This is a genomic window from Shimia sp., from assembly GCF_965227725.1.
GTDB lineage: Bacteria > Pseudomonadota > Alphaproteobacteria > Rhodobacterales > Rhodobacteraceae > Shimia.
This window is the reverse complement of record NZ_CBDDGH010000004.1, coordinates 393,424-450,243: the sequence shown is the minus strand read 5'-3', so window position 1 is coordinate 450,243 and position 56,820 is coordinate 393,424. Positions and strand designations below refer to the sequence as shown.

Sequence of the window (56,820 nt, the reverse complement as noted above, 5' to 3'; positions counted from 1 at the left end):
GCCGGGCGGTTTTCATTTCCCGACAATGTGGACCATATCCGCCTGCCCGGCGTGACCAAAACACTGGATGGGAACTACGAAAGCGAGCGCCTAGGTCTTCATATCGACGAAACCACTGCGCTTCGCGCCGGGTTGATCAAGGCAACTGTCGAACACTTCGATCCAGATGTGCTGATTGTGGACAAAGAGCCCACCGGTTTTCGCGGCGAGCTGTTGCCCGCACTGGAATGGCTGAAACTGAAGCGCAAGGCGCATCTGATCCTTGGTCTTCGGGATGTGCTGGACGAGCCCAATGTTCTTGCGGCCGAATGGGCGCGCAAAGGTGCCGTTGAGGCAGCGGAGCGCTATTATGATGAGACTTGGATTTACGGTCTGCGCTCGATTTATGATCCCACAGCGGGCTTGGAGCTTACCCAAGAGTTTCGCGATAAAATGACCTTCACGGGCTATCTGCAGCGTGAAGCCTTTAGCGATGATGAACCCCCGTCTGAGCCCTATATCCTCGTCACCCCCGGTGGCGGCGGTGATGGCGCTGGCATGGTGGATCTGGTGCTGTGCGCCTATGAGGCGGATCCGGATCTCTCCCCACGCGCGCTGTTGGTTTACGGGCCGTTTCTGTCTGGCGAAGTGCGTGCAGACTTTGAGGCGCGCGTGGCCAAACTGAACGGGCGCGTGCATGCGGTCGGCTTTGACAGCCGCATGGAAACCTTGATGCAAGGCGCGCAGGGTATCGTATCGATGGGAGGCTATAACACTTTTTGCGAAGTGCTCTCCTTTGACAAACCTGTCGTGATTGTTCCGCGCACCCGCCCGCGTATGGAACAACATATCCGCGCGAGCCGCGCCGAAAGCCTCGGCTTGGTGCGCATGCTGGACGAACGTCGTGATGGTTTCACGCCCGAAGCGATGATCGCTGCTATTCGCGGCATTCCGCACCAACCGAAACCAAGCGGTGCCTTTGTGCCGGGGCTTTTGGACGGGCTGGATGTGGTGTCTGAACGCACGCTCGCCATGCTGGGCATCTCTCAGCCAAATACCCAGCCGCAGACACAAGGCGTCGCATGACTTCTCAAAGACCGAAGGTGGCGGTGGTGGTCAAAGGCTGGCCCCGCCTGTCAGAGACGTTTATCGCGCAGGAGTTGGTGGCGCTGGAAGAGACCGGCTACGATATGGCGCTTTGGTCGCTGCGGTTTCCCACCGATAAGAAACGCCATCCGCTGCATGATCGTTTGAAAGCGCCGGTGCATTATCTGCCGGAATACCTGCACCAAGAACCCCTGCGCGTGTTGCGCAGCGTTTTTGCAGGTATGTCTAAGCCAGAGTTTTGGAAAGCTGCGGCTGTATGGCTTAAAGATTTGCGGCGGGATATCACCCGCAACCGTGTGCGTCGCTTTGGGCAGGCCTGTGTCTTGGCCCGGGAATTGCCGCGCGACATTGATGTCCTCTATGCCCATTTCATGCACACGCCAGCCTCTGTCACGCGCTATGCTGCGATCATGCGGGATTTGCCTTGGTCGGTCTCAGCACACGCCAAAGATATTTGGACCTCACCCGAATGGGAGAAACGGGAGAAGTTGCAGGCAGACACACATGGCGCGGCCTTTTTGGCGACCTGCACAGGCGTGGGCGCGCGTCACCTCGTAGAGCTGGCAGATCGGGATGACCGCGTGGAATTGGTCTATCACGGGTTGGATCTGACACGATTTCCAGAACCGCCGGTGCCTCGCGAACCTGATGGGATGGCACGCTTTCTTTCCGTAGGGCGGCTTGTGGAAAAGAAGGGTTTTGATCGTTTGATCGCAGCCCTCGCGTTGCTGCCTAAAGATTTGAACTGGCGATGGGAGCATATCGGTGGAGGCGGATCCGGCGCGGTTTTGAAGGCGGAAGCAGAACGACTGGGTATCGCGGACCGCATTGTCTGGCGCGGCGCGTGTGATCAGCCCGAGGTGATTGAAGCCTTGCGTGTCTCAGATGTTTTTGTACTGCCAAGTCGTGTTGCTGTGGATGGGGATCGGGACGGCTTGCCCAATGTGCTGATGGAGGCCGCAAGCCAGAAGCTGTGCCTGCTTTCCACGCCGGTATCTGCCATTCCGGAGTTCATCACCGATGGGGAGCATGGCGTGTTGAGCAGTGATGCTCCGGAGGCTCTGGCCGAGGCGATGGAGCGATTAGCCCGTGAACCGGCACTGCGCGCGCAGCTGGCCGAAGCGGCCTATGTACGGCTGACAACGTCTTTCTTGATGCAGCCGGGTATTGCGCAACTGGATGCGCGGTTGCAAGCTGCCGTGACGGCGGATCAGAGGGGGTAAAGCGATGGGGCGGATTGCATTTTATGCGCCCTTGAAATCGCCCAACCATACGGTTCCGTCTGGTGAGCGCGAAATCGCACGCAACCTCATGCGGGTGTTGAGCACAGATGACGCTCAGTCTGTGCTTGTGTCTGAGCTTCGCAGTTTGGACAAACAAGGGAGCGCCGCGCACCAATCGCAGTTGATCCAGCAGGCGCGGCGAGAAGCCGAAACCTTGATCGCGCGCGGGCGTCGTGAAGAGTGGCAGGCTTGGGTGACCTATCACAATTACTACAAAGCGCCTGATCTGCTCGGCCCAACAGTCTCAAAGGCGCTTGGCATCCCTTACTTGCTGGTGGAAGCAACTCTTGCCAGCAAACGATTGGGCGGGCCGTGGGATGCTTTTGAGCGGCGGGCGATGGCCGCTTGCGAGGCCGCCGACGCCATTTTCTGTTTCACAGAGCGCGATGCCATCGCGTTGCGCGCCACATTAGGCGCTGAGAAGCTCGTCGGCTTATCGCCGTTTCTGGCAATGGAGGCATTGCCGGAGCCAGCAAGTGCGCAAACTCAGAACGTGTTCATGGCGGGCATGATGCGCGCGGGAGACAAGCTGTCTTCTTATCAGATTGCGGCAGAGGCGCTCCGACACATGGGGAATGCCCCTTGGCAGTTAGAGATCGCCGGTGATGGGCCAATGCGCAGCGAAGTTGCCAAGATGATGGTTCCTTTTGGCGATCGCGTCCGCTTCTTGGGGGCGCTCGATGCTGCGGGTATGGAGGATGCCTATGGGCGGGCAAAGGTGTTCTTTTGGCCCGGCGTGAATGAAGCCTTTGGCATGGTTTATCTGGAAGCACAGGCGCATGGCGTGCCGGTGGTGGCGGAGGACCGAGCTGGCGTCAACGAAGTCGTCGAGGCAGGCGGATTGATTGCACAGGGCGCACCAGAACAACTCGCCGAAGCGCTTGGTCGCGTGCTCAGCGATGTTGCGCACCACAGGTTGCGATCTGAAGCGGCAAGGACTTTGGTGCAGTCGCGGCATTTGCTACCCGCAGCCAGAAAGACAATCTGGGGTGCGTTGCATCCTCTGATGAAAGAGAGATCATGATCAGACTTGCGATGATGCGACATGGCCATACGCCTTGGAACCGCGCCCATCAAATTCAGGGGCGCACGGACATTCCGTTGGATGATCAAGCGCGTGTGGATTTGTCGGAGTTTGCCCTGCCAGCTCCTTGGGGAGAGGCCGATCTTGTGTCCAGCCCTCTGGCCCGTGCAAGGGAAACGGCAGAGATTGTCGCTGGACGGTCCCCTGAAACGATGGATGCGTTGACGGAGATGGATTGGGGCCAATGGGAGGGCAAGAAAGGTGTCGACCTGCAGGCCGATCCCAATAGCGGCTTTCGTGATATTGAGGCGTGGGGATGGGATTATCGCCCGCCAGAAGGGGAAAGCCCACGTGAGGTTTGGGCACGCATCGCGCCTTGGCTCTTTGCCCGCGAACGGGACACGCTTGCGGTTTGTCATATTGGCATCATGCGCATGATCTTGGCCAAAGCGCATGGCTGGAACTTCGATGGTCCTGCCCCTTTCGCCGTGAAACGAAACCGACTTTTTGTGGTGGAACTTCAGGACGATATGATTAGGGTCGCAGACCCGGAGATAATTCGTTTGGAGAGGCGCAGCGTATGAAGGTTTTGATCGTTGTTACCCACCTTTTAGGCACAGGGCATCTGTCTCGTGCGCTCAATTTGGCGCGCGCCTTTGTGGCAGATGGGCATGATGCGGTTGTGCTGTCAGGAGGGCGTCCCGCGCCGCACCTCAACACCGATGATGTACCGTTGATCCAATTGCCTCCGGTGGCTTCTGACGGGGTGGAGTTCAAAAAATTACTCACCGATCAAAACCGGGTTGCTGACGGCGATTATCTGGAAGCGCGTCGCGCAATGGCGGTGAAAACCGTCAATGATATGCAACCCGATGTTGTGATAACCGAGCTGTACCCTTTTGGACGGCGCAGCTTGGCCAAGGAGTTTGTTGCTCTTCTCGAGGCAGTTCATGCGCTTGAAACGCGACCCGTTGTGCTGTCGTCGGTGCGCGATATTCTGGAGCCACCCTCCAAGGTCAGCAAGGCCGGAGATACACGGGATCTACTCAAGCAGTTTTATGACGGCGTGCTAGTGCATTCGGATGAAGAACTCACCACATTTGACGTGAGCTGGCCCGTTACCAATGATGTGCGAGCCATGTTGCACTATACGGGCTACGTTGCCCCAGCGGCACCGGTCGCAGTCGAGAATGGTCCTGGCGTCGGAGAGGTCATTGTCAGCACGGGTGGTGGCTCGATTGGGGAAGAGCTTTATAAATGTGCGATTGCCGCTGCGAAACGCAGTCCGCTACGCTGGCGGCTGCTGGTGGGAGGTGCCGACAAAGACGCACGGGTATCAGAATTGCAGGCCATCGCCAATGATCCCACCATCATCATCGAGCCGGTGAGCCCGGACTTTCGCCAGATGCTGTTGAACGCCGAAGCCACGGTTAGCATGTGCGGGTACAATACAGCGCTCGATGTGTTGCAGACTGGCGTACCCACGGTTTTTGTACCGTTTTCTGATGCGGGCGAAGTGGAGCAGACGCTGCGGGCCCGCGCGCTGGCCAGACAGCCGGGCATTGAAGTCTTAAGTTCCGTGGATCTGACCCCTGATAACCTGCTTTCTGAACTGAAGCGGGTGTTGGCGCATGGGAGACAGCCGCCGACCGATATGCGCATGGACGGGGCAGCAGGCAGCGTGCGTATCGCCCAGAAGCTGCTCGCGGAGAAGCGCGGGTGAAGTTTGACTGGGGGCCGCTCAGAGCAGAATTTCGGGAGTGGCGTGCTGCCGGGCTGACACTGCCGTTCTGGTGGCGTGATGATGATGCGGTGGCACCAAGCGAAGCGTTGGACCACCTCGGGGCACTGAGCGCCGCAGTCGAGTTGCCGGTGCATCTGGCAATCATTCCCAAGCAAGTGACCGCGGACTTGGCGCAGACACTCCACGACACGTTTGTGCCGGTTGTGCATGGATGGGCGCATCTGAGCCATACTCCTGAGGGGATCAAGAACGCGGAGTTCGGAGCCGGTCGCCCGCCTGAGGTGGCGCAAGCGGATTTGGCTGCGGCACTAGAGCGGATGACAATGCTGTTCGGAAATCGTCTGGCGATGATGTTTGTCCCACCATGGAACAGAATGGATGTGGCATTGATGCCTGCTTTGGCCGCGCTCGGGTATGATGCGGTGTCCACCTATCAGCCGCGCAATCAGCCTTTCGCAGCGCCCGGTGTAGCGCAGATCAACACCCATCTGGATCCGATCTATTGGCGGGGCACCAGAGGGTTGGTGGCGCCGGAAGCCTTGGTTGCACAGCTCGTTGCCCTGCTGAAGGATCGGCGCGCTGGCCTCACAGACAATCACGAGCCCTTGGGTTATTTGACCCACCATCTTGTGCATGACGACGATATCTGGAATTTTTCCGAACAGTTTTTGAAAGAGATTTGCGAAGGGCCTGTGCGGCTCTATCGCCACGACCGAAAGGGCGAATTATGAGCCGATTGAACAGCATGATGCGCCGCTTGGCCGCTCAGGCGGATGGGCTGGAATGGGCCAACACCATGGTGGACAGCCTCAAGGGCGACTTTCTGGACATGGGCCTTGGCAACGGGCGCACCTATGATCACATCCGGGAAATCGCAGCAGATCGCCGCATCTGGGTGATCGATCGCGCGTTGAACTGTCACCCCTCCTGTGTGCCACCTGAGGAAGACTTCTTGCAGGGCGAAGCCGAAGAGATGCTCAACAAGATGGCAGCGGACGGCACCAAGATCGCTATGGCGCACTATGATTTTGGTTTTGGTGACAAGGCAAAAGACGTTGCCGAAGCCGCACGCCTCTCAGAGCTGATCAAAAAAATCATGTTGCCTGGCGGAGTGCTTGTCTCTGGTCAACCTTTGGTGGGCTTTGAGCAAGTGCGTGGTCCGACAACGGTCGCGCCTGAACGCTATTATTTCTATAGAACATAAAGAAAAGCCCGGTCACTGACCGGGCTTTTTGGTTCAGAAGCTGACTATTAAGTCTGATTTTGGATCTGATCAATCTACGCCGATGATGTGCTGTTCGCCGCGCTGACGTGCCAGCTCCATCTGCTTCTGACGCTCCCGGAAACGGGTCTTGTCGTTTTCCGAATATTCGTCGACACAGTGATGGCAGCTGACGCCTGCCTCATATTCAGGACGGTTTTGGTCTTCCGGCATGATCGGGCGGCGGCAAGCGTGACACAACAGATGCGGGCCTTCTTTCAGTCCGTGTCCGACTGACACGCGCCCATCAAATACAAAGCATTCGCCATCCCAGGTGCTCTCTTCTTGAGGCACCTCTTCGAGGTATTTCAGAATGCCGCCTTTGAGGTGATACACGTCTTCGACACCTTGGCTCATCAGGAAGTTGGTCGATTTTTCACAACGGATCCCGCCCGTGCAGAACATGGCCACGCGCTTGTTGTGAAAGCGCTCTTTGTTCTCGTCCCACCAAGCGGGAAAATCGCGGAAAGAGGCGGTTTCCGGATCAATGGCACCTTGGAACGTGCCAATCGCCACTTCGTAGTCGTTGCGCGTGTCAATGGTCACTACGTCGGGGGACTGAATCAGCTCGTTCCAGTCTTCGGGGTTCACATAGTTGCCCACATGCGCGGTTGGATCGACATTGGGCTGGCCAAGCGTCACAATCTCTTTCTTGAGTTTCACCTTCATCCGCGGAAAGGGTTTTTCGGCGGCGGTGCTGAGTTTCCACTCGAAATTCGCACAGCCAGGCAGGGACTGAATATGAGCAATCACCGCATCGATGCCTTTGCGTGGGCCAGCGATGGTGCCGTTGATCCCTTCATGGGCCAGCAGCAAAGTGCCGGTGATGCCTTCTTTCAGGCAAAGCTCCATCAATGGCGGACGCAGGGCCGCATGATTGTCAAAACGGGTAAAGTGGTAGAGGGCGCATACTGTAAACATGTCGGTCCATTACGCCCATTTTTGCCGTGCTTCAAGGCTGCTCAGCATGTGGCATAAGGTCCAATCAACTCAGTAAGTGGCGTCAGAAAAACGCACCCACCCCGCCCCAGATGAGGCGCAATGCGAGCAACACGAGGATCACGTTGAGGATGCGATGAAAGCCGTGGTCGCTCATCTTGCCGAGTACCTGTTTGCCGACCCAAGTACCCAAGGCACCCGACGCGATCAGGCCGGCAATCAGAAGCGCCCATTCCGCAAAGGCGAACCCTAAGAGGCCAAACATCACGACCTTGAGCCCGTGTTGCACAGTCATCATTGCGGCTTGTAGGGCCACATGCTTGTGGCGATCGAGTTGTAAGGTTTTGACATAGCCCGCCACAAAGGGACCGGTTGCGCCAAAGAACATCGTCAGGAAGCTGGACAGAAGCCCTGTGATGAGGGGCCAGCGGGAGAGCCATTTGGGTGGTTTGGCAAACACCACCCAGAGGATGAAGAGGCCGACGACGGATTGAACAAGCCAGCCCGGCAAGCTGACCACAACGCTACCGCCAATCGCGACGCCCGCGACGGAGCCGATGACAAAGGCGGGTAGGGCTGCCCAGAGTACATGGCGCAGGAACATCAACGCGCGGATCGCATTGGAGCCGAGTTGCACAACTCCGTGCACAGGGATGATTGCAGCGGGTGGCAATAAGATTGCGCAAGCCCCCAGAAAGGCGACGCCCCCGCCAATGCCAAACGCAGCCGTGATGAAAGACCCCGCGAAACTCGTCAGCAGCAGTGCGATGGCGGCAGCTTGGGCAAGGTCTGGCGGCAGAAAGTCGATCATCCGGTCACTATGGCGGGAAAGAGAACAGGATCAAGCACCTAGGATATCCCCAAGATCGTGCGTGCCTCCTCCGGTGACGCAATCGCCCGGCCTGCATTGCGCGCGCAGGTCGCAAGGGCTTCGACCAGTTGGCCATTGGAGCGCGTTTTCTCACCACCGGGCAGGTAAAACGTGTCCTCAACGCCCGTGCGCAGCATCCCACCCAGATCTGCTGCCTTCTGGTGGGTTTCCCAGATCTCAGCGCGGCCGATCAGTGTTGCCTGCCAATAGCTGCCTTCCATGAGGTAGGCCAGCAGAAACTCCAAAAGCACTGGGCTGACCGGCATGCCGGAGGCGACGCCCATCACGAGGTTGTACTGCGCACGTCTGGTCATACCGTTGGCAACATACATGGCAACGGAGCGCACGATGCCAGTGTCAAAACACTCAAATTCCGGCAGGGTGCCCGTCTGAGCCATCACGTCAAGATGCTCCTGAATTTTGTCAGGAGTGTTTTCAAACAGCATCGGCGGCCAGGCCCAATCCCCGTTTGCCCGCAGTTTCAGGTAGTTGAGCGAGCCAGCGTTGCAGGCGGCGATCTCCGGTTTCAGGGCACGCAGAACATTGAGGGGGCCGGAGTAGTCCGGCCCGATTGCGCCGGTGGTCGCGTTGATCAGGATATTCGGACAGGCGTCGCGGATTGCCCCAACAATTTCCACTGCCACCTGAGGATCCCAGCTTGGCAAATGGCCTTTGTTAGGCTCTTGCTGTCGGAAATGGATGTGGATCACACTTGCGCCCGCGTCCATGGCTTCTCTCGCGGAGGCGGCACATTGTGCCGGGGTGACGGGCACGGGGTGCTTTGCTGGGTCGGTTAGCACGCCATTCAGCGCGCAGGTGAGGATCGCCTTGTCCATGGATCACCCGTGGTCTGTGGCGCTCAGGCGGTGACGGCTGCCCGGCGCAGGTGGCGTTTCAGGCGGGCCAGCAAAGCATTGCGCGTTGGCCATCCATGTCTGCGCCACGTTGCCGGTGGCGATTAATGAGGTATCGGCAAAAGCCCGAGTTTGTGTGACAACTGCAGCGAAGTCGACCGCCGACCCGCTGATGGTGTTTTCGGTATCTTCACCAAAGGACCAGACGTCCCCGGACGGAGCAGCGAGAGAGAGCTTTGGCATGACTTCAGGCACCGGCAGGCTGTGAACCTGATGGGACCAGCCGAATGTGTTTACCCCAAGCACGACGATGTTTTTGATCCGGTCCTCCTCGATGCGGGCCTTGCCGAGCAGGTCAAAAATCTCAAAGCCATGCGCCCAGGTTTCCATCTGGCGCGCGGTGATCGAAGAACGTGCTGACATGGAGGGCCCCACCCAGCTGAGCCGCGCTTTGGGATCCATGTCGCGCCAGCGGGGCGCCATATCACGCACTTTGTTGATCCAAAGGCTCCGCAAAGCGGTGCCGCGTTCGGTGATCGCCGCATTTTCCGCGCCGCGCATCGAGCCGGTGTCTTCGAGTGAGGCCATGACGGCACCAACTTGTTTTTGCAGCGTGCTCTCATCGGTGGCAGAAAGATCAGCGGCGATGTTCCAGAAATGCAGATGCAAAAGAACATCTTCGATGCTCCAGTCTTTGAACTGGGTTGTCATACGCAACTCCGCGTCGCTCAGGTCTGCGATGGCGGCGTGTAACGTTTCGGATTCGGTGAGGAAGTCGTCAGCTTGGGTGAGGGTCATAATTGGTCTTTCACGGTGGGGCTTCGTGCGGAGTTGATGCGCGGCTGAGTATTTTGATGTGGCGTTCAGACTTGGCCGAGGTCGGGGCAGGGATCGTCACATCCGCGCCACGCCAAAGCTGTTGGGGTTGATTTTGCGGCGTCGCGCCTCCGCCACGGTGTCCAGGCAGAAGGCGATCACCTTTCGGCTTTCGCGGGGGTCGATCACGCCATGGTCAAGGACCTTTCCGGAGGTGAAGAAGGGGGAGCTTTGTGCATCAAAGAGATGTTCGATGGCCGCTTCCTGTTTCGCGATACGCGCTTCATCAAGTTCCACACCCTTGCGGGCAGCGCCAGCACGCGCCACGAGCGACATGGTTTTGGAGGCCTGCGCCCCGCCCATGACACCGGAGCGCGAGGTGGGCCAAGAGAACAGGAAATCAGGTTGATAGGCGATACCGCACATGCCGTAGTTGCCCGCTCCGAAAGAGGCGCCGCAGTAGAGCGTGATTTTGGGCACGCGGGCATTGCTGACCGCTTGGATCATTTTAGAGCCATGTTTGATCATTCCCGCCTGCTCATAGGCGGTGCCGACCATGTAGCCTGTGGTGTTGTTTAAGAATACAAGCGGCGTACCGGCCTGATCGCAGGCTTGTATGAAGTGCGTCGCCTTGTTGGCGCCCGCCGGATCAATTGGGCCGTTGTTGGCAATGATACCGACTGTATGGCCATGAATCTGAGCTTGGACGCAGAGTGTCGCAGCGCCAAAGCCGGATTTGAATTCATCAAAATCTGAGCCATCCACCAGCCGTGCAACAAGTTCACGCGCATCATAGGGGGTGGTCCAGTCAGCCGGGACAACGCCCGCAATCTCGTCAGTATCATAGCCGGGGGCGTCAAAGTTGCGGACTTCGGGCATCTGTAAGTCTCGGTTCCAATCGAGCCGGGATATCACGCGGCGCGCCAGAGCGATTGCGTGAAGGTCATCTTCGGCCAGATATTCGACGAGGCCGGAGGTGGTCGCGTGCATTTCTGCTCCGCCGAGGTCTGCGTCCTTGGCGACTTCGCCCGTTGCTGCATTTACCAAAGCCGCACCCGCCAGCGCTGCCATCCCGTTTTTCTTCACGCCAATCACATAGTCAGACAATCCCGGCATATAGGCGCCACCAGCGGTGGACGGACCATGCAGCACGGCAATGGTGGGCAGGCCTGCGGCAGAAAGGCGGGCAAGATTGCGAAAGACGCCGCCACCCAGAGCCCAATCTTCTACCCGGTAGTTCATCAGGTTTGCCCCTGCGCTTTCGACCAGATGCACAAATGGCAGCTTTTGGCGTAAGGCGATGTCTTGCGCAGACAGTATGGCTTGCAAAGACATTGGCGAAAGTGCGCCGGCGTTTATGCCGCTGTCATCCACCACAACCATGCAGCGCACACCTGAGACAAAGCCGATCCCCATCAAAAAGGTTGCGCCGGGCAGGGAGGTGGCTGGATCGTCGGTGTCTTGGAGATAGCCCGCAAGGCTGTGTAGGCGCAGAAACGCCATGCCAGGGTCCAGCAGGCGTCCCAGTCGTTCGCGCGGGGTGATCTGCCCGCGTGCGGCGAAATGCTCTCGGCGTTGTTCGGATTTATCTGCGGTCCGCTTCTCCAGGGCGCGCAGGTCCTCAACCGCCGCCAACATAGCGGTGCGGTTCGCGGCAAACTCCGGTGAGTCTGGCGAGATGGATGTGCTCCTCCACATGGGGGCTCCTCCTCCTGAAGCGGTCCCTATTCCACCTCAGCATGGGCCGGGTCGCTACGCGCATCAAGGGAGAGTGCATGTGACGCAACGTGCCCCGCTTGTTGTTGCGCTGCAGCAAGCGTAAACTAGGGGTTATGCAACAGGTTGATCTGCAAGAAGATATTAAGGCGGTGCGCGACTGTGGTCCGATCAAGGTTTGGTCGGTTGTCGTGACCATTTTGGGTGATCTTCTGCAGGATGAAGAGAGCTGGGTTTCCGGGCCGGTTCTGGATGCATTGGTACGGCCGCTTGGGATCAACAATCAGGCGCTGCGTGTGGCGCTGCACCGGCTCCGGCGGGACGGGTGGGTGGTTACCGAAAAGCGCGGACGTATGTCTGCGCATCGTCTGTCCGCAGAAGGATGGGCCGCGACGGAGCGCGCACGTCCACAGGTTTACGGTGCCAAGGGAAAGGCCGCTGCGACCGTGAGTTTGCTGATTGGAGAGCCATCCTTAACCGTCGCGGAGTTTGAGGCCCTTTTGCCTGCAGGTGCCGTGCCGCTGTCGACCCGGAGCGCCTTGGTGAGCAATCTGTCAGAGACCCCGCAGGGCTGCCTGCTGAGCGCCTTTGCGCCCAGTGATATGCCAGAGTGGGTTACGGAGACCGTGGCGCCTCAGGTGATGCGCGCGGAATATGATGAACTCGCCTCTGTCGTGGAAAAGGTGCTTGCGCATCCGGTGCCTGAAGATCTGTTTGACCGAACGAGCCTGAGGCTTGTGGTGCTGCATCACTGGCGTCGTCTGTGTTTGAGGCACGGGGCGGTGCAGGATCTGGTGTTGCCAAGGGATTGGGAAGGCGCGCGCGCGCGGCAGATGGTCCTGCGGGCATTTCAGCATTTGCCACGCCCAAAGATTGACGCTTTGGAGCAACGGGTGCCGCTGCGATAGCCCTTGGGGTTTAAAGCGCTGAGGCGGTTTGATAAAGGTGGCGGGACGCAAGACGACTCCACGCATTTGGGACCAAAATGACCGGGACGAAAGTGGCGTATGCCTCAAGCCAGATGGTGTTGGTTTCATGACCAACAAGCGCCCCAACCTGCACGTCGAAGCGACGGGTAACGAGACGGTTGTGCGTTTGTCCGGTGCGCTTCTGACTGAACATCTTGCAGAGATGGAGAGACCTTTTTCACAGGTTTCGGCAAATACAGGCACGGTGCGGGTCGATCTTTCTGATCTCACGGCGATGGACACAGGCGGCGCCTGGATGGTCAAGCATTTGCGCGACAGACTAAGCCGTGCGGGAGCGGAGGTTGCCATTGATGGTGGTGCGCAGGATCAGCTGGCTCTTATTCGCACGGTTTCCGCTGCGGCTCCGGATGAAGAGGTGCAAGACGCCGCCGCGCATTCAGCCTGGGCCTGGCTGGAGGAGTGGGGCAAGTCTTTGGTCGGGGGCTATCACAATGCGCTCTCATTGATCAGTTTCTTGGGGCAAACACTCGCGGCATTGACGCGCGAATTGTCTCGTCCGCACAAGTTGCGCTGGGCGTCGCTCGTGACCCATATGCAGGACACCGGATTCAACGCTGTGCCTATCATTGGGCTCATGGGTTTTCTGATCGGCGTGGTTCTGGCCTTTCAGGGGGCCACACAATTGCAGCGCTTTGGCGCGGAAGTCTTCGTTGTTGAATTGATCTCGATTTCCGTGCTCCGGGAACTGGGGATCCTGCTCACCGCGATCATTGTCGCTGGCCGGTCAGGATCGGCTTTCACGGCCTCGGTGGGATCCATGAAAGTGCAGCAGGAAATTGACGCGATGCAAACGCTTGGGCTTGATCCCGTGCGCGTGCTGGTGGTGCCGCGCGTTCTGGCACTCCTGATCATGCTGCCATTGCTGGGCTTTGTGGCCAATTTGTTTGGCCTCTTTGGCGGTGCTCTCATGAGCTGGATCAACCTTGGTGTCAGCCCGGGCATGTTTGTCACCCGGCTGTATGAGAACACGGATGTAAGCCACCTTTTAGTCGGCATGGTCAAAGCCCCGTTTTTTGCGCTGGTGATCGGCGTTGTGGCCTGTTGGCAGGCCTTTCAAGTGAAAAGCAGTTCTACCAGCGTTGGGCAACGGACCACCTCAAGCGTGGTGCAGAGCATCTTTCTGGTGATCGCTTTGGATGCTCTGTTTTCGATCTTCTTCGCGGAGCTGGGCATATGAACGTGGTGGAGACACAACCCGCAAGCGCTGTCGCAGAAGAGCGTGAAGCGGTCATCAAGGTGCGCGGCTTGCGCAATCAGTTTGGCAAGCAGGTGGTGCATGACAATCTGGATCTGGATGTCTGGCGAGGTGAAGTGCTGGGTATCGTTGGTGGGTCCGGCACCGGTAAATCCGTGCTGCTGCGCACGATTGTCGGGCTGAACCGTCCGGCGGCTGGCCGCATCGAGGTGCTTGGCACTGATGTGCTGCACGCCCCGGAAGCCGAGCGCCGCAAGGTTGAAACCCGCTGGGGTGTCGCCTTTCAGGACGGGGCGCTGTTTTCCAGTCTCACGGTTCTTCAAAACGTTATGGCCCCGATGCGCGAGCATCTCAAACTCTCCCAAAACCTGATGAAAGATCTTGGCGCGCTGAAGATCGGGCTTGTAGGGCTGCCGCATTTTGCATGTGAGAAGCTGCCAAGCGAACTGTCAGGCGGGATGCGCAAGAGGGCCGCTTTGGCGCGGGCTTTGGCACTTGATCCGCAGATCGTGTTCTTGGATGAACCGACGGCGGGTCTCGATCCGATCGGCGCGGCCGCCTACGACGATTTGATTGGGGAATTGCAGCGCGCGCTTGGTATCACCGTGTTTATGGTGACCCACGATCTGGACAGCCTTTATGCCATCTGTGACCGGATTGCCGTATTGGCAGAGAAGCGCGTGCTGGTAGAAGGGCCGATTGAGACCATGACAGATGTCGATCATCCCTGGGTTCAGGAATATTTTACGGGACCACGCGCGCGTGCGGCGCAGGTCAAAGGCAGTAGGAGTTAAGGGCAGATGGAGACACGGGCAAACTACCTCCTGATTGGGGTGTTCGCGCTGGTCGGTTTGATCGGCTCTTTCCTGTTTGTGTTCTGGCTCGCCAAAGTCGATCTGGAGCGGCAGTACGCATATTATGACGTTCTTTTTGAAAATGTGTCGGGCCTCGGGATGGCGGGCGGCGTCCGCTATAATGGCTTGCCGGTTGGGCAGGTTGTGATGTTGGAGCTCGACGACGAAGATCCCTCGCGGGTGCGCGTGCGCATTGAAGTTGGCGCGGACACCCCCGTGAAGACCGACACGATTGCGAAGCTTCAGGGCCAGGGCGTGACCGGTGTGAGCTTTGTGGCGCTTTCCGGCGGCACTCCCGAGGCGCAGGCCTTGCCTCAGTTTGGCGAAATTCCAACGGAAGCAAGTGCCTTGCAATCCGTTGTAGAAAGCGCGCCAGAGCTTATGGGGAAGGCCATTGAGCTTCTGGAGCGGCTGCAATCGGTCGTGAGTGACGAAAACACAGAGGCCGTGACATCGCTGCTTGAGAACCTCTCAAGCGCGTCAGGGCGGCTTGATCGCACGCTATCTGAATTTGAAACCCTTTCGACGGATGTAGGAAGCGCGGCGCGTGAGATTGCGGCGTTCACTGGTCGACTTGAGCAACTTTCCGACACGGCAGAGGAAACCTTGGAAGAGGCTACAACAACGCTTGGCAGCATTCGCGTGGCCGCTGATCGTACCGAAGGCACATTGCGCAACGCAGAAAGCGCTTTTGGCACGGCGGATGCGCTGATGAAGGATCAGTTGAGTGATTTCATCAGCCGCGGTGCGGACGCCGCCGCCGCCCTCGAAGGCGTTGTGACGGTGCTTGAGCCTTCCGCGCTGGCCACGCTGCAATCAGCACGCAATCTGGTTGAAGAACGCCTGCCTGCACTGGTGCAGCAGGTGCAGGACACCGCCTCAGTACTCGAAACACAGGTGGCTCAGGTGGGGCAAGACGCTTCAAACCTGATGAGCCGCTACGAAGAAGTGGGCAGCAGCATCAAGGCACGGGTCGATCAATCTGAAAGCGCGATTGCGGCTTTTGAGACAGCGACCAACACAGCAACGGATACGCTGAATTCTGTGCGTGTGACCTCAGATACCGCCAACGAGGTGCTGAGCACAGATATCAAACCGCTTGCCAATGAGGCGACGGAAACGCTCAGTTCGGTGCGTTCACTGGCTGACACCAAGCTGCCGCCCCTGTTGGATCAGGCCAATGAGACATTGGTTGTGATTGAAACCGGCGTGTCTTCGATTTCCACAGAAGGCGCTCTGTTGATTGCCGAGGCCACAGCGCGCCTTGCTCAGGCGCAGTCCACTTTGGCCAATCTGGATGAGGCGCTGGATCTGTCTGATGAAATGCTGCGCTCGGTTGATGCAACCGCAGACAGCGTCACAACTTTGGTTGAAGGGGACGGGGCAGCCTTTGTCGCCGAGGCGCGCGCGGCGGCGACCAGTGCGCGTGATGCGCTCGACACCATTCGAACAACTGTGGACACAGAACTCCCTGATCTCGTTGCCGATATCAGCGCGGCGGCAAAATCTGCCAACACGATGATTGGCAACATTGACGCGCTTGCGGTGGGGGCCGCCGGTGATCTCGATACATTGTCGGAGCAGGGCAGTGCGGCGCTGCTTGCGGCCACAGACACATTTGCGCGCTCCAATGTGACACTCGCCGCAATCACTGAAGCGATGGAAACAGCAGATGACACGCTGGGGACCGCCCGGGAGACATTCACCGGTGTGAACCGCATTCTGGATGAAGAGATCTCTGGCATTCTCACAGATATCAGCGGCGCTGTTTCCGCTGTGTCCGGCACGGTCAACGGCGTGACGGATGACATTGACCGCGCTGCAGATGAGGTGCTTGCCGCCTCGCAATCCGCCTCGGCCCTATTGGGTCGCCTTGACGGCATCGTTGCGCAAAACGAGCGTCAGGTGACGGAGTTCTTCCGCATCGGTCTGCCGCAGGCCACCCGTTTCGTGGAAGAAGCGCGGTTTCTCATAAACAACATGGACCGGTTGGTTGAGCTGATCAGGCGTGATCCAGCTCGGTTCCTTCTGGGCACTCAAGGATCGGAGTTTCGTCGATGATGCGACTGGTATGGGCAGGCATGATGCTGGGCGCGGTGGCGCTTTCTGGGTGCACAGGGATTGAGACCCTCAATCGTGCGACGACGCCAACAGATCTTTATACGCTAACCCCCAAAAGCACTTTTGCTTCCGGGCTTCCGCGTATTCGCCAGCAAATCGTGGTGGAAGAGCCGACAGCTTCGTCTGCGGTGAACACCGATCAGATTGCGGTACAGCCGACACCTTATCAGATCGAATATCTGCCCCGTGCCCGCTGGGTCGACCGCGCGCCGGTGATTGTGCAGAACCTGCTGGTGGAAAGCTATGAGAACAGTGGCAAAGTCCGCTCGGTTGGCCGTTCAAGCGTTGGCTTGCGTCCGGACTATGTGATTGTAACCGACCTGCGTGAGTTTCAGGCGCGACTCCCGGTCGTCGAAATTGAAGGCACCGAAGCCCTCAAGATCGATGTGCGTCTTAACCTGAAAATCGTGGACTCGTTTAATAACCAGATCATCGACTCAAAGTCGTTTGAAGCTGTGGTGCAGACAGCGAGCGATGAGATCGAAGATGTTATTCTGGCGTTTGACACAGCCCTCGGGCGCACAATGCGCAATTCCGTGGAGTGGAGCGTCCGTTCGATTTACAGCCACGCGCAAAAGAACCCGCGACCCGCGTTGCAATAAGCAAACGCTCAAAGAAAAAGGCGCCAGATGAGGCGCCTTTTGTTTTGGTTATGAAAGCCCGCGATCAGAGGCTGGCGTCCAGGGCCGCGAGCAGGGCGTCGCCCATCTCGGAGGTGGAGACCGGTGTCTCACCTTCGGACTGCATCAGGTCTGCAGTGCGCACGCCGTCTGCCAGCACTTTCTCAACAGCCGCTTCCAGACGATCTGCTTCGGCACCTTCATTGAAGGAATAGCGCAGCGCCATCGCGAAGGAGAGCACACAGGCGCAGGGGTTCGCTTTGCCTTGGCCTGCGATGTCCGGTGCGGAGCCGTGTACCGGCTCATAGAGCGCTTTCGGGCGACCATTGGCCATCGGTGCGCCAAGGGACGCAGATGGCAGCATACCCAGAGAGCCGGTCAGCATCGCCGCACAGTCAGACAGGATGTCGCCAAACAGGTTGTCGGTGTAGATCACATCAAACTGTTTGGGTGCGCGCACCAGCTGCATCGCGCCGTTGTCGGCATACATGTGGGAAAGTTCTACCTCTGGGTAGTCTTTGGCAACTTCGTTCACCACTTCGCGCCACAGAATGCCGCTTTCCATCACATTGGCTTTTTCCATGGAACACAGATGCTTGTCGCGCACCATCGCAAGTTCAAACGCTGCGCGCGCGCCACGCTCGATTTCGCTTTCGGTGTAACGCTGGGTGTTGATGCCCACACGTTCGTTGCCTTCTTCAAAGATGCCACGTGGCTCGCCGAAGTATACGCCGCCGGTCAGCTCGCGCACGATCATGATGTCCAGGCCGGACACGATGTCGGTCTTCAACGAGGAGAAGTCTGCCAGCGCGTCAAAGCACTGTGCCGGACGCAGGTTGGCAAAAAGGTCCATCTCTTTGCGCAGACGCAGCAGGCCGCGCTCCGGCTTTACGGAGAAATCCAGATCGTCGTATTTCGGGCCGCCCACAGCACCCAGTAGAACCGCGTCTACCTCTTGGGCTTTCGCCATGGTGTCGTCATGCAGCGGCACACCGTGTTTGTCGTATGCTGCGCCGCCCACGAGGTCTTCGCTCACGTCAAATTTCAGACCGCGCTTGTCGCCAAACCAGCCGATAACGCGCTGAACTTCGGTCATGACTTCGGGGCCGATGCCGTCGCCGGCGAGGATGAGAAGCGAAGGGTTGCTCATGGGTGTCGTCCTTGATCCTTTGGGTTCGCTACGGGTTAGCGAGACAGGCGCAAAAGATCAAGAAACAAGGGGCTTGAATGCGCTGGAATGCTTGAGAAACCGATCAATATCGAATGTCGGCCCAAACGATATGGTGACGGCTGGCCGGTGTGGTCTTGTGTTCCAGAAGCGCAGCGTCCGGATCAGGCGGTTTGGGCCAGAACACACCTGCACGCTCCACTGTGATGTTTGCCGAGGGTAGGAGGTAGTCGACCCGCAGGTCTCCTGGCGTCGGCTCCTTCCAGTCAACGGTGGGTCCAGCATCTGAGAGCGGGTCTTGCAGTCGGGGATCCGCAAGCAAGTCTGCAATCACATGACGCCGTCCCTCTCCGGAGTGCGGATCAAGATTTGCGCCGCCCATGATGACGAAAGGGCGCTCGGGGGCGGGGCCGAGCTTTCCATCCAGCAGATGGTGCCACAGTCGGATTTCATCGGCATTGCGCCGCCCATTTCGATCTTCCGGCCCATCAAAGACTGGTGGTCCGGAGGCAAAGAGCATCAGCGCGAGCGTGCCGTTTGGCGGTGTCACCTGCAGTGACCAGTGACCGACGGTCGAAAGCCGTTGGATTGCCTGAGCCTCCTGCGAAGGAAACGGGCTATCGTCCACTCTTGGCAGTTGTGCCTCTGGCAAATCACGCCACAAAAGTCCGCTGAAATCTCGCACCTCTCCAAAGGGCCAGCGCGCGAGGACTGCCATTCCTGATGCCCCCTGAAACAGTCCAAACCCCTGTGCGTCCTCTGCATCGTGCAGATAGCCGTCGCCGTTCATGTCCAACCCCGTGGGTATGCCGGTGTTTGGCTTTAGTGCAAAGAGGTGGGGATAGCTCAAGCCCGCCTCGGAAAAGCGATCGTGCAGCGCCTTCAATCCCAGCAGGTCAGCGTCATAATCCACACCTTGCAGGAACAGGATATCTGGTGCGATGTGTGCGACCACTTGGGTGATCGCCTGCGTTTGATCGTCGTTGCGCTGAATGTCACGCAGCATGAGGCCGGGGCCTTTGCGCGAAAGCTCCACGTCATAGGTCGCAACACGGATGGTTTCTCCCCAGACAGGCGTGCACAACAGGCCAATTGCCCAAAGTGTTTGGATCAGGCGGTGGAGGAAACCTGAGACTGCTGCGCGTGCGCGCTGCGAGATGCCGCATAAGCGCGACGTCGGTTCTCGTTGATCAAAGTCGCAACACGGGTCATGGCCATGCCGCGCATGATCATGCTGGCGGGTACAAATGCCCATGCGCTGATTGTCCAGATCATTGTCTTTGGGTCGCTCAGATAGATCGGGTCAATCAAATCCGACATCATCTGAATGATCGCCGGAATTAAGAATGGCATAAGAAACCCTAACGCAATGTTAAGACGGCCATCGCGTTGCAAACGGGGCATCACATCTCCGCCCGCTGTCGGGTCGAACAGTGGCAGATTGACCCAGACATTGAATGCGCCATTGCGTGCGGGCCATCCCAGAATGCGCAGATAGAAGAAGAACACCACCAAAGTGATCAGCGAGATCAGGTAAGACAGGCCTGACGCAGTGCGGACCTGATGCACCAATTCCGCTGAGGCATTGTTTGGTAGCATGATCACCATCAGACGCACTGGCGAATATGGGAAATCAATCGCGTCGCCGACAATGATCCCAAGAGCGTGCAGAAAGGCGGTGAATGCGTTGGGGGCGACTTCGCCACGGGCAATCACAGAGAGTGCAAAAACCGTGAAGAAGATCGCCAGGAAACGGAGCCTGTTAAATGGCGGTGCATAGCGAAACTCAATGATGGAGGGCGCGCTAGATACATATTCGATGAACACAAGGCAGCCAGAAAACAACGCAAAGAGCATCATGATCTGAACTGCGTCAGAGCTGATCGATGGTAAGATTATCGCTGGCAAAGCAAACAGCAACGCAACCAAGCCTGCGCGTGTGCCCGCTCCTATTATTCTGCCTATCACTGCCGTAGTACCCTTCAACCGGACGCCGCGATACATTGCCGCGAACTTATCCCGTCTTTATCCGCACTTAATGGCGGTTTGCCCCATTTCCGCCACAATTTGACGCCGGAATTTGGCGCGGCTCAAGGATTTGTTTGAGAAATGATTAAGATTGGGCGGTGCTCAGGGCCATGTGATGCCCGAATGCATCAATAACGGCCTTAAAAGGCGGTGTTTTGGCGCAGTTCGTCGGATAGGCCACTCTGGCGTCGGATAACGCACTGAGAATCAACAGAGATATTTTCGTGCGGGAGGGATTGCCACAATTGTGCCGCAATTGCGGATTGCGCTATCAGCTTTGGCGAGAGCCGCCTTAGTCGTTCAATCAACCTATGAGATGCTTGGGTTCTTCAGTTGCCAAAACGCGCACTCTTCGTGGCGTTGTCTGGCGGGGGCCCAGACGCGTTCAACGCCAACGGGCTCCATGCCAAGTTTCTCAAGAAGTCTGAGGGAGGCGTGGTTTTTCACCTGCGCGCCCGTGCGCATTGTTTCCAGCCCGAGAGTGTCAAACCCGAAGTCCAGCGCGCCGCATGACACTTCAAAGGCATAACCTTGGCGGTGGTAGGCTTCGCCAATCCAATAGCCAAATTCCCCGAACTTGGCGCCCGTCGTTTGAGAGGCGTTGGAAAGGTCGATCTTGAGCCAGCCAATAAGCGCGCGGGTTTCCTTATCGACCACGACAGACGCAAAAGTGCTGCCTGACTTTGCGGCCTCAATGTAGCCCTTCAGAAGCGCACGCACGTCCTCAGCGGTGAGTGGTGTTGGCCATGCGGCCACCCACTGGCTGATCGAGGGTGTCATTAGCTGCGCAAGAGTGGCAGCGTCCGCCAGCTCGCAACTGCGGATCAGCAAACGTTCGGTTTCAAATGACCGGTTGGTCAGATCCATCACATCCCTCAAGAAAAAAGCGCCGCCCGGGTGGGGCAGCGCCTGAAGTGCGTCAGCGAAGGGTTAGACCCAAGGGCGCTCCGCCCCGGCTTTGGCCTCATATGCGTCGATAGAGGCTTCTTTCTCCATGGTCAGACCAATGTCATCCAGACCATTGAGCAGGCAGTGCTTTTTGAACGCATCCACCTCGAATTTGATCACGTCGCCATCCGAGGTTGTGATTTCCTGCGCTTCCAGATCCACGGTCATGCGGGCGTTTTCACCCTTCTCCGCATCGGCCATCAATACGTCCACCTGCTCTTGTGGCAGAACGATCGGCAGCATGCCGTTCTTGAAGCTGTTGTTGAAGAAGATGTCAGCAAAGGAGGTGGACACAATCACCTTGATGCCGAAATCGTCCAGCGCCCAAGGCGCGTGTTCACGCGAAGAGCCGCAGCCAAAGTTGTCACCCGCGATCAGGATTTGCGCGCTGCGGTACTGTGGTTTGTTCAGCACGAAATCTGGGATTTCTGTGCCGTCGCGGTTGTAGCGCATCTCATCAAAGAGGTTCTTGCCAAAGCCCGTGCGTTCGATGGACTTCAGGAAGACCTTGGGGATGATCATGTCTGTGTCGATGTTCACCAGCGGCATAGGCGCGGCGATACCGGAGAAAGTTTCGAACTTTTTCATTCTATCGTCCTTTCAGAGCGATTCAAAAACGAGAACACCCAACGGTCGCGCCGACCATCGGGTGTTCGATAGAGATATTAGCTTTGACAGCTTGCGTTACGCAATCACGGTCGCGGTGATGGCCCACAGGCCCATCAGGCTGGCAAAAGCTAAGATAGTCGGCAATACAACACGGATCATTTTCAGTCTCCTTTCCTGCGCAAAGCGGGGTGCTCTGCGCGGTGCGCGCCGCGACATTCTGCCGCGGCTTCAACTGAGATGGGGGCACGGACAGCCCTGAGAAAGGGGCCGTGCCTACACAGTTGGTCACCATAGGATCAAAGGATGTGAACATGACGTTGCGTGTTGCCTGGTTGAAGAAACTGGGTTGTTGCCTCCCATAGCCCTGACGCGCGGCTACCAAAGCAGCGCCCGACAGGCCTATGAGAGGATCCGCCTTACATCAGTTCCCGGATGTCCGTCAGCTTGCCGGTGATCGCAGCCGCAGCAGCCATGGCAGGCGACACAAGGTGTGTGCGGCCTTTGTAGCCCTGGCGGCCTTCGAAATTCCGGTTGGACGTCGAGGCGCAGCGTTCGTTTTCCGACAGCTGGTCAGGGTTCATCGCCAGACACATGGAGCAGCCCGCAAGACGCCATTCAAAGCCGGCGTCCTTGAAGATGTCTGCAAGACCTTCTTCTTCCGCCTGCGCCCGAACAAGACCGGAGCCCGGAACGATCATCGCCCGCATGCCCTCTTTGATCTTCTTGCCTTTGACCACTTCCGCCACGGCGCGCATGTCTTCGATACGACCGTTGGTGCAGGAGCCGATGAAGACTGTGTCGATCTCGATGTCGGTCAGCTTCTGGCCAGGGGTCAGCCCCATGTACTCGATGGAGCGGCGTGCCGCTTCAATCTTGCCGCCTTCAAAGTCTTCAGGTGCCGGGACAACACCGGTGATTGGCAGAACATCCTCAGGGCTGGTGCCCCAGGTGACAACCGGCTGGATGTCTTCGCCCTTTAGGGTGACGACCTTGTCAAAATGCGCACCTTCATCGGTGTAAAGCGTGCGCCAATAGGCCTCGGCCTGCTCCCATGCTGCGCCTTTTGGCGCGTGCGGACGGCCTTTGCAGTAATCAAAGGTGGTCTGGTCAGGTGCGATCAGGCCAGCACGTGCGCCGCCTTCAATCGCCATGTTGCAGACGGTCATCCGGCCTTCCATGGACAGCGACTGGATCGCCTCCCCACAGTATTCGATCACATAGCCGGTGCCACCGCCGGTGCCGGTGGCGCCGATGATGGCCAGCGTCACGTCCTTGGCGGTCACGCCCGGGTTCAGCTTGCCGGTGATTTCCACCTTCATGTTCTTGGACTTTTTCTGGATCAGCGTCTGGGTGGCCAGAACGTGCTCCACCTCGGAAGTACCGATACCATGGGCCAGCGATCCAAATGCGCCGTGGGTCGCGGTGTGGCTGTCGCCGCAAACCACGGTCATGCCCGGCAGGGTCCAGCCGTTTTCCGGGCCAACGATGTGCACGATGCCCTGACGCACGTCAGACACCGGATAGTAATGCACACCAAATTCCTTGGCGTTCTTGTCGAGCGCGGCCACCTGAATGCGGCTTTCCTCGGTCATCTGCTCCGGGTTTTCACGGCCCTTGGTGGTTGGCACGTTGTGATCCGGCACAGCGATGGTTTTCTCCGGTGCACGCACTTTGCGGCCGGTCATGCGCAAGCCCTCAAAGGCCTGCGGGCTGGTCACTTCGTGAACGAGGTGACGGTCAATATAAAGCAAGCTGGTGCCGTCTTCGGCTTCGTGTGCCACATGGGCATCCCAGATCTTGTCATAAAGCGTTTTGGGGGACATGGGTCCTCTCCATTCTGATTGTGTAGCTGAAACTTTGGCTGTCAAACAGGCGCGCAAACGCACGCCGCACTTTCATAGGGCGGCGATGACGGATTTGGATTGACCAAAGAAACGCCAAGGTAAAAAGGCGCGGTCGTCGATGTCATAGATGCGTTTCATGTCACCCATCTATACCTGCCAAAAGATTCCTTCAAGCAGAAGCCGCCCAAGGATGCACTGTGCAGTCTGCGCGTTGCTGCAAGCGGTTTGGCGTGCAAGACTGGTTTTATGGAAGAAGAGACCATCTCAGGCCCGACTGACAGCGCAGCGCCTTCCGAATTGGATCGCATCGCGGCAGCAGATCGCGCTGTGCACCACCCCGAAACCATCAGCCAAAGCGACGACGCAGCTGAAACCACGGAAATTGCCCTGGGCATCTGGGATCAGGTGGTGGCTTTTGCCGAAACCCTGTCGCGGCCATGGGCAGCCTATCAGGTGTTGATCGCCTTGATCTTGATGGTGATCGCAGCGGCTTTGGCGATGATCTTCAAGCCCAGATTCTACGACTGGCTCAAGACGCGCGAAGGTTGGCCCAAATGGCGTTATCGCTACGCCATGATGGTGCATCGCCGTATGGCGCTGATCTTCTTCACCATTTTGATCTGGTTCACGGTTTGGGTGATGCGCGCGGTGACATGGCCAAGCCGGTCTTATCTCTTGGTCGAGCTCGCCAATCTGGCGCTTGCCTTCTTGTTTGTTGTGGTGGTTTTGCGGGTTGTGCAAAACACCACACTGCGGGCGGTGTTGCGATATGGCGCTTGGATCTGGGTGACGCTCATCCTCACGGGCCTGCGCGATGACGCGGTTGATTTGATGGACAGCATGTCGCTGACCTTTGGCGAAACCCGCGTGTCTCTTTGGATGATGGCGCAGGCGATTCTGATGTTGGCCGCAACATTTGTGCTGGCCCGCCTTGCGGCGCGTCAGGTGGATAGCCGGCTGAGCCGCAGCGAAGATATCTCCCCCTCCATGCGCGTGCTCTTTGGCAAGCTATTGCAGGTCTTTCTTTATACTGCGGCCTTCTTTGTTGGGCTGAGAATCATCGGCTTTGATCTGCGCGGCCTTGCCTTTCTCACCGGGTTTGTCGGTGTTGGTCTGGGTTTTGGCTTGCAGAAAGTGGTGTCCAATCTCGTCTCAGGCCTCATCATCCTGATGGACAAATCCATCAAGCCCGGCGATGTGATCTCGCTGGGGGAAACCTTCGGTTGGATCAACTCCCTCGGCGCGCGCTATGTGAGTGTGGTCACCCGCGATGGACGAGAATTTCTCATTCCCAACGAGGATTTGATCACCAATCAGGTGGTGAACTGGTCCCATTCTGACACCTTTGTGCGGCTCGATATCTATTTTGGCACCGCCTATGACGATGATCCACATCTGGTGCGCAAAGTGGCGGTGGAGGCAGCCAAATCCGTGGAGCGCGTGCTGACCTATCCCAACACCCCGGTGTGCCACATCGTGGGTTTTGGCGACAGCAGTGTGGATTACATTCTGCGGTTTTGGATCAAGGACCCCACCGGCGGGCTGACCAATATTCGCGGCAATGTCTATCTCGCGCTCTGGGATGCCTTCAAGGAGCACGGCATTTCGCTTCCTTTCCCACAGCGTGAGGTGCGACTGTTGGAAGATAGTGCGGCAAATGGGGATCTCGCCAATCCAGCTTCTCATTCTTAAAGTAGCCCGGGGGAAGCTTGCGCAACGCGTAAGCTGGGGGCTGGCCCCCTCTCTCTGACCCATTTTCTTCGAAATCTTCCCGAAACCGCAGCGTTTCTGCGCCAATTGGTCCATGCGCGCCAAATCCTGCTTGCCTTTCGTTGAGAATGAGTCCAACCGGTGCTATCTTGAATTTACGCCCGGCACCGGGGCTTTGCGGTGCGTTGCAAGGAGGGCAGACTTCTGTCTTTGAACACTGACGTGGCAAATGCTGCTGATACCGGACCCGTTCTGACATCGGGCGCCTCGGATGCGACAAGCGAGGATCTGCTTGCCCGCATTCTCACCTCTCTTAGCGAAGACAAAGCCGAAGACGTTGTGCAGATCGATCTGCGCGGCAAGACGTCGATTGGCGATTACATGGTGATCTGCTCCGGGCGCTCCTCGCGTCAGGTTGTGGCCCTCGCTGAGAAACTTGTCGAACGGCTCAAGCATGAGTTTGGCCGCAGCGCCAAAGTTGAAGGCAAGGATTCCGGTGACTGGGTGCTTGTGGATACCGGCGATGTGATCGTGCATATCTTCCGTCCGGAAGTGCGCGAATTCTATCAGCTGGAAAAAATGTGGGTGCCTGGCGGCTCCGCATAAGTCTGCGCGGCGTGTGCGCTTAGCGCTGCGTCGCCACAGCACAAGGCAACGACATGGCACTCAAAGTGCACATCTGCGCCGTGGGTCGGCTGCGGTCTGGCCCTGAGCGCGACCTTCTTGATGATTATCTGACACGGTTTGACCGCACCGGACGCGTCCTTGGGCTTGGTCCGGCTACGGTGCATGAAGTTGAAGACCGCAAAGGCGGCGGGATGTCGACCGAAGCGGGGCTTCTTGAAGGTGTCATCCCCAAAGGGGCTGTGATCTGCGCGCTGGATGAGCGTGGCAAGCTGATGAGCAGCCCGGATTTTGCGAATATGCTCGGTGGCTGGCGCGATAATGGGCGGAGTGATCTGGCCTTTGTGATTGGCGGTGCGGATGGCATTGATCCCGCGCTGCGCGCGCGCGCAGATGCTAAGCTCAGTTTTGGTAAAATGGTTTGGCCACATATGTTGGCGCGCGTGATGTTGAGTGAACAGCTTTACCGCGCTGCAAGCATTTTGGCCGGCGCACCTTATCATCGGGTCTGATGGGGCACGGTTTTGTGCGGTTTGTTCCGCTTTAAAAAGACCGACAATGCACACCCGCTATAACGTCGTGATACAGCCGCGATACCGACGTTATACCGACGGTGTTTTGGCGGGTTATTTAGCGGGGATCACGCAGCAGGGCGGCGCGGGACTGAGAGGCAAATTCACGCCGTCCCAGCACGATCACCGTCACGGAAATGCCAACAAGCAACATGATGGGGCCCAAAAGCCAGGCCGCGGAAGCCAATCCAAAATAGATGGCTCGAATCCCCCGGTTGAAGCTGCGCGCTGCTGTGATGTTCACATCCGCAGCCTTGTGGGCCCGAGACATCGCTGCGGGATGGTCTTTGTCATTTGGCACCGCGCCCATCAGCACAGAGCAATAGCCGAAGAGCCTGTGAGACCAGACAAATTTCAGGAATGCGTTGCCAACGAAGAGCAGGACCAACATCAGTTTGATTTCCAGGACAGAGGTGGAATCAGCTTTCTGCGCCAGATCCTGTGTGAGGCCGGCAATTTGGTCAGTATTCCCGATCAAAGCCACCAAGCCGCCAATGGCGATCATTGACGAAGAGGCAAAGAACGCCGTGCTCTGGCGCAGGTTTCCCATGATCTGCGCATCAAAAATGCGGGCGTTTCGTTCGACATAATGGATCATCCATTCCCTTCGGTAAAACGCCATCAGCCGTGACACAGATGGTCTGTTTTTGGGCGGATTTTCAATGAGATGCGTGGTGGCGAACCAAGTCAAAAGGCTCGCTGCAACAGCAATGAAATCAAGGGATGAAAACTGGTTGGCGAGCTGTGTGAAAGTCATGCCTGTACAGTAGCGCCATCGCTTAGCTCTTGCCAGTCTGCAATATTGGTTATATTAATTTACCAATTATTGCGGAGGTCAGCCATGGACATGCCAACCCCTAACCCAGAGGTTCTTGCGAAGAAGGCGCGCATTGTTGCCCGGCTTCAGGAAGTGCTTCCGGCAGATGCTGTCATCTCTGATGAGGCTGAAACGCGGGCCTATGAGTGCGACGCGCTCACCGCCTATCGGTGCCCGCCGCTTGCCGCGGTTCTTCCTGCCTCCACGGAAGAAGTGGTGGCGGTTCTGAAGATCTGCCACGAAGAAGAGGTGCCAGTGGTGCCACGCGGAGCAGGCACTTCTCTTGCGGGTGGGTCAATGCCAACCGCAGACTCGATCATTCTGGGCGTGGCCCGAATGACCGAAGTTCTTGAAACAGATTATGAAAATCGCTTCATCCGAGTGCAAACTGGTCGCACCAACCTGAGCGTTTCCGGCGCGGTGGAAGAAGACGGCTTCTTTTATGCACCGGATCCCTCCAGCCAGCTGGCCTGCGCCATTGCGGGAAACATTGCGATGAACTCCGGCGGTGCCCATTGCCTGAAGTACGGCGTCACAACGAACAATTTGATGGGCGTCACCATGGTGACCATGGAGGGCGAGGTTGTCGAGATTGGCGGTGCCCATTTGGATGCTGGCGGCTTGGATCTTCTGGGTGTGATTTGCGGCAGTGAGGGCCAGCTTGGTGTCGTAACCGAAGCCACATTGCGTATTTTGCACAAACCGGAGGGTGCAAGACCTGTCCTCATGGGATTTGATAGCAATGAAGTCGCAGGCCAATGCGTGAGCGACATTATCAAGTCGGGCATTCTGCCGGTGGCCATTGAGTTTATGGATCGCCCCTGTATCCGCGCTACAGAGGCATTTGCCGGAGCAGGTTATCCAGACTGTGAGGCGCTGCTGATTGTCGAGGTAGAAGGCTCCGATCAGGAAATCGAAGCCCAGCTTGAACGTATTCTGGCGATCGCCCGGACACACAATCCAGTGGAACTGCGCGAAAGTACAAGCGCGGAAGAGAGCGCGCGGATTTGGCTGGGGCGTAAGTCGGCCTTTGGGGCGATGGGGCAGATCAACGACTACATGTGCTTGGATGGCACCATTCCCGTGAGCCAACTTCCTTATGTGCTCCGCAGAATTGGGGAGCTGAGCAAAGACTACGGACTTGATGTGGGCAATGTGTTCCACGCCGGGGACGGGAACATGCATCCGCTCATTCTATTTGATGCCAACAAGCCGGGCGACCTAGAGAAATGTGAAGCCTTCGGGGCTGACATTTTGCGACTGTGTGTTGAAGTTGGGGGATGTCTCACAGGTGAGCATGGCGTGGGTATCGAGAAGCGTGATCTGATGGTGGATCAATATGCGCCGGAAGATCTGGATATCCAGATGGCGGTGAAAGATGTGTTCGACCCTAAGTGGCTTTTGAACCCCGCGAAGGTCTTTCCCTTGGCTGCGAGCGAGCCGCGTCGAATGGCGGCTGAATAATCTCAGGCAAATCAGGAGCTTTGCCCCTCTGCCACAGCCAGTTTTGGCTTCACCCCAGGATATTTTGGACCAGTAAGACTATGATGACACCTGCAAATGAAGCCGAATTGGCAGAGATGGTGGCGGGCGCGCAAACGGCGTTGCGCATACAGGGTGGGGGCACACGCGCGATCGGTGCGCCAAGCGACGCGACAGTGTTGTCGACCTCCGCGCTTTCCGGCGTGACACTTTATGAGCCGGGCGCACTGACGATTGTTGCCGGAGCTGGAACGCCAATGGCCGAGATCGAAGCGACCTTGGCGGCGGAAGGGCAACGCTTGGCCTTTGAGCCGATGGACCATCGCGGCCTGTTGGGCACTGATGGTGTTCCCACAATAGGTGGCGCAGTCGCCGCTAACGTGAGCGGCCCACGGCGTATTCAGGCAGGTGCCTGTCGCGACAGCTTGTTGGGGGTGCGTTTTGTGGATGGGGCAGGACGCGTCTTGAAGAATGGCGGTCGCGTGATGAAAAATGTCACCGGCTATGACTTGGTGAAACTGATGGGGGGCAGCTGGGGCACTTTGGGTGTGCTCAGCGAAGTCAGCCTAAAGGTCCAAGCGGTGTCTGAAGCGGTCGGCTGCGTGCTGTTGCATGGTTTGGATGATCAGCAAGCGGTAAAGGCAATGAGCGCTGCTTTGGGGTCTCCTTACGACGTCAGCGGTGCGGCACATGCCCCCGTGGGTGTAGACGGCACACCTGTTACGATGATCCGCATCGAAGGGCTGGAAGCCTCTGTGGCTTACCGTGCCGAGAAACTGACGGCGCTGCTTGCAGATTTTGGCGCAGAAGTTGTTGTTGAGCGCGATGCGGAAAAAGTTTCTGCGGGTTGGTTCTGGGTGCGCGATGTGGCGCTGTTTCAGGGCGGAGACGATGATGTGTGGCGCCTCTCTGTGAAACCCACTGACGGGCCGGGTGTCGTTGCAGCCATTAAGCAGAGTCAACCGGAGGCGCAGGTGCTTTACGATTGGGGCGGCGGTTTGATTTGGGTGCAAGTGTCCGAAGGTTCGGATGTGCGCGCAGCCGTTGGTCAAGGTCACGCCACATTGATCCGCGCGTCCGAGGCGACGCGCGCACGGGTGCCCGTGTTTCAACCCGAGTCTGCCGTATTGGCCAACTTGAGCGCGGGGCTTCGTCAAAAATTTGATCCCCGTGGTATCTTGAACCCAGGGCTGATGGGATGAGCACAAAAGGCAAGCGCAGGCAGGTTCGGCGATGGAGAGCGCGTCGGGCAGCACGCCCCGCGCCCCATCTTCCGTGCCATTGCTGCGGTTGCCTGACCATCTGCGAACGGGACAGCTATGATATTTGCAAGGTCTGCTTCTGGGAAGATGATCCCGGGCAGACCCCGGAATTTGACGGCGGTGGCGCCAACCCTCTGAGCCTTGAAGAGGCCCGCAAAAACTATCGCAAGATCGGGGCATGTGAGCCCAATATGCTGCCGCATGTCCGCCCTCCGCGCCCGGAAGAGCTCCCTCCCGCGGAGCGCGACACCTTCACCGACATTGGGGCAATCGCCCCCTCCAACACGCGGCGTGAGCCAGAACAACCGGAATAGGCAAATGCAGACGACATTCACCGAAAATCAACTCAAAGATCCCGGCACACAACGCGCCAACGAAATTCTGCGCGCCTGCGTGCATTGCGGTTTCTGCACTGCGACTTGCCCGACTTATCAGGTGCTTGGCGATGAACTCGACAGCCCGCGCGGACGGATTTACCAGATCAAAGACATGCTGGAAAACGAGCGTGTGCCGGATGAAAAGACGGTCAAACATGTAGACCGTTGTCTGAGCTGCCTGGCATGTATGACCACCTGTCCCAGTGGCGTGCATTATATGCACCTGGTGGATCATGCCCGTGAGTATATCGAAAACAACTACAAGCGCCCCTTCAGTGATCGGGCCTTACGCTGGATTCTTGCGCAAATTCTGCCTTACCCGATGCGGTTCCGGCTGGCGCTGCTCGGGGCCAAATTGGGCCGCCCTTTCCGGTTTCTGATGCCGGATGCGCGCTTGCGTGCGATGCTGGATATGGCGCCCAAATCAATTCCGCCCGTGAGCCGGAATGACGATCCACAGAGCTTTGCTCCGATGGCTGACAAAAAGATGCGGGTGGCCCTTATGACGGGATGTGCGCAGAAGGCGCTGAACACCGACATCAATGATGCAACAATTCGTCTTTTGACACGGCTGGGCTGCGAAGTTGTGGTGGCCGAGGGGGCGGGCTGTTGCGGTGCTCTGACCCACCACATGGGCAAAACCAAAGAAAGCCATGCGACTGCGGCCAAGAACATCAAAGCCTGGTGTGCGGAGATGGATGACGAGGGGCTGGACGCGATTGTGATCAACACGTCTGGATGTGGCACAACGGTAAAGGACTATGGCCATATGTTCCGCAATGACGCGTTGGCGGCAGATGCTGCTCGCGTGAGTGAGATTGCGATGGATGTGTCTGAGGTATTGATGAAACTCGATCTGCCGCAGTGCGATGATAAGGAAACCGTAGTGGCCTATCATGCTGCATGTTCGCTGCAGCATGGCCAGCAGATCAAAACCTTCCCCAAAGACCTGCTCAAAAAGGCGGGCTACACGGTTGTTGAGCCGGTGGATAGTCACTTGTGTTGTGGCTCTGCAGGTACCTACAACCTGATGCAGCCTGAGATCTCCGGAAAGTTGAAAGAGCGCAAAGTGCGGACGCTAGAGGCCAAAAATCCCGATATCATCGCGGCAGGAAACATTGGCTGCATGATGCAAATTGGATCTGCGACCGAGGTGCCGATTGTGCATACGGTAGAGCTTTTGGACTGGGCAACCGGTGGTCCGCAGCCGCGCGCGCTCACCGAGCCGGGTAAGCGTGCACCGGAGATTCCCATCCTGCGCTGATATCGCCATAATGCTCCGCAAGCAGGGCATGTCATGCGTATGCCCTATTTCCGCCTTAGGTCATCGATATGGCTCAGGGGGAGTTTGTGGAGACGGTATGATCGCGCGGTTTATTGCTTGTTTGTTTGCTGTTTGTGTTGCGAGCTTTGCCGTGGCGCAAGACACGGGCTTGCAGCGTCTTGACACCGGCGAGGACAGTCGTGACTGGGGGGCGGTTGGCCGACTGGAGATAGACGGACGCGGGTTTTGCACCGGGGCATTGATCGCGCCGGGTTTGGTGCTGACCGCCGCACATTGCCTTTACTCAAAAGAGACAGGCCGCCGTCACGACGTGGGGCAGATCGAATTTCGCGCAGGTTGGCGCAATGGGCGTGCCGAGGCGTATCGCAAGGTGAAGCGTGCCGTGGTGCATCCCAAATACCGTTACCGCGGTCAGACCGAGATCGAGGACGTGCAAAATGATCTCGCACTTCTGGAACTGCATCATCCGATCCGAAATACCAAGATCACTCCGTTTGAAACGGCAGATTCCCTTCGTAAAGGATCCCGGATCGGTGTGGTGTCTTATGCGGTTGGGCGTGCTGAGGCACCGTCATTTCAGGAAATGTGTCGGGTGATGGGGCGTCAGAAGGGTGTGTACGTGCTGTCGTGCAACATCGATTTTGGCAGCAGCGGTGCGCCGGTTTTTGTCTTTGAAGACGGCGCGGTGCGTATCGCATCCGTTGTGGCCGCGAAAGCGGAGGTGCGTGGCACCAAAGTGGCGCTGGGGGCAGCGCTGGATCATAGCTTGGATGAGTTGTTTGCAGCGCGGGTGGATGAGTCACCGCCGGTGCGCAGCCTCACACCCTTGCAAGATAGAAATGGCACGGGCGCGAAATTTGTGCGTCCGTAGATGATTGCCCCCAAGAAGCGAGTTTTTTATGCGTTTAACCTATCTGATGTGCTTGATGGCGAGCTTGCTGTCGGCGATGCCCGTATTTGCGGAAGAGCGATTGCAGCCATTGCGGACGCGCGGGGATTTGTTGGGCTGGGAGGCGATCGGACGGCTCGACATCCAGAACGGCGGTTATTGTTCGGGCGCATTGATTGCATCGGATCAAGTGCTGACCGCTGCGCATTGTGTTTTTGACGATGAGGGGCGACCACTCGCGGCAGATCAGATGACGTTTCGTGCGGGTTATGTGGACGGGGACGCGCTTGCGGAACGCCGTGTGAGCCGTGTGGTTGTTGATGCGAGGTATGAAGATGTCCCTGGAGGCAAAATCAGCACCAAAATGATACGCCATGATATCGCTTTGCTGCGTCTGTCTGCGCCGATCTCCACCTCAGAGGCCAATCCATTCGCCATTCACGTCGATCCGCAGGAAGGTGAAAAGGTTTCGATCTTGAGTTATGGTCGTGGGCGGAGCGAGTTTATTTCCTGGCAGCGTGATTGCGCCATTTTGGAGCGTGCTTGGGGGCTGCTCACTTTTGATTGCAACGTGACATTCGGATCGTCGGGCGCGCCCGTTTTTGTGCGCTATGGCAATCGGGTGCGGATCCTTTCTTTGGTTTCCGCGGGCGATGATACTGCCGACGGTGAGAAAATGTCTTTCGGGATGGAGCTGCCAACGGCGGTTGCGGAGCTCAAACGCCGAATGCGCGTGGGTGATGCGCCGGTCGCCAAAGTCAGCAACGGCGCAAAGCGCATTCAGATCGGAAATCGCACCGGGACAGGTGCTAAATTTGTCCGCGCGGGTGGGGGTTGAAACGCTGAAAAGCCTCCCCAAATGAGATGTAACGAGGCGCCGATGATCGGGTCTCGTTTTACACCGCCTGTCCGAATGGAAGGCACTTACATATTGTTGTCGCTCAATGGAGGATAACCCATGCGCACTTTTGATCTGGCTCCGCTGTACCGGTCGACCGTTGGTTTTGACCAATTGGCAAACATGATGGACCGTGTTCTGTCTAACGACGTCGCCCAGCCGAGCTACCCCCCGTACAACATCGAAAAAACCGCCGATGACGCTTATCGCATTTCGCTGGCAGTCGCTGGTTTTTCGGCTGACGACCTGAGCATTGAGGTCAAACAGAACGCTCTCATCGTGACCGCAAAAAAAGGCGAAGAGAGCAAAGAGAAAACCTATCTGCATCGCGGCATCGCGACCCGCGCGTTTGAACGTCGTTTCCATCTGGCAGACCACGTTCGGGTAACCGGCGCGAGCCATGAAGATGGAATGCTGCACATCGAGCTGCAGCGTGAAATCCCAGAGGCCCTAAAGCCGCGTCGCATCGAGATTTCCACCGGTGGCCGCAAAGCCGTGGAACAGGATGTGGTTGACGCCAAAGCCGTCAACTGACCGCTCAAAAACTGACAAACACTTTCTTCCCTTGTTGTCAGGCGCGCGTCTCAAATTGAGGCGCGCGTTTTTGCATGTTTGGTTGCAGTTCGCATGTGAAGCGTCCACTGTCGCCGGGTTCTCAAAAGACTTGGTGGCTGCGTGAACTTAGGCGCTCTGAAATCCGGAAATTTCCGCGCCTATGTGTTTGGCGCGGCCTTTGGGTTGCTTGCAATCTGGATGCAGCGGATCGTTATGAGCTGGCTGGCCTGGGACATGACGGGCTCGCCGAGTTTTGTCGGATTTGTCGCACTCTTGCTGTTCGCTCCTGCGATTGTCTTGTCACCGCTGGTGGGCGTTTGGGTGGATCGCGTCAACGTAAAGCGCGCAATGCTGATGGTGCAGGGGGGCAATCTATTCCTATGCGCGGCGCTTTGGGCGATTGTGGCTTTGGGGTGGATCACGCCGCTTCTGTTGGCTCTGTTTGCATTTTTGATTGGCGTGTTGATCGCGGCGAGCCATCCGGTTCGGATGGCAATGACTCCGCGATTGGTGCGGCGAGAGTATGTGAGTTCAGTGGTCACGATTGTCGCGATTAACTTCAACATTGCACGGATGGTAGGACCGGCCGTTGGCGGGGTGATGATTGCGCAGATAGGCGTGGCGCATACGCTGTTGCTGCAATGGCTTTTGTTTGTACCTTATCTGGTTGTCTTGTCCCGTCTGAGCCTAAGACCAAGGCGGAAAAGCGGCGGTGCGCAAGAGCCCTTCTTTAAAGCACTTGGCGCAGGGCTGAGTTATGTCTGGCAGGTTAAGACAGTGCGCGAAGCGATGTTTGTGGCTGGTATGCTGGCCCTGGTGGCACGCGGAGCGTTGGAGGTTTTGCCGCCTTTGGCCGATGGGGTGTTCGCGCGCGGTGCGGACGGGCTGGGCGCCCTGATGAGTGTCACCGGGCTTGGTGCTATTCTAGGCGGGTTTTCCAAAGCAGCGCTGCCACCGCAAGCGCCAGGTCGCCTACCGCTTCTGACCAGATTGGCAATCCTTCTAGGGCTGTTCCTGGTGGCTCTCCTTGGACTAGCGCCGACTTGGGAAATGGCCTTGGCAGTGGCGGCGGGTATGTCTTTTGTCACGACCTTGACCGCGATTTCCACACAGACTGCCATACAGCTCGATCTTGAAGATGACATGCGCGGGCGCGTGATGAGCCTATGGGCGGTGATTGCCGCAGGTGGTGCTGCACTGGGTGCTGGAGGAGTGGGTGTTTTGGCGGATCTTATGGGATTTCAAAATGCTCTGGTTTGGTGTGGAAGCCTGTCGGCGCTGAGCGTGGCGGGATACCTGACGCTCGTCAGTTTGAAAAAGAAAGCCCCGCCGCTTTAGAGCAACGGGGCTCTGCCTGTCTGACGGGGAGGATCAGATCAGTTGGCAGCCGGTTCGATGTTGCCGATGTTGAGGAACATGGTTTCACCAGAATGATCGTCCACACCGTCGTTGTCGGTGGAGACAAAGGCCGTACCGTCTTCCAAAATGGCCAGACCCTCGACCTTATCCAGAACGTAGCCGCCGGTGGAGGTCAGGTCCGGCAACAGGTCACGCACCAGAACTTTTGAGACAACCGGCAGCTCGTCGCCCAATGGTGCGGGCACCATTTCAGAGGCTGGGATGCGGTAGATTTTCTTGGTCACGGCGCGGTGGTCGTGCTGGTTGTCACGCTCCACGATGTAGACCCAATCGCCATGTGCCACGATTTCGGAAAGCCCAACCCAACCAGTCGCGGGTTCGGCTTTGGGGTAGTGCACTGCGCCCCACTCTTTGGTTTCCAGATTATAGGCCACCAGTTTTACGTGGTTTTTCGGATCATCTTTCCACTCCCGCTGCACGGCCATCCAGAGCGTGTCGCCAACTTTGGTGATGCCTTCAAAGCCAAAACGCTTTTCCACCGCCATTAGTTCTGCAGGAAGGCCAATCTCGCCTTTGCGGTCTTTGATCTTACCCTCGGCGGACACATGATAGATCGCATGAGGGATCACGCGATCGGTGCGGCCTTCGGAAGCCACGTAGAAGCCGCCTTTGCCATCAAGCGTGATGCCTTCCATATCGATCTTTTGCGCTGGGCTGCCGTTCTGACGGTGTACGCGGATCACATCAATGATGCGTGCCGGTGTCTGGTTTGTGTCGATTTTGAAGATGGAGGGCTGAAAGCCGTAGAAGCTGTCATTCACCGCCCAGACGATGCCGTCTTTGTCTGCGACCATGCCTGAGAGCGCACCCCAACCGATCAACTCGTCCGCACCTTCAGAGGTTAGATGTGGATAGGTTGCTGGCGCATCCTGATATTCAAACAGCATCACATGCGCACGTGCGCCACCATCTTCGATAAGGTCTTTTTCGTTGGCTGAGATCAACAGGTTGCGCTCCGGGATCGCCACATAGCCTTCCGGGCCAACGCCGGAGGGCAGCAGCTGTTTGAGCACGGGTTCAGCTGGATTCGTGACGTCATAGACACCGACAACAGAGGCGCGTTCGGCACCAACAAACACATATGGCGTGCCGTTGAAGTTTGCGAAGGTCACACTCTCAGGCTCAACGCCTTTGCTGTCAGAGCGTTTGTCTGGGTAGTGGCCGATCTGGATGATGGCACGTTCAAATTCGGTGCCGCTTTCATAGACAACGGTGCCGTCCTTGTGGAAAATCGTCCAGCCGCGAGAGCCGCCGTCCATGTCCCCTTCGTTGGCTGTCGCGAAGTGGTTGTCGTCAATCCACGCCACAGCGTCAGGCTCGCGCAGGCGGCCCTCTTGGCTTTCGGTGAAGATCAACGCGCCACGCTCATCGGTCGCGTCAATGCCTTCAAGATCAACAGCTCCAGCGGAAAAATGGGAGATGACTTCGCCGTCTTTGGAGACAACCACCATGTGATTGTTTTCTTGCAGGGTCACCACAGTTTCGCCAAGCGTGTTTATGGAGACATACTCTGGCTCTGGATCTTCTGGAGAGACCTCAGCGAGGCCGGTCATGTCGACCATACGCAGCGTGTCGCACGCCAGTGTGCCGTCTTTCAGTTCGACCATGGCCAGCATTCCGGCTGGCATTTGGCCTGTGCGGCCGTCACCTAGGTCTTCGTCACGCTCGTTTTCAATGGCTACGGAGACAAAGCTTTGATCCGGTGCGATGGCTACGCTGTCGGGTTGCCCACCCAAATCACAAGAGGCTTTAACTGAGCCGTCTGCGATGTTGATGGCCTGAAGCACGCCGGATGGTTGCGTGTAGCTCTCGGAAGTGTTGGCGCCAACAATGGCGAGCTCGCCAAGCACGCCAACGGATGTTGGCTCGCCCTCCAGAGCCACATTGCCGAGCGGTTTGGGTGCGGCCGGATCAGTGATGTCGATACGGCCAAGAACGCCCAGCGGGCTGTCGGTGTATACAAGCGTCATGCCGTCCGCAGTGGCGGCGATAATTTCCGGGGAAGTCTCACGCTTGGTGTCTTCTCCCTCGGCCATATTTTTGACCACTGGGAAAGAGGCGATGCGATTGAAGTTCATTTCTGCGGCGGCGTGACCTGCAGTCAGTGCCAAGGCCGACGTCAAACAAAGGCTGCGCAGCAACATTTGGAGTCTCCGTGTTGGTTAACGGCTTGCAGGTCGCACCTCTATATGACGCGGTGGCAACAGATCTGTGACAGATATGCGAAAGCCTGATTTGAACCTCTCGTCTAAAAACCAGTTTGTGGAGGTGTGCGAGATCACGCAGAGTGGTGGCGAACTTGTGAATGATTTAGGGGGAGGGAGAGCGATATGGACTGGGATGATGCTTACGCCAATGCGGCTTATATCGAGGGGGCAGATGCCTATCCGCCACGTTGGTCTGAGGAGGCTGCCGCTTACCGAGTGGCGATGGCGGCAGAAACTGACGTCGCTTATGGGGAAGGCGCGCGGGAGTGCTTTGATCTGATCCGGCCTGAGGGCTCACCCAAAGGGTTGTTTGTCTTTGTGCACGGCGGCTATTGGCTGAGGTTCGACAAATCTTTCTGGAGCCATTTTGCGCGCGCCGCCGTGGCGCATGGCTGGGCCGTTGCGCTCCCATCCTATGACTTGGCCCCGAATGTGCGGATTGCAGAAATCACAGCGCAAGTTGCACAGGCCGTGAGTAGAGCGGCTGAAATGGTTGAGGGGTCGATCATTTTGGCGGGACATTCGGCCGGCGGGCATCTGGTGGCACGGATGACCTGTGAAGGTGTGCTTTCAGAGGCCGTAGCAAGTCGGATCACGCGTGTGGTGCCGATTTCACCGGTGTCTGACCTGCGTCCGCTGATGAAGACCACAATGAATGCGGATTTGAAGCTGGACGCTGCGGAATGCGGTACGGAAAGCCCCGTGTTTGGAACACCGCGAGAAGGTATCGATGTGACTGTATGGGTCGGTGCGGATGAACGGCCCGTGTTCCTAGATCAGGCACGCTGGCTGTCGGAAGCGTGGAGCTGTGATCTCTTTGTGGCGGGTGGCAGGCACCATTTTGACGTCATCGACGTTTTGGCGGACCCTCAGAGTGATTTTGCGCGGATGGTGTTTCGCTAGGGTCTAAAGCAGGGCACCGTATCACCCTCGGCCGGACGCGCATGCCAGACGCCTCGCGCAATTGCGCGGGCTAGGCAAGTGGCTGCGGCATGGCCGAGCCAAAGGGTGTCGGCAACTTCTGCTTCGAGCGGCTTCGCATTTGTGCTGACGCCAAAAATCAGATCCCCGTCCATTGGGGTATGCGAAGGCACCAAGGCGCGGGCCATTCCATCGTGCGCAGCGGTGGCCATGCGCGTGCATTGTGCTTGGGTGAGGTCTGCGTCGGTCGCGACTATGGCGATGGTGGTGTTGTGGCTGGAGAGCTTGGTGTTTGGTAAACCTGTTGGCACAGAAGGTATGAGACCCAAATTGCCAAATTCGTTGCTGACCTCCCAAGGGGCGGCCCAGAAGTGTTGACCGTCTGGAGATGCATCGCCAAGCGCGTTCACAGCCACCAGCGCGCCAACGGTGTGGCCGGACGGCAAGACCATCGATGCAGAACCCAGACCGCCCTTGTGTTTGGCCAGTGTGGCTCCGGTCCCTGCGCCACAAGAGCCCATCGCGAAGTTTTCGGACGCAGCGGCGAGCGCCTCTGCACCGAGGTGTTTATAGGGATTTTCGGTCCAGTTTTTGTCCCCACCGTTGAACAGGTCAAAGAGAATGGCACCGGGTACAATGGGGATGTTCTGATCACCAACGGTAAAGCCACGCCCTGCGGACCTCAGAGCATCCGCTACGCCGGATGAGGCATCCAAACCAAAGGCAGAACCTCCCGAAAGAGTCAGCGCATCAATCTTCTGAACGGTTTTGTCAGGCGCGAGAAGATCGGTTTCGCGCGTGCCCGGTGCGCCGCCCATCACGCTGACACCGCAGGTGAAGGGCGTATCGCCAACCAATACGGTGGTGCCGGTCTTAATCACTGCATCCTGCGCATTGCCGACACGAAGCCCAGCCACATCAGTGATCAAATTTCTGGCTCCTGTTTGCATCTGCGCTCTCCTCTTTGCGTTCACAGTAGGCGCCTCGAATTTGGGCGCAAGAGTTCCGGGCGCGCAGACAGTTGGATTTTTGTTGCGTGAGGCGGTGTTCCTTGGCATGACTTTCGCAGGCATTGGCGATGGCGTCGCCACATTCTGAATGAAGAATGCGCCACACTCTTTACAGTCCTGAACGCCGGGACCTCTTTGATCGGAGGTCAACATGACATCACGTCCTGAATTTTATCGGTTTCATAATGGCGAGAAAGCGCCGTTGCAGTTTTCGGAGGCCGAATATGAGGCCCGCGTGGCTGGTCTGCGCGCGATTATGGTGGAGGCTGGCGTAAATGCCGCGGTTTTCACCTCTATGCACAATGTGTCCTACTACTCTGGCTTCACCTATTGCGCCTTTGGGCGGCCCTATGCCCTGGTTGTGACGCCAACAGAGTGTGTGACGATTTCAGCGGGTATCGATGCGGGGCAGCCATGGCGGCGCTGCTATGGTGACAATATCACCTACACTGACTGGCAGCGGGACAACTACTGGCGGGCGATCCGTTCGATCACTGGCGAGAGCGCAGTGATTGGTTATGAGGGGGATCACCTGACCCTGCTGCAGCAAAACAAGCTGAACAGTTTTCTTAAACCAAAGAGCACGGTCGACCTTTACGAACAGACCATGCGGCAGCGTATGCACAAGAGTGCCGCAGAAATCGAGCTGATCCGCGCGGGAGCTGCGGTTGCGGATGTGGGCGGGTATGCCATTCGTGACTCTGTGAAGGCCGGCGCGCGCGAAATCGATGTTGCCATGGCTGGACGGAACGCAATGGAGCTTGAGATCGCCAAACGCTTCCCCGGAGCTGAGTATCGGGACACTTGGGTGTGGTTTCAGTCGGGCATCAACACAGATGGCGCACATAACCCTGTGACGGCGCGTGTTCTTGAGCGTGGCGATATCCTGTCGCTCAACACCTTCCCAATGATCTCCGGTTACTACACAGCGCTGGAACGCACGATGTTTGTGGAAGAGGTCGATCCAGCGAGCCTTGCAATCTGGGAAGCCAATGTCGGCGCGCATGAACTGGGTATTTCTCTGCTGAAACCTGGTGCGAGCTGCGCCGAAGTGACCGAGCAGATCAATGCCTTTTTTGCGGAGCGCGATTTGCTGCAATATCGCACCTTTGGCTATGGCCACAGTTTTGGTGTGTTGAGCCATTACTATGGGCGTGAAGCCGGTTTGGAATTGCGCGAGGACATCGATACGGTACTAGAACCGGGCATGGTGATCTCCATGGAGCCGATGCTGACGATTGCCGATGGGCAACCTGGTGCTGGTGGCTACCGTGAGCATGATATTCTTGTGATCACCGAGGACGGAAACGAGAATATCACGGGCTATCCTTACGGGCCTGAGTTCAACGTGGTTGGATAATCGTTATGTCGCGCCCTGTTGGGCGCGACAAACCTGATGATCTTTGACGTATGCTTGCCGTTAGGATCGTTGCTACGGGTGCTTTGATGTACCTGAAACTCTAAGCTGAGCTCTAAATTCAATCGCCTTATGGCGGTATCAATCCCTCTCTCCTCTTTTCTTTGGCGTGCACATTTGCAACAGTTTGCTCGAATTGACTGCAGAGGCGATGTAAATGGGCGTAACATTCCCCATATGCGCTTCAAGATATTAGAAAATAAGGGGGTGTTTGATGGCAAATTTTGAAACTCAAGTGCGCGAATCTCAGGCGCAGGTCGCGGCGGCACAGAGCAAGATTGCGGATTTGACTGGCCGCATTGATGCGGCACGTGAAAAGATGAAAACCGGCAATGATGTTGCGATTGATATTGAGAACGCGACGCTGGACGACGTGCATGCCCATACCGAAGTGATGAACGCCAATATCGCTGAACTGATCATGGGCCTTGATGATGTGACGGCGGCGTTTTCCAAAGACTTTGACCAGATGCGGGACAAAACTGGCTGGGAGAGCTTTGTGGGCATCTTCAGCCGCGGCAAATCAGAGTCCATGCGGGCAGAGCGGATCAAGACCGCCAACATTGACGATAAGCTGCAGGATCTGATTGCGAAATCCGATGTGATCACCAAGCTGCTAGAAAGTCAGCTGGCCGTGCTGGAAGAGCAGAAGGTGAAGGTTGAAGACAATCTCACCGAGACGCTAGATGAGCGTGAATTCACTGTGGGCGAGCTGGAAAACCTGCGCGCGGAGATCCTTGGTATGGACCCCAAGATCATCGCGCTGGAGAACAAGATTGCGGTGGAGCAGGACGCTGCCGCGCGTACGAAGCTTGAGACCGAACTGGCCGATCTGAATAAGGTCTACAATGAGCTGGTGCAGCAAGAGCAGGTGAAACTGGCCAAAAGCCAGACGCTGGAGCGCTATATCGAAAAAGGCAAAACCTGGGTCGACAGTCTGCAAAATCAGGCTGCGACGCAGATGGTGCTGATCAACAAGCTACAGACGGACACAAAGCAACGTGTGGTGCTTTACGATGCGCTGACCAAATCCTTGAAGACAGCGCAGCAGCAGGACATCGCGCACCGCATCAACGAGATTGGCGTGGAAACCGACAAAGAGGCGCAGGCCTCCATGGCCGCAATCGGGACGGCCACAAACCAGCGCATGGCGGATATGATGGAAGCCCATGAGGAACACATGGTCTTTGCACGTGATGTTTTGGCGGCCAAGGCCAAGGCGGATGAACGCTTTGCCCGAAGGTTCCAGAAGATCGTCGAGAAGCACGATAAGAACCTGTATGGGGCATGATGCAGGATCTTCTGTGTATCTTTAGGGCTATTTCTAATCCCTTTTTACGTCTCATATTTGTTATGGCAGCGTAAGCGTGACTGACACAATCAACGACCACGCCGCGCTGATGGAAACACATGCCTCGCGCCGGTACTTTCAGAAGTTTGCGCGGATCACGGAGCATCTGACGCAGGTGGTAGCGACACGTGAGGCGGAGGGCGAGATGCGCGCCGATGAGGTGAAAATTCTCACGCGTTATCTGGCCTCCATTGGCTACACGTTCAAAGCGCTGAGCATGAAGTATCTGTTGGTGGGGCGGCAGACCGGGCAGTTCTTTGGCAGCCTCGCAATGGATGCTGTCGAAAGCGGCTTTCCGATGTTCAATGAGCTCTTGGTGATGGCCAATGATGCTCAGCAGGCCGAAAGCCATCTGCGCAATATGCCGGATGCGGAGGCGCTGAAGAACGACATGCTGCGCACCATTATTGGCGATCAGGAGATCCCAACAAAGCTGCAATTCGCGCTGAGCCAGCGGCTTTATTATGAGGAGTTGCTCAAGGGAGAGCTGTTCTGGGCGCAGAACCACCCTGAGGTGCTGTGGCTGGGCAATCTCTCTGAGCGGCGACGCAAGTTTCTGCTGCATTGGGCGGTTTATGACAGTCAGGTCAATCTGCCGACGATTTACCTCATGGAGCTTGAGGACACAGGCAAGCGGGCCTTGCCCAAGGATGAGCGGCGCTGGCCAGAGGTGCAGGCGCATCTGATGGCGCAGGCGGTGGCGGGTTTGAAGCTTGTGACCATCGCCAAGGGCTTTGATGAGAGTTTTGACGATCTGCACCCCAAGCGTTTGCAGCGCCTGCATGTCGGGCCGATGTATTCCAGCGCATTCACGCGGCAGAGCGGGCCAATCCGTGATGTGCTTGAGGCGGCACGCGCACCGGAAGGGGAAGACTGGGCCTTGGCCTGGACCACTGAAGAGCTGCTAAGCGAAGACGTAAAGTCAGAGCGCTCTGGCTGGTTTGGCACGGTGGAGCGGCAGGTCTTTGCGCTCGATCCCTTTGCCGGGCGCGGGGCAGACACTGGCGCCACACGGATGGAGCGTTCGATTGTGCTGCCGCAGCGGCCCTTTCAGGCCCTGGAAGAGCTGAACCCACCGGGATTTGGCAGCGTGAACAAATATGTGGTGAGCCCGCAGGGGCGGGTGCTCAGGTATTGAATGGATGCGGAGCAAACGTGCCTTCGGAGCGTGTTTTAAGCAGAGTGAATTTTGGGGTGTGATGTAAGATGAGCCTGACAAGTGACCAGATGGAGCTGCGCGAAGAGGATATTCGCAAGCACTATGACGCCGCAGCGCAGATGCTTGCAGGCTTTGACCACACGCCGCGCATCGCCAAAGGCAAAGATGTGGCCCCGGCGGCGGAACGATCCAGTGGGATTGGCACACGCCGGCGGTTTCGCTCGACCACGCCGGGTTTGGTGACACGTTCAACTGCACGGCCTGAAGGGGTGCATCTGGTGGAACGTATCGAGGGCGCAGGCGTGGAAGACCCGCTGGTGTCGCCGGTGCAGGCCAATGTGTTGCACGGTTTGCGGCGGGCGCTGGCGATTGCCTTGGCGGTTGGAGAGACTTTTTCTGAGGCGGCGGGTCTGGCCGATCTGAAGCGGGACAATCTGGCAGGCAGTCTGAGTGCGGACAAGAAAACAGCGTTTTCTGAGCTTTTGGCAGCGGAAGCGCTGGCCGCGAGCTATGTCTTTGCCAATACCACATCCTTCCTGCTCGCGCCCCATCTCGCAGAAACGCAGGTTGAGGTGGGTGAGGTCGAAGAGATCCTGACCGACAACGCGCAGCTGGCGCTGCATGGCGCGCTTTGGGAGCTGGATCAGGACATCGCCGTACTGGTGAGCAGCGAGGATCGTCTTGTTGCCTGTGCCTGTGCATTTGCGGAACAGTTGATGGAGAAGCTGGCCTTGCGCGCCCAAAATGCGCCGCGTCTGGAAGCTTTTGTTGGCGCGCGCTGGAAGGTAGAAGCCGATGATCTGACCATCGACGGTTTCACACCAGCACGTGCGGCCAAAAGCTCCACGCTGGCCATGAGTTTCAAAAAGCCCAACGAAGTTGTGGGCAACCATATCGCCAAATATCAGGCGATGAAGCTCGCCAAGATGCTGATGGCCTATGATTTTGAGCGGCGCATGAACCCCTTTGCCGAAATGGGCGGGTTCATCTTCACCTTCATGGGCGATGGCGCGCCGGGGACGGGGAAAACCACGCTCATTCAGATGATGGCGGGGATGATCCACGATTATTGTCAGATGGCAGGTTATGCCTTCCGCTACCAGAATTTTGGCATCGATAATATCGACAGCTATCAGGGCAAATCGGGTCAGAATGCCAAATCCTTTGTGGCCAATGTGCTGGACCCGCAGGTGATTGGCTTTGGCACGATTGATGACATTGACCAGATCGCCGGCAAACGCGGAGACCGGCAGAGCTCGGCCGGGCAACAGGAGGTCACAGCTGTCTTTATGGAGGCCTTTGCCGGGGCAAACACGGTGGTGCGCGGAAACTGTACCTTTGGGATGTTTTCCAACTACCCTGAGAATGTGGATGACGCGCTGCGCCAGCGGGCTGGGGCGCGGTTTCTGGTGGATGGGCCGCAGACGCGGGAGGATTACATCGACATCCTCGCGCTGCTGATGGGCAAGAACCATGACATTGCGTTGGGCGACCATGATTTGTTTGAAGCGCAGGCCATTCAGACAGCAGTGACCGCCAGTTTTGAAAGCCACAATCGACCCCATGAGGAGGGGTTGTTGAAGGTGTTTGAGCACGTGCATGGGCAGGTCGGCGATCTGGATACGATTGCCAAGATGGGCACCTATCTGAAGGCCATTCAAGAGGTCGACCCACGCTTTACGGGCCGCGCAATCAAGAACATCACTGACGCAGTTAAAGTGCGGGCGATGGATTTTGAGTTGCCTGACGAATGGATGGAGCAGCCAGATCTTTTCCTGACGAAGGACTACGACACCAAAAAGGCGATGATCGCGGAGCTGCGTGTTCCGATCACCACCGAGATGGTGGTGCAGGAGATCAACCGATATGCCGATAGCGAGTTCCGCTATGCTGACAAGTCTGACGAGGCCGCGATAGAGGCCATGGTGCGCGACATGGGCCGCACCGAGGCGGCGAAACAGCGGTATCTGAAAGGCAAAACCTGATGTTTGTGATTGATACCATTGGGTTCTGGAACACATTGGTTCCGCTGGCTGCTTTAGGGCTGTTGGCGGTGCTTTTGCCGCGGGTTCTGGTGGATCGCGAAACGCGCTCACATGGCAAGCTGCTGCATGGCATCGCGCTGACGGCGGCGTTTCTGGTGGCAATCGGCTTCATGATCTCCATTGCGGTCACCCAGATGCGCGGGTTTGAGGCCGTGGGCCACTTTGAGATTGATCCGCTGGGCGCGGCATGGGTGCATCTGCGCCTGTCGCTGATGACAGCAATTGTTTGGGCGCCTGTTCTGGGGCTCGTGTGGTTTGGCCAAGCGCAAGGCGTGGAAGCGCGGCGTGGGCAGGATATTGCGGCGGGGGATCGGTGATGGAGGGGATGACAGATGCATAGGCTGATCCAACGCGGCTTGATGTTTGGCAACCTGATTGAGGTGGCCTCCCCGGTTTTGGTGGAGCGTTACAATCGCGCATTGAAACATCTGACGGGCAAAACCAGCAGCCTTAGTGATTTCCATATCGATATCTCAGGTTATAGCCCTGAGATCGGCGACGAGCTCGAGGATCATCTCTACCTCAATCACGGTGGCTGCAATCGGCAGTTCATTCTGCTGACCACAGAACAGAAAGCCGCACCTCTCCTGAATGCGAAATTTTCGACCAGTCGCGATATTCTCCGCCACTTTATTGAAGAAAATGGACAACAGCTCTTTGCTCTGACCGCCCGAGATGCGGTGGCAGGGGAACTGGTGAATTCGGTGTTTTCTGTGAGCGAGCCAAGCCGCCTTTTGGACATTCGGCAGGTCACGATTGAAGCGGACACTACGGCAGGCACGCTGCGCGATGCTGCAAAGCTTGGGGCGCTGGCGGATCGATTCAAACAGGAAGAAGACGGCTGGTTTGATGATGTGCTGATCGCGGATATGATCACGCTGGCCAAACGCACCGGCGACGTGACGCGCAATCCGGTGACGCTCAAACATATGGCGTTTGATCAGCAGGACTATTGGACCGCGCATTTTGGCGGCGTGTATTTGTTCCGGGGCGTGGATCATCCTGCGGTGATCGCCGCGCAGGACAGGTCCACCTTGGGGAAGCTGTCTGTCAAATACTGCTTTGATTTTTCCGACCGCAATCAGATTGCCAAATTTCTGGATATGAACGGCTTGGCGGAGCCGATTGTGAAAGCGCGCGGTGTAGATGGCGTTGCAATCCTGCGTCAGAAAATGGATTTTATCGTCGTGGATGCGGCGCAGGATGCGGGCGTTGATTTGACTGGGGCAACCCGCAGTGACATTCGCCGCTTGGCGCGTACACATGCCGAGGCTTTGCCGCCGGAGTATCACGCGCTTCGCGAGATCGTGACCTGGGCGGAACACAATGGACCCTGGCCTAAAATCACCAGCGATCACCCAGCCTATTTCTACACGCTGCGTGCAACAGATACCGATCAATCGGATCTTGTGAACATGTTGCTGTCTGAGCTGGCGCCAAAGGACATTCGCCAACTCTTCATCTGCCACAAAGAGGTATTTTATCGTCTCTATCAGGGTTGGTCAGAGACCAAGAAGAGCTTTGTCGCGGATTTTCTCGAACGTGAGTATCAGGTGGACAAAGCTGGGGCGCGTGAGGCGCTCTTTGGGCGTGAGCTTCCGTTGGAGATGCCGCGCGTGCAACGGCGCGCCAGCGAGGATATGATCGCTCGGGTTGGCCCTTGGGGTGCGGTGAGGAGGTAGACAATGGCATTGCTGCGTTTATCGGTTATCGGCTTCATTGTGCTGACGATTATCTATGTCTGCCTGTCGCTCTACAGCCGTGCGGTGCGTCGCTCTAAGTTGCGTGCAGAATGGGACGAAGAGGGGATGACAGGTGACAAAGACGCATTTATCGAGCAGGGGCTGCAAGAGTATGATGGCTCTTTGCGTCGAAAACTGATTTTGGGTGTTTATATTGTACCAGTGACCTGTGTTGCGATCCTTATCTATGTCATCAACTTCATGTAGAGGCGGCTTAAATGGTTTATGTAAAATGGATTTTCCGGGTCCTGTTTTGGGGCGGCTTGGCAGCCTGGTTGCATTACACGCTGCCACAGCATGACGTTGTGCGCCTTGTTGGCACCTATGAAGAACGGCAGGAGTTGGGCGACTGGACACGGATTTTCTGGTCTAAGCCTGACACGCAATCAGAAGGGCTGATCAACCGCGATGTGCAGTTCCTTCAGGGCTTTGATGGCAAAGACAAAGCGCGGGTGTACCGCAATGAGGATACCGGCTGGAGCTGGCCGCCGTATTTCAAATTCGACACGGCGAACCTTTATACCGAGGCCAATGACGCGGTCTCTACCAAGGATGCACCGGAATGGGTGGTAATCACCCATTATGGCTGGCGCAATGAGTTTTTCTCAGCCTTTCCAAACGCGGTATCTATCAAGCCAGCAACCGGGCCAGATATGCGTATTATCCCTTGGTTTAACATCATATTCTTGACGCTTCTGGCAGCGCTTTTCTGGGCGATCTATGTGCGCTGGCGGCGTTTCCGCGAGGCGCGGATTGATCCGGTGATCGATGATGTGGCGGACAGCTGGGATGCAGCTGGAGACAATATCACTAAAAAACGTGGCCGGTTCCGCGCCTGGCTCGATACCTGGCGCGGGAAGGCGCGTTAGCGCATGCCGTAGTAGAGGCCGACGACGTGCTCGGCCTCTGCAAAAAAGAGCCAACGCGATGTGGCTACGCCTGCAATATGGCTAAGCACCGCGACGGCGGCCAAGATGTGGCTGAACGGCAAGAGTGCGAGGATCATCAGAGGCAGGCCGAAGGTCAGCATAAATGCGATCACACGCAGCTTTTGAGCGTGCTTTCGGCCGATTATGTATATGAATTCCTTGACCAAATAGTTCGGTGCGGTGTGCGGATGCGCCATGGAGCGCACCGTGCCGCGTTCGCCCAAGCCGGTGGCAGTTCCCATGTCTGTGCCACTGTCTTTGAGGGCATTGTCACCGCGCAGCCACCACAGGATTTGGATTGCCGCGGCTGCTGCGAGTAAAGCAATGGCGATGGTTGTGCGGCCTGACAATAATGCTCCACCAGCCAGCGAAAAGCTGAGGTAAAGCGCGGGTGTCAAAGGGGACTTCCAACGGGGCACTGTGTCGAGCTGCGCGTAGATCATTGATGTGGTGAAGACTGTTAGCAGCGAGAGCAGCGCTCCGAGCCAGCCCAGAATGGCGATATGGGTGACGAAGAAGATCAGGAAGAGCGCGTATAGCCCCATCACACAGAGTGCGACGACGGCGCAGACACCTTCGCGGCTGAGCCAGCTGGTCCGCCATTGGCTGAGCGCACGCCAGGCGCGTTCCGGATGGCCAAGGTGGAAGGTGGAAGACAAAAGCCCACCCACAGCAAGCGCAAAGCCTATGAAAAAGAAAGCAAAAGCCACGCCTCCGGTAGGTGGGGTAAGGTCAATGCCAAGCCAGAATAGCAAGCCGAAGCCGAGACCGGAGAGAGTGGAGAAGATGATGACGGATGGGGCGGGATGCATCAGGCAGTGCCTCCAGGCAGTTTATCAAGCGCTTTGTCGAGCCAGCCGAGAAAGCCGGTTGGCTCCTCTGCAACGGGCTCCAGGAGTGGGGCCAGAAGGCTTTGATCGTCCCAAGAATCCTTGAAGCGTGGAGGCAGATATTTGTTTACGGGCTTGGTACCCATTTCAGGCATTAGGTCAAATCCGCCTCTGCTTTCAACAAGTTGGCTGACATCTGAGTTTGGATCAGAGAGGTCGCCAAAGTGGCGTGCACCAGCAGGGCAGGTGCGCACGCAGGAAGGGATTTGATCCTCTTCCGGCAGGTTTTCGTTGTAGATGCGATCCACGCAAAGGGTGCATTTCTTCATCACGCCTTCTTCTTGGTCCAATTCACGCGCGCCGTAGGGGCAGGCCCAGGCGCAGAGACCGCAGCCGATGCAGTGATCCTCGTTGACCAAGACGATACCATCCTCGACGCGTTTATAGCTGGCTCCCGTGGGACAGACGGTCACGCAGGGCGCATTTTCGCAATGCAAACAAGACTTTGGGAAGTGGACGGTTTGGGCGCTGCCTTGCTCTGGCTGAACCTCATAGCTGTGTACGCGGTTGAGGAAAGTGCCCATGGGCTCGGTACCATAGGGACGCTGATCGCTGAGGGGCGCGCCGTAATTTTCGGTGTTCCAGCCCTTACAGGAGATCACGCAGGCATGGCAGCCGACGCAGGTGTCCAGATCGATCACGAGGCCGAGTTTGCGGTCGGTTTGGTTGGGGAGATCAGTCATGTTTTGACCTCTGTATTGCGTCGGTATTGCGGCTGTATCGCGTAGGTGCGGATTCTCGGTATTTGAAAGGCGGTCATATTCATTTGCCGACCTTCCATGCGAGCGTTTTGGGGCCGTGAGGCACCGGAGACTTTATCGGTGCAAAGGTGGGCTGGGCAGTCACCGGAACCGGCGCTTTTTCGAGCTTCACGCGCAGGTCAAACCATGCGGCCTGTCCGGTGATCGGGTCGGAATTGGCCCACCGTAGGCCGTCCCCTTTGGGTGGTAGTAGCTCGTGGATCAGATGGTTGAGCAGGAAGCCTTTGTTGCTTTCGGGTGCATCGTCAGAGAGCGCCCAAGTGCCCTTACGTTTGCCAATGGCGTTCCATGTCCAGACGGTGTTTTCGTTGAGCGCGGCCTGATGGGCGACAGGCACTGTGATTTCACCATGGGCAGAGGTCACGCGCGCCCAGTCACCCTCGGCAAAGCCATGTTTCTCCCAAAGCTTGGTGGGCAGGTAAAGCGGGTTCTCCCCATGCAACTGGCGCAGCCAAGCGTTTTGGGTGCCCCAGCTGTGATACATCGCCATGGGGCGTTGGGTGAGGGCGTGGACGTCAAATTCCTCTGGGTCGACACGCGCGTCTTCGAGCGGTGCGTACCAGATCGGGAGCGGGTCCATGACCTGTTTGAGGCGGTCACGCAGATGATCTGGCGGTTGGATTTCGCCGTGGCCTTCGGCGGCGCGTTGGAATTTGCGCATTGGTTCCACATAGAGCTGGAACAGGAAGGGCTGGGGCGCGTCATAGAGGCCGATTTGTACCGCCCAGCTTTGGTAGTGCTGGTTCCACGGCTTCATGTAGAGCGCATTGTCGGGCACATGTTCGATGGCAAAGCCGCCATTGTCGATGTAGCGCTGAAGCTGGTCTGGATTCACTTCGCCACGGCCAAACTGATCGCCATCCTCGCCACGGAAGCCTGCAAGCGGGCCGACGCCGGGGCGGCGTTCGTGGTTCACGATGTAGTCGGCGTAGTCCTTCCACTTCGGTGTGCCGTCTTCGTTGAGGAAATGCGGCAGGCCGATGCGCGCGCCCAGTTCTATCAGCACAGATTGGAAACCGCGCACATCGCGATCGGGCTCCACCACTGGCCAGCGGATGGCATCGGCGGCGCCGTCGGCCTCACAAATTGGGCGGTCGAGCAACGAAATACAGTCGTGACGTTCCAGATAGGTGGTGTCCGGCAGGATCAGGTCAGCGTAGGCGACCATCTCTGAGCTGTAGGCATCCGAGTAGATGATGCGCGGGATGCGATAGCCGCCGTCGTCGTTGCGGTCGGTCAGCATTTTGATCACGCCGGAGGTGTTCATCGTGGAGTTCCACGACATGTTCGCCATGTACATGAACAGCGTATCAATCGGGTAGGGATCTTGGGCGTGGGCGTTTGAGATCACCATATGCATGAGGCCATGCACCGACATGGGGTTTTCCCACGTGAAAGCTTTGTCGATCCGACAAGCGGTGCCGTCCTCATTGATCTGCAGATCTTCGGGGCCACGCGGGAAGCCGAGGTGCGGCCCTGCGAGGGGTTTGCCGGGGCGGCCATAGCCGTGTGGCGTAGGGTGCGCAGACACAGGCTTGGGATAGGGCGGCTTAAAGCGGAAACCGCCGGGGACTTCGACGGTGCCCAAGAGGATTTGCAGCACATGCAGCGCGCGGCAGGTCTGGAAGCCATTGGAGTGGGCGGAAATCCCGCGCATGGCGTGAAAGCTGACCGGGCGGCCCGTCATGGTATTGTGGGTTTCACCCCGGAAGTCTGTCCATTCCTGATCCAGCTCAAAGGCTTCGTCAAAGGCAACGCGCGCCAGCTCGGCGGCGATGGTTTTGATCTTGGCAGCAGGAATGCCGGTTTTTTCGGCCACCGCTTCGGGGGCGTATTGCGGATCAAGGTACTTCTCTGCCATGAGGTGCATGACGGTCTTGTTGCCTTCATAAGTGGCGGAGAGGTCCGGGCGGACGCCTTTCTGATCAAAAGGGGTGAGTTTGCCGGTGGCGCGATCGACAACCAGTTCTTTACCATCGGCATCGCGCATCAGCAGGCCGGTTTCGGCGTCCACCAACACAGCCGCGTTGGTGTATTGCGCGAGATAGTGCAGATCGATTTTGCCGGCTTTCATGAGCTCATGGATGAGCGCAAGGATGAAAAGCCCGTCGGTGCCCGGCGTGATGCCGACCCATTCATCGGCCACGGCGTTGTAACCGGAGCGCACGGGGTTTACGCCGATCACCTTTGCGCCGCGTGCTTTGATTTTGCCGATGCCAGCTTTGATAGGGTTGCTGTCATGGTCTTCAGCCACGCCAAATATCATGAAGAGTTTGGTGTGGTCCCAATCCGGCTGGCCAAATTCCCAGAAGGCCCCGCCCATAGTGTAGATGCCTGCGGCAGCCATGTTGACCGAACAGAAGCCTCCGTGGGCCGCGTAGTTGGGGGTGCCGAAGTGCTGCGCCCAGAAGCTGGTGAAGCTTTGAGATTGGTCACGACCTGTGAAGAAAGCCAGCTTATGCGGGGCGGTTTCATGAAGCTCGGTGAGCCAGCCCACCGCCGTTGAGAGCGCCTCTTCCCAGCTGATTTCCTCAAACTCACCAGAGCCGCGCGGGCCAACCCGTTTCAGGGGCTTTTTCAGGCGGGAAGGCGCGTTGACCTGCATGATCCCGGCAGAGCCTTTGGCGCAGAGCACACCTTTGTTGACCGGGTGGTCGCGGTTGCCCTCAATATAGGCAACTTTGCCGTCTTTCATGTGCACATTGATGCCGCAACGGCAGGCGCACATGTAGCAGGTTGTCTGGCGCACCTCGTCAGAGACTTTGGGCGAAGTGTCAAGCTGGGGCTGCTGAAAGGTCATGCGGTGTCTTTCGGTCAGAGTATTCCGGGCAGTCTATCCTTGGCGGGAAAAATTTCCCGCGCAAGGGGGTGGGTGCGAAATTTATCGCGCACTCATGGGCGTGTAGGGGCGCATCTCTGGGCCGTTGTAAAGCGTGAGCGGGCGGATCAGGATGTTGCTCTCTTGCTGGTCCATGCATTGGATGATCCAACCAGGCATGCGGCCGATGGCGAAGATCGGCACGTAGAGATCCATCGGGATGCCGTGCAGCTGGTAGATCACGCCGGAGTAGAAATCGACATTCACGTTCAGGCCGTGGCGGGCGTAGGGCTTCATCGCCTCCACAACGCCTTGCAGAATTTCGTACCATTCTGGCGCGCCCATCTCTTCGCCGAGCTTTTTCACGCCGTCGCGCATGTGGCGGGCGCGGGGGTCTTCGGCGCGGTAGACGCGGTGGCCAAAGCCGGTCACGGCCTCGCGATTCTTGCGCTTCTCTTTGACGTAGGCGGCGGCGTTATCGGGTGTGCCAATTTCCTGCACCATTTTCATCACGTCTTCTGCCGCGCCGCCGTGGGCGGGGCCAGCAAGGGTGGACAGCGCGGTGACGATGCCGCCGTGCAGATTTGTGTCGGTGCCGATGGTGACACGGGCCGCAAAAGAAGAGGCGTTGGCGCCATGTTCTGCGTGCAGGATGAAATCGACGTCAGCCAGTTTGGCGGCGTCCTCGGAGGGCTTCTCACCTTTCAGCATCCAGAGCCAGTTGGCGGCATGGGAAAGGGTTTTGTCCGCAGGTACGGGATCGCGGCCGTTGCGGATGTTTTCATGTGCGGCGATGATCATCGGCACCTGAGAGGTGAGGCGCAGGCCATTGGCGAGGAAAGCCTCTTCCCCAACGTTCTGGCTGTCGCTTTCCAGAGCGGCGAGGGCTGAGACAGCGGTGCGCAGTACGTCCATGGGATGGCCGTCTTTAGTGGCGCGGATGATGTCATAGATCTGATCGGGCAGTTCGCGAGCAGCTTTCAGGGTTGCGTCAAAATCGGCAAGCTCAGCCTCCGTCGGCAGCTCGCTGTGGATCAGCAAATAGCAGACTTCTTCAAAGGTGGATTGCGTGGCGAGGTCGTGGATCGAATAACCGCGATAGGAGAGTTCGCCTTTGGCGCCATCGATGTGGCTGACGCCGGAGCGTTCGAAGTAAATGCCTTTTAGGCCGCGGTTGATCTTGACGTTCTCTGTCACGGGTGGCTCCTTAGTCGCGAAAATTGGGGAGGTACGATGTCAGCACTTGAGACCGCCATCGGCCGCGCGCAAGCGCGCGGCGCACGGGTTGTGATGCCCGAAATGGAAGACGACCGGATTGCGCAAGCGGCAGAACGGCTGAGGGCTGACGGGATTTGCGAGCCTGTGGCGCTGGGCGAAGATACGGAGGCGTATGTTGCTGCGCTGGTGGAGGCTCGAGGGCTGAAAGAAGCTGTGGCACGACGTATGCTTAGCCGACCGCTGTACCGCGCGGCAGCCATGGTGGCTGTCGGTGAAGCAGATGCGATGGTGGCCGGCGCAGTGGCTTCCACCAAGAAAGTCATCGAGGCTGCCAGTATCGGAATTGGCTTGGCCGAGGGTGTATCGGTGGCAAGCTCGTTTTTCCTGATGCGCTTCCCGGACGGGCGTGAGGTAATATTTGCCGATTGCGGTTTGAACGTTGATCCGGATGCAGAGGCTTTGGCAGCGATTGCGCGCGCGTCAGAGCGCAGCGGGGCCGCGCTTTTGGGGGATGCGCGTGTTGCGCTCTTGTCGTTTTCCACCGGCGCGTCTGGCGCAGGGCCAAGTGTCGACAAGGTGCGCGCAGTGGCGGAGGCAACCGGTTTTGTTGGCCCAGTGCAAGGCGATGCAGCACTCAATCCACGTGTGGCGGAGATGAAAGGTTTGGGTGCTGGGGATGCCAATGTGCTGGTCTTCCCGTCGCTGGACTCGGGCAATATTGCATACAAGCTGGCACAGGAATTGGCCGGTGCGCAGGCGCTGGGGCCCATTCTCCAAGGCTTCCGCAAGCCGGTCTGTGACCTCAGCCGGGGCGCAACAGTGCAAGACATCGTGGATGCGACGGCGGTGTCGCTCGCTCTTGGTTGAAAAGAGATCATGCGGCCTCCATCAGGGAGATCGCATCCATTGCAATCATGCGCTCTTCTTGCGCAGGGATCACCCAGATCGCGATTTTGGAGGTTTCTGCGTGTAGTCTAGGCTTGCGTGCGTGATTGGCATCTGGGTTCATGCGGGCCCCAGCCCATTCCAGCGACCGTAAGATACGGGCGCGTACGCCCACGGCATTTTCACCAATGCCGCCGGTGAAGGCGATGGCGTCGAGCCCTTCCATAGCAGCAATCAGTGACCCGGCATGGCGCACCGACCAATAGCAGAAATGTTCGATGGCAAAGGCGCTGTCGGCAGATGGGTCCACCATCAGGTTGCGCATGTCTGATTTTCCGCCAGATAGCCCCAGAAGGCCACTTTCATGATTGAGGATCGCTTTGGTCCGCTCCAGCCCGTTTTCCTCTACCAGACGCAAAACCGCATTCGCGTCGATCCCGCCAGAGCGTGTGCCCATAGTCAGGCCATCAAGCGGTGAGTAACCCATGGTTGTGGCAATGGATTGACCGTTTTTGATGGCGCAAAGCGAGGCCCCATTGCCGAGGTGGAAAGCCAACAGACGAGAGGGCAATTTTTCGCCAGAAATCTGCGGCAGGTTTTGCACCAAGGAGGCGTAGCTGAGGCCGTGGAAACCATAGCGGCGGATGCCTTTGGTCTCCATCATGCGTGGAATGGCATAGCGGGTTGCGGCGTCGGGATTGGTTGCATGAAAAGAGGTATCAAAGCTCGCGTATTGCGGCAGCTCTGGCGCGATTTCGGCCAGCGTGTCCACGGCGGCGAGGTTGTGCGGGTTGTGTAGCGGAGCAAGCGGCGTACAGGAGGCGATTTCGGCGCGCACTTCGGCATTTATCTTGACCGGTGCAGTCAGTTTGCGCCCGCCATGCACGACGCGGTGGGCAGCCGCGCGGAGGTCGGTGACGGCCACGCCTTGCGCTTTCAGAGCTTCCAAGACCGCTTGCAAAGCGGCGCGGTGATCGATGAAAGGCAAATCGCGGGATTTCCCGGCGATGGTCAAAGAAGAGGCACCGCCGATACCCTCGGCGATGCCTGTGATGCGCTCATTCAACTCACCATCAAAGACGGCAAATTTGATAGAGGATGACCCGGCGTTGAGCACCAGAACGGGGCTTGTGATGCCGGGCCGTGCCATATGATCAGCTCGCTTTCTGCGGAACCATGTCCGCTGGGTCGATGCCCGCCACAGAAACTGGCTTTTTCATTGCGTCGCGGCGGAAGGGCTCGCCCAGTTCTTGGTTGATCATGGCTTCAATCAGCGTGGTTTTGCCATGGTTCATCTGATCGTCGATGGCTTTGTTCAGCGCAGCGGTCAGCTCGTCCATGGTGCGGGCCACAACCCCTTGCAGGCCGCAGGCTTGGGCGATGCCCGCGTAGGACACCTGTGTGTCGAGTTCCGTGCCAACAAAGTTGTCATCAAACCAAAGCGTGGAGTTCCGTTTTTCCGCGCCCCACTGGTAGTTGCGGAAAACGATCTGGGTGACCGGAGGCCATTCGCCACGGCCGATGGCTGTGAGCTCGTTTACTGCGATGCCGAAAGCACCGTCACCTGCAAAGCCCACAACAGGCACATCTGGCTGGCCGATTTTTGC

At 57.7% G+C, this 56,820-nt stretch carries 53 protein-coding genes (2 of these 53 cut by a window edge); 33 read left to right on the top strand and 20 right to left on the bottom strand.

All coding sequences use genetic code 11. The features are described from left to right. The 7 genes in view from ACO07T_RS09990 to ACO07T_RS09960 are tightly spaced (at most 4 nt apart) and all read left to right on the top strand, a layout consistent with a single transcriptional unit that may run on beyond the window. On the top strand, positions 1-1,065 hold the 3' portion of the coding sequence (locus ACO07T_RS09990) for a glycosyltransferase family protein (protein WP_422049272.1). 159 nt of this gene lie to the left of the window's left edge; only the last 1,065 of its 1,224 coding nucleotides appear in the window; its start codon lies off the left edge, out of view; the stop codon is at positions 1,063-1,065. Continuing rightward, complete coding sequence (locus tag ACO07T_RS09985) at positions 1,062-2,309, top strand: glycosyltransferase family 4 protein (RefSeq protein WP_422049271.1); 1,248 nt, start codon at positions 1,062-1,064, stop codon at positions 2,307-2,309. Before ACO07T_RS09990 ends, ACO07T_RS09985 begins: the two co-directional genes overlap by 4 nt. Before the next feature lie 4 nt (positions 2,310-2,313). Then, positions 2,314-3,393 carry a glycosyltransferase family 4 protein gene (locus tag ACO07T_RS09980; RefSeq protein ID WP_422049270.1) on the top strand — a complete coding sequence of 360 codons (1,080 nt, stop codon included), beginning with the start codon at positions 2,314-2,316 and terminating at the stop codon, positions 3,391-3,393. Beyond that, positions 3,390-3,977 (top strand): histidine phosphatase family protein, encoded by a 588-nt coding sequence (locus ACO07T_RS09975; protein WP_422049269.1) that lies wholly within the window; start codon positions 3,390-3,392, stop codon positions 3,975-3,977. The genes ACO07T_RS09980 and ACO07T_RS09975 overlap by 4 nt, the downstream gene beginning before the upstream one ends. Continuing rightward, a complete protein-coding gene (locus tag ACO07T_RS09970) occupies positions 3,974-5,116 on the top strand; it encodes a glycosyltransferase family protein (RefSeq protein WP_422049268.1) in 1,143 nt (380 codons plus the stop codon). Before ACO07T_RS09975 ends, ACO07T_RS09970 begins: the two co-directional genes overlap by 4 nt. Beyond that, a complete protein-coding gene (locus tag ACO07T_RS09965) occupies positions 5,113-5,868 on the top strand; it encodes a polysaccharide deacetylase family protein (protein WP_422049267.1) in 756 nt (251 codons plus the stop codon). Before ACO07T_RS09970 ends, ACO07T_RS09965 begins: the two co-directional genes overlap by 4 nt. Further along, complete coding sequence (locus ACO07T_RS09960) at positions 5,865-6,341, top strand: class I SAM-dependent methyltransferase (RefSeq protein WP_422049266.1); 477 nt, start codon at positions 5,865-5,867, stop codon at positions 6,339-6,341. The genes ACO07T_RS09965 and ACO07T_RS09960 overlap by 4 nt, the downstream gene beginning before the upstream one ends. A 69-nt stretch (positions 6,342-6,410) precedes the next feature. Here the strand turns inward: ACO07T_RS09960 and ACO07T_RS09955 are convergent, their stop codons facing one another. The 5 genes from ACO07T_RS09955 to ACO07T_RS09935 form a co-directional block, all read right to left on the bottom strand. Continuing rightward, positions 6,411-7,319, bottom strand: coding sequence for a rhodanese-related sulfurtransferase (locus ACO07T_RS09955; RefSeq protein WP_422049265.1), 909 nt, complete (start codon positions 7,317-7,319; stop codon positions 6,411-6,413). Between the two features lie 82 nt (positions 7,320-7,401). Next, the gene (locus tag ACO07T_RS09950; RefSeq protein ID WP_422049264.1) at positions 7,402-8,148 is read right to left on the bottom strand and encodes a sulfite exporter TauE/SafE family protein; all 747 of its coding nucleotides are present in this window, start codon (positions 8,146-8,148) and stop codon (positions 7,402-7,404) included. 38 nt (positions 8,149-8,186) lie between these two features. Then, on the bottom strand, positions 8,187-9,044 hold the full coding sequence (locus tag ACO07T_RS09945) for a 3-keto-5-aminohexanoate cleavage protein (RefSeq protein WP_422049263.1): 858 nt from the start codon (positions 9,042-9,044) through the stop codon (positions 8,187-8,189). 3 nt (positions 9,045-9,047) lie between these two features. Continuing rightward, a complete protein-coding gene (locus ACO07T_RS09940) occupies positions 9,048-9,860 on the bottom strand; it encodes a TIGR03084 family metal-binding protein (protein WP_422049262.1) in 813 nt (270 codons plus the stop codon). A gap of 96 nt (positions 9,861-9,956) precedes the next feature. Further along, positions 9,957-11,576 carry an acyl-CoA carboxylase subunit beta gene (locus tag ACO07T_RS09935; protein WP_422049261.1) on the bottom strand — a complete coding sequence of 540 codons (1,620 nt, stop codon included), beginning with the start codon at positions 11,574-11,576 and terminating at the stop codon, positions 9,957-9,959. A 134-nt stretch (positions 11,577-11,710) separates the two neighbouring features. Here ACO07T_RS09935 and ACO07T_RS09930 point away from each other — a divergent pair, with 134 nt between their 5' ends. The 5 genes from ACO07T_RS09930 to ACO07T_RS09910 all read left to right on the top strand — a co-directional run bounded on the left by ACO07T_RS09930 (position 11,711) and on the right by ACO07T_RS09910 (position 17,355). Continuing rightward, positions 11,711-12,502, top strand: coding sequence for a PaaX family transcriptional regulator C-terminal domain-containing protein (locus tag ACO07T_RS09930; protein ID WP_422049260.1), 792 nt, complete (start codon positions 11,711-11,713; stop codon positions 12,500-12,502). A 127-nt stretch (positions 12,503-12,629) separates the two neighbouring features. Then, positions 12,630-13,760 carry an ABC transporter permease gene (locus ACO07T_RS09925; RefSeq protein ID WP_422049259.1) on the top strand — a complete coding sequence of 377 codons (1,131 nt, stop codon included), beginning with the start codon at positions 12,630-12,632 and terminating at the stop codon, positions 13,758-13,760. Further along, positions 13,757-14,572, top strand: a complete 816-nt coding sequence (locus ACO07T_RS09920) for an ABC transporter ATP-binding protein (protein ID WP_422049258.1) — start codon at positions 13,757-13,759, stop codon at positions 14,570-14,572. Before ACO07T_RS09925 ends, ACO07T_RS09920 begins: the two co-directional genes overlap by 4 nt. Before the next feature lie 6 nt (positions 14,573-14,578). Beyond that, a complete protein-coding gene (locus ACO07T_RS09915) occupies positions 14,579-16,693 on the top strand; it encodes an MlaD family protein (RefSeq protein WP_422049257.1) in 2,115 nt (704 codons plus the stop codon). Further along, the gene (locus ACO07T_RS09910) at positions 16,690-17,355 is read left to right on the top strand and encodes an ABC-type transport auxiliary lipoprotein family protein (RefSeq protein ID WP_209076663.1); all 666 of its coding nucleotides are present in this window, start codon (positions 16,690-16,692) and stop codon (positions 17,353-17,355) included. The genes ACO07T_RS09915 and ACO07T_RS09910 overlap by 4 nt, the downstream gene beginning before the upstream one ends. A gap of 64 nt (positions 17,356-17,419) precedes the next feature. Here the strand turns inward: ACO07T_RS09910 and leuB are convergent, their stop codons facing one another. The 6 genes from leuB to leuC all read right to left on the bottom strand — a co-directional run bounded on the left by leuB (position 17,420) and on the right by leuC (position 23,949). Continuing rightward, positions 17,420-18,523, bottom strand: coding sequence for a 3-isopropylmalate dehydrogenase (gene leuB / locus ACO07T_RS09905; protein ID WP_422049256.1), 1,104 nt, complete (start codon positions 18,521-18,523; stop codon positions 17,420-17,422). 103 nt (positions 18,524-18,626) lie between these two features. After that, positions 18,627-19,625, bottom strand: coding sequence for an endonuclease/exonuclease/phosphatase family protein (locus ACO07T_RS09900; protein WP_422049255.1), 999 nt, complete (start codon positions 19,623-19,625; stop codon positions 18,627-18,629). Between the two features lie 26 nt (positions 19,626-19,651). Next, the gene (locus ACO07T_RS09895) at positions 19,652-20,401 is read right to left on the bottom strand and encodes a hypothetical protein (RefSeq protein ID WP_348539448.1); all 750 of its coding nucleotides are present in this window, start codon (positions 20,399-20,401) and stop codon (positions 19,652-19,654) included. 477 nt (positions 20,402-20,878) lie between these two features. After that, positions 20,879-21,436, bottom strand: a complete 558-nt coding sequence (locus tag ACO07T_RS09890; protein WP_422049254.1) for a GNAT family N-acetyltransferase — start codon at positions 21,434-21,436, stop codon at positions 20,879-20,881. A 63-nt stretch (positions 21,437-21,499) separates the two neighbouring features. Next, entirely contained in the window at positions 21,500-22,105 is a 606-nt protein-coding gene (gene leuD, locus ACO07T_RS09885; protein WP_209085421.1) for a 3-isopropylmalate dehydratase small subunit, read from the bottom strand. Positions 22,106-22,542: 437 nt separating this feature from the next. Then, positions 22,543-23,949 (bottom strand): 3-isopropylmalate dehydratase large subunit, encoded by a 1,407-nt coding sequence (gene leuC, locus ACO07T_RS09880; RefSeq protein WP_209058636.1) that lies wholly within the window; start codon positions 23,947-23,949, stop codon positions 22,543-22,545. 267 nt (positions 23,950-24,216) lie between these two features. Here leuC and ACO07T_RS09875 point away from each other — a divergent pair, with 267 nt between their 5' ends. The 3 genes from ACO07T_RS09875 (at position 24,217) to rlmH (ending at position 26,816) form a co-directional block, all read left to right on the top strand. Continuing rightward, positions 24,217-25,662, top strand: a complete 1,446-nt coding sequence (locus ACO07T_RS09875; protein ID WP_422049253.1) for a mechanosensitive ion channel family protein — start codon at positions 24,217-24,219, stop codon at positions 25,660-25,662. A 240-nt stretch (positions 25,663-25,902) separates the two neighbouring features. Continuing rightward, entirely contained in the window at positions 25,903-26,286 is a 384-nt protein-coding gene (gene rsfS, locus ACO07T_RS09870) for a ribosome silencing factor (RefSeq protein ID WP_209060231.1), read from the top strand. Positions 26,287-26,339: 53 nt separating this feature from the next. Continuing rightward, positions 26,340-26,816, top strand: coding sequence for a 23S rRNA (pseudouridine(1915)-N(3))-methyltransferase RlmH (gene rlmH / locus ACO07T_RS09865; RefSeq protein ID WP_422049252.1), 477 nt, complete (start codon positions 26,340-26,342; stop codon positions 26,814-26,816). Positions 26,817-26,934: 118 nt separating this feature from the next. On the opposite strand, the gene ACO07T_RS09860 is transcribed toward rlmH, so the two are convergent. Continuing rightward, positions 26,935-27,633, bottom strand: a complete 699-nt coding sequence (locus ACO07T_RS09860; protein ID WP_422049251.1) for a DUF599 domain-containing protein — start codon at positions 27,631-27,633, stop codon at positions 26,935-26,937. An 84-nt stretch (positions 27,634-27,717) separates the two neighbouring features. On the opposite strand from ACO07T_RS09860, the gene ACO07T_RS09855 reads away from it, so the two are divergent. From ACO07T_RS09855 to ACO07T_RS09820, 8 genes are all read left to right on the top strand, one after another. Then, positions 27,718-29,157, top strand: a complete 1,440-nt coding sequence (locus ACO07T_RS09855; RefSeq protein ID WP_422049250.1) for an FAD-linked oxidase C-terminal domain-containing protein — start codon at positions 27,718-27,720, stop codon at positions 29,155-29,157. 83 nt (positions 29,158-29,240) lie between these two features. After that, positions 29,241-30,377, top strand: coding sequence for an FAD-binding protein (locus tag ACO07T_RS09850; RefSeq protein ID WP_422049347.1), 1,137 nt, complete (start codon positions 29,241-29,243; stop codon positions 30,375-30,377). After that, positions 30,374-30,751 (top strand): CPCC family cysteine-rich protein, encoded by a 378-nt coding sequence (locus ACO07T_RS09845; protein WP_422049249.1) that lies wholly within the window; start codon positions 30,374-30,376, stop codon positions 30,749-30,751. Before ACO07T_RS09850 ends, ACO07T_RS09845 begins: the two co-directional genes overlap by 4 nt. A gap of 4 nt (positions 30,752-30,755) precedes the next feature. Then, positions 30,756-32,078: a glycolate oxidase subunit GlcF gene (gene glcF, locus ACO07T_RS09840; protein WP_422049248.1), complete on the top strand. Its 1,323-nt coding sequence runs from the start codon at positions 30,756-30,758 to the stop codon at positions 32,076-32,078. A gap of 97 nt (positions 32,079-32,175) precedes the next feature. Then, positions 32,176-32,970 (top strand): trypsin-like serine peptidase, encoded by a 795-nt coding sequence (locus ACO07T_RS09835; protein ID WP_422049247.1) that lies wholly within the window; start codon positions 32,176-32,178, stop codon positions 32,968-32,970. 28 nt (positions 32,971-32,998) lie between these two features. Next, entirely contained in the window at positions 32,999-33,826 is an 828-nt protein-coding gene (locus tag ACO07T_RS09830; RefSeq protein WP_422049246.1) for a trypsin-like serine peptidase, read from the top strand. Positions 33,827-33,946: 120 nt separating this feature from the next. After that, entirely contained in the window at positions 33,947-34,420 is a 474-nt protein-coding gene (locus tag ACO07T_RS09825; RefSeq protein WP_422049245.1) for an Hsp20 family protein, read from the top strand. A 141-nt stretch (positions 34,421-34,561) separates the two neighbouring features. Next, positions 34,562-35,779 carry an MFS transporter gene (locus ACO07T_RS09820; protein ID WP_422049244.1) on the top strand — a complete coding sequence of 406 codons (1,218 nt, stop codon included), beginning with the start codon at positions 34,562-34,564 and terminating at the stop codon, positions 35,777-35,779. A 38-nt stretch (positions 35,780-35,817) separates the two neighbouring features. Here ACO07T_RS09820 and ACO07T_RS09815 read toward each other — a convergent pair whose 3' ends face one another. Continuing rightward, entirely contained in the window at positions 35,818-38,004 is a 2,187-nt protein-coding gene (locus ACO07T_RS09815; protein ID WP_422049243.1) for an esterase-like activity of phytase family protein, read from the bottom strand. 186 nt (positions 38,005-38,190) lie between these two features. Here ACO07T_RS09815 and ACO07T_RS09810 point away from each other — a divergent pair, with 186 nt between their 5' ends. Beyond that, positions 38,191-38,970 (top strand): alpha/beta hydrolase, encoded by a 780-nt coding sequence (locus tag ACO07T_RS09810; protein ID WP_422049242.1) that lies wholly within the window; start codon positions 38,191-38,193, stop codon positions 38,968-38,970. Here ACO07T_RS09810 and ACO07T_RS09805 read toward each other — a convergent pair. Next, complete coding sequence (locus ACO07T_RS09805; RefSeq protein WP_422049241.1) at positions 38,967-39,938, bottom strand: P1 family peptidase; 972 nt, start codon at positions 39,936-39,938, stop codon at positions 38,967-38,969. The two genes, ACO07T_RS09810 and ACO07T_RS09805, sit on opposite strands and share 4 nt — an antisense overlap. A gap of 211 nt (positions 39,939-40,149) precedes the next feature. On the opposite strand from ACO07T_RS09805, the gene ACO07T_RS09800 reads away from it, so the two are divergent. From ACO07T_RS09800 to ACO07T_RS09765, 8 genes are all read left to right on the top strand, one after another. Further along, positions 40,150-41,358, top strand: coding sequence for an aminopeptidase P family protein (locus ACO07T_RS09800; RefSeq protein ID WP_422049240.1), 1,209 nt, complete (start codon positions 40,150-40,152; stop codon positions 41,356-41,358). A 271-nt stretch (positions 41,359-41,629) separates the two neighbouring features. Beyond that, entirely contained in the window at positions 41,630-42,706 is a 1,077-nt protein-coding gene (locus ACO07T_RS09795; protein WP_422049239.1) for a hypothetical protein, read from the top strand. Between the two features lie 76 nt (positions 42,707-42,782). Next, positions 42,783-43,904, top strand: coding sequence for a hypothetical protein (locus ACO07T_RS09790; RefSeq protein ID WP_422049238.1), 1,122 nt, complete (start codon positions 42,783-42,785; stop codon positions 43,902-43,904). A gap of 68 nt (positions 43,905-43,972) precedes the next feature. Continuing rightward, on the top strand, positions 43,973-45,910 hold the full coding sequence (locus ACO07T_RS09785) for an ATP-binding protein (protein ID WP_422049237.1): 1,938 nt from the start codon (positions 43,973-43,975) through the stop codon (positions 45,908-45,910). After that, the gene (locus tag ACO07T_RS09780; protein WP_422049236.1) at positions 45,910-46,287 is read left to right on the top strand and encodes a hypothetical protein; all 378 of its coding nucleotides are present in this window, start codon (positions 45,910-45,912) and stop codon (positions 46,285-46,287) included. Before ACO07T_RS09785 ends, ACO07T_RS09780 begins: the two co-directional genes overlap by 1 nt. A gap of 15 nt (positions 46,288-46,302) precedes the next feature. Then, positions 46,303-47,652: a DUF6638 family protein gene (locus tag ACO07T_RS09775; RefSeq protein WP_422049235.1), complete on the top strand. Its 1,350-nt coding sequence runs from the start codon at positions 46,303-46,305 to the stop codon at positions 47,650-47,652. 3 nt (positions 47,653-47,655) lie between these two features. Beyond that, entirely contained in the window at positions 47,656-47,919 is a 264-nt protein-coding gene (locus ACO07T_RS09770) for a hypothetical protein (RefSeq protein ID WP_422049234.1), read from the top strand. Positions 47,920-47,930: 11 nt separating this feature from the next. Continuing rightward, positions 47,931-48,581, top strand: a complete 651-nt coding sequence (locus ACO07T_RS09765; RefSeq protein WP_422049233.1) for a DUF1523 family protein — start codon at positions 47,931-47,933, stop codon at positions 48,579-48,581. On the opposite strand, the gene ACO07T_RS09760 is transcribed toward ACO07T_RS09765, so the two are convergent. The 4 genes from ACO07T_RS09760 to ACO07T_RS09745 all read right to left on the bottom strand — a co-directional run bounded on the left by ACO07T_RS09760 (position 48,578) and on the right by ACO07T_RS09745 (position 54,307). Next, the gene (locus ACO07T_RS09760) at positions 48,578-49,453 is read right to left on the bottom strand and encodes a dimethyl sulfoxide reductase anchor subunit family protein (protein WP_422049232.1); all 876 of its coding nucleotides are present in this window, start codon (positions 49,451-49,453) and stop codon (positions 48,578-48,580) included. The two genes, ACO07T_RS09765 and ACO07T_RS09760, sit on opposite strands and share 4 nt — an antisense overlap. Then, positions 49,453-50,214 (bottom strand): 4Fe-4S dicluster domain-containing protein, encoded by a 762-nt coding sequence (locus ACO07T_RS09755; protein WP_422049231.1) that lies wholly within the window; start codon positions 50,212-50,214, stop codon positions 49,453-49,455. Before ACO07T_RS09755 ends, ACO07T_RS09760 begins: the two co-directional genes overlap by 1 nt. A 79-nt stretch (positions 50,215-50,293) precedes the next feature. Next, on the bottom strand, positions 50,294-53,092 hold the full coding sequence (locus tag ACO07T_RS09750; protein WP_422049230.1) for a molybdopterin oxidoreductase family protein: 2,799 nt from the start codon (positions 53,090-53,092) through the stop codon (positions 50,294-50,296). An 81-nt stretch (positions 53,093-53,173) separates the two neighbouring features. After that, the gene (locus ACO07T_RS09745; RefSeq protein ID WP_422049229.1) at positions 53,174-54,307 is read right to left on the bottom strand and encodes a citrate/2-methylcitrate synthase; all 1,134 of its coding nucleotides are present in this window, start codon (positions 54,305-54,307) and stop codon (positions 53,174-53,176) included. Between the two features lie 36 nt (positions 54,308-54,343). Between ACO07T_RS09745 and ACO07T_RS09740 the strand changes: the two genes are divergently transcribed. After that, positions 54,344-55,195 carry a phosphate acyltransferase gene (locus ACO07T_RS09740; protein WP_422049228.1) on the top strand — a complete coding sequence of 284 codons (852 nt, stop codon included), beginning with the start codon at positions 54,344-54,346 and terminating at the stop codon, positions 55,193-55,195. Positions 55,196-55,202: 7 nt separating this feature from the next. Here the strand turns inward: ACO07T_RS09740 and ACO07T_RS09735 are convergent, their stop codons facing one another. Both ACO07T_RS09735 and xsc read right to left on the bottom strand, forming a co-directional pair. Next, entirely contained in the window at positions 55,203-56,363 is a 1,161-nt protein-coding gene (locus tag ACO07T_RS09735) for an acetate/propionate family kinase (protein ID WP_422049227.1), read from the bottom strand. Positions 56,364-56,367: 4 nt separating this feature from the next. Beyond that, a protein-coding gene (xsc, locus tag ACO07T_RS09730) for a sulfoacetaldehyde acetyltransferase (RefSeq protein ID WP_422049226.1) crosses the window boundary here: on the bottom strand, positions 56,368-56,820 show its 3' portion. The gene runs 1,329 nt beyond the window's last position; 453 of the gene's 1,782 nt are visible here — the last part of the coding sequence; the start codon falls outside the window, past its right edge; its stop codon occupies positions 56,368-56,370.

Excerpts from the sequence above, each read along its gene's own strand:
- ACO07T_RS09985 (WP_422049271.1), top strand. The coding sequence starts at position 1,062 with ATGACTTCTCAAAGACCGAAGGTGGCGGTGGTGGTCAAAGGCTGGCCC.
- ACO07T_RS09980 (WP_422049270.1), top strand. The coding sequence starts at position 2,314 with ATGGGGCGGATTGCATTTTATGCGCCCTTGAAATCGCCCAACCATACG.
- ACO07T_RS09975 (WP_422049269.1), top strand. The coding sequence starts at position 3,390 with ATGATCAGACTTGCGATGATGCGACATGGCCATACGCCTTGGAACCGC.
- ACO07T_RS09970 (WP_422049268.1), top strand. The coding sequence starts at position 3,974 with ATGAAGGTTTTGATCGTTGTTACCCACCTTTTAGGCACAGGGCATCTG.
- ACO07T_RS09960 (WP_422049266.1), top strand. The coding sequence starts at position 5,865 with ATGAGCCGATTGAACAGCATGATGCGCCGCTTGGCCGCTCAGGCGGAT.
- ACO07T_RS09955 (WP_422049265.1), bottom strand. The coding sequence starts at position 7,319 with ATGTTTACAGTATGCGCCCTCTACCACTTTACCCGTTTTGACAATCAT.
- ACO07T_RS09950 (WP_422049264.1), bottom strand. The coding sequence starts at position 8,148 with ATGATCGACTTTCTGCCGCCAGACCTTGCCCAAGCTGCCGCCATCGCA.
- ACO07T_RS09945 (WP_422049263.1), bottom strand. The coding sequence starts at position 9,044 with ATGGACAAGGCGATCCTCACCTGCGCGCTGAATGGCGTGCTAACCGAC.
- ACO07T_RS09940 (WP_422049262.1), bottom strand. The coding sequence starts at position 9,860 with ATGACCCTCACCCAAGCTGACGACTTCCTCACCGAATCCGAAACGTTA.
- ACO07T_RS09935 (WP_422049261.1), bottom strand. The coding sequence starts at position 11,576 with ATGTGGAGGAGCACATCCATCTCGCCAGACTCACCGGAGTTTGCCGCG.
- ACO07T_RS09930 (WP_422049260.1), top strand. The coding sequence starts at position 11,711 with ATGCAACAGGTTGATCTGCAAGAAGATATTAAGGCGGTGCGCGACTGT.
- ACO07T_RS09925 (WP_422049259.1), top strand. The coding sequence starts at position 12,630 with ATGACCAACAAGCGCCCCAACCTGCACGTCGAAGCGACGGGTAACGAG.
- ACO07T_RS09920 (WP_422049258.1), top strand. The coding sequence starts at position 13,757 with ATGAACGTGGTGGAGACACAACCCGCAAGCGCTGTCGCAGAAGAGCGT.
- ACO07T_RS09915 (WP_422049257.1), top strand. The coding sequence starts at position 14,579 with ATGGAGACACGGGCAAACTACCTCCTGATTGGGGTGTTCGCGCTGGTC.
- ACO07T_RS09910 (WP_209076663.1), top strand. The coding sequence starts at position 16,690 with ATGATGCGACTGGTATGGGCAGGCATGATGCTGGGCGCGGTGGCGCTT.
- leuB (WP_422049256.1), bottom strand. The coding sequence starts at position 18,523 with ATGAGCAACCCTTCGCTTCTCATCCTCGCCGGCGACGGCATCGGCCCC.
- ACO07T_RS09895 (WP_348539448.1), bottom strand. The coding sequence starts at position 20,401 with ATGATGCTCTTTGCGTTGTTTTCTGGCTGCCTTGTGTTCATCGAATAT.
- ACO07T_RS09890 (WP_422049254.1), bottom strand. The coding sequence starts at position 21,436 with ATGGATCTGACCAACCGGTCATTTGAAACCGAACGTTTGCTGATCCGC.
- leuD (WP_209085421.1), bottom strand. The coding sequence starts at position 22,105 with ATGAAAAAGTTCGAAACTTTCTCCGGTATCGCCGCGCCTATGCCGCTG.
- leuC (WP_209058636.1), bottom strand. The coding sequence starts at position 23,949 with ATGTCCCCCAAAACGCTTTATGACAAGATCTGGGATGCCCATGTGGCA.
- ACO07T_RS09875 (WP_422049253.1), top strand. The coding sequence starts at position 24,217 with ATGGAAGAAGAGACCATCTCAGGCCCGACTGACAGCGCAGCGCCTTCC.
- rlmH (WP_422049252.1), top strand. The coding sequence starts at position 26,340 with ATGGCACTCAAAGTGCACATCTGCGCCGTGGGTCGGCTGCGGTCTGGC.
- ACO07T_RS09860 (WP_422049251.1), bottom strand. The coding sequence starts at position 27,633 with ATGACTTTCACACAGCTCGCCAACCAGTTTTCATCCCTTGATTTCATT.
- ACO07T_RS09855 (WP_422049250.1), top strand. The coding sequence starts at position 27,718 with ATGGACATGCCAACCCCTAACCCAGAGGTTCTTGCGAAGAAGGCGCGC.
- ACO07T_RS09850 (WP_422049347.1), top strand. The coding sequence starts at position 29,241 with ATGACACCTGCAAATGAAGCCGAATTGGCAGAGATGGTGGCGGGCGCG.
- ACO07T_RS09845 (WP_422049249.1), top strand. The coding sequence starts at position 30,374 with ATGAGCACAAAAGGCAAGCGCAGGCAGGTTCGGCGATGGAGAGCGCGT.
- glcF (WP_422049248.1), top strand. The coding sequence starts at position 30,756 with ATGCAGACGACATTCACCGAAAATCAACTCAAAGATCCCGGCACACAA.
- ACO07T_RS09835 (WP_422049247.1), top strand. The coding sequence starts at position 32,176 with ATGATCGCGCGGTTTATTGCTTGTTTGTTTGCTGTTTGTGTTGCGAGC.
- ACO07T_RS09830 (WP_422049246.1), top strand. The coding sequence starts at position 32,999 with ATGCGTTTAACCTATCTGATGTGCTTGATGGCGAGCTTGCTGTCGGCG.
- ACO07T_RS09825 (WP_422049245.1), top strand. The coding sequence starts at position 33,947 with ATGCGCACTTTTGATCTGGCTCCGCTGTACCGGTCGACCGTTGGTTTT.
- ACO07T_RS09815 (WP_422049243.1), bottom strand. The coding sequence starts at position 38,004 with ATGTTGCTGCGCAGCCTTTGTTTGACGTCGGCCTTGGCACTGACTGCA.
- ACO07T_RS09810 (WP_422049242.1), top strand. The coding sequence starts at position 38,191 with ATGGACTGGGATGATGCTTACGCCAATGCGGCTTATATCGAGGGGGCA.
- ACO07T_RS09805 (WP_422049241.1), bottom strand. The coding sequence starts at position 39,938 with ATGCAAACAGGAGCCAGAAATTTGATCACTGATGTGGCTGGGCTTCGT.
- ACO07T_RS09800 (WP_422049240.1), top strand. The coding sequence starts at position 40,150 with ATGACATCACGTCCTGAATTTTATCGGTTTCATAATGGCGAGAAAGCG.
- ACO07T_RS09795 (WP_422049239.1), top strand. The coding sequence starts at position 41,630 with ATGGCAAATTTTGAAACTCAAGTGCGCGAATCTCAGGCGCAGGTCGCG.
- ACO07T_RS09785 (WP_422049237.1), top strand. The coding sequence starts at position 43,973 with ATGAGCCTGACAAGTGACCAGATGGAGCTGCGCGAAGAGGATATTCGC.
- ACO07T_RS09780 (WP_422049236.1), top strand. The coding sequence starts at position 45,910 with ATGTTTGTGATTGATACCATTGGGTTCTGGAACACATTGGTTCCGCTG.
- ACO07T_RS09775 (WP_422049235.1), top strand. The coding sequence starts at position 46,303 with ATGCATAGGCTGATCCAACGCGGCTTGATGTTTGGCAACCTGATTGAG.
- ACO07T_RS09770 (WP_422049234.1), top strand. The coding sequence starts at position 47,656 with ATGGCATTGCTGCGTTTATCGGTTATCGGCTTCATTGTGCTGACGATT.
- ACO07T_RS09765 (WP_422049233.1), top strand. The coding sequence starts at position 47,931 with ATGGTTTATGTAAAATGGATTTTCCGGGTCCTGTTTTGGGGCGGCTTG.
- ACO07T_RS09760 (WP_422049232.1), bottom strand. The coding sequence starts at position 49,453 with ATGCATCCCGCCCCATCCGTCATCATCTTCTCCACTCTCTCCGGTCTC.
- ACO07T_RS09755 (WP_422049231.1), bottom strand. The coding sequence starts at position 50,214 with ATGACTGATCTCCCCAACCAAACCGACCGCAAACTCGGCCTCGTGATC.
- ACO07T_RS09750 (WP_422049230.1), bottom strand. The coding sequence starts at position 53,092 with ATGACCTTTCAGCAGCCCCAGCTTGACACTTCGCCCAAAGTCTCTGAC.
- ACO07T_RS09740 (WP_422049228.1), top strand. The coding sequence starts at position 54,344 with ATGTCAGCACTTGAGACCGCCATCGGCCGCGCGCAAGCGCGCGGCGCA.
- ACO07T_RS09735 (WP_422049227.1), bottom strand. The coding sequence starts at position 56,363 with ATGGCACGGCCCGGCATCACAAGCCCCGTTCTGGTGCTCAACGCCGGG.